Annotated in this window: 52 protein-coding genes and 1 pseudogene (1 of these 53 running past the window's edge); 29 read left to right on the top strand and 24 right to left on the bottom strand. The window is 59.6% G+C overall.

All coding sequences use genetic code 11. From position 1 onward, the window contains the following. Positions 1-501, top strand: partial view of an L-ornithine N(alpha)-acyltransferase gene (gene olsB, locus AC1DVF_RS19005; protein ID WP_093438600.1) — the 3' portion only. 255 nt of this gene lie to the left of the window's left edge; the window shows 501 of its 756 coding nt (coding positions 256-756); its start codon lies beyond the left edge, outside the window; the stop codon is at positions 499-501. After that, positions 501-1295 carry a lysophospholipid acyltransferase family protein gene (locus tag AC1DVF_RS19000; RefSeq protein ID WP_093438604.1) on the top strand — a complete coding sequence of 265 codons (795 nt, stop codon included), beginning with the start codon at positions 501-503 and terminating at the stop codon, positions 1293-1295. The genes olsB and AC1DVF_RS19000 overlap by 1 nt, the downstream gene beginning before the upstream one ends. Positions 1296-1407: 112 nt before the next feature. Here the strand turns inward: AC1DVF_RS19000 and AC1DVF_RS18995 are convergent, their stop codons facing one another. Next, on the bottom strand, positions 1408-1986 hold the full coding sequence (locus AC1DVF_RS18995) for an acyl carrier protein phosphodiesterase (RefSeq protein ID WP_116254501.1): 579 nt from the start codon (positions 1984-1986) through the stop codon (positions 1408-1410). A gap of 170 nt (positions 1987-2156) precedes the next feature. Here AC1DVF_RS18995 and AC1DVF_RS18990 point away from each other — a divergent pair, with 170 nt between their 5' ends. Genes AC1DVF_RS18990 through AC1DVF_RS18980 form a run of 3 tightly spaced genes read left to right on the top strand, consistent with a single transcriptional unit; the run spans position 2157 to position 4738 of the window. Next, positions 2157-2459, top strand: a complete 303-nt coding sequence (locus AC1DVF_RS18990) for an ArsR/SmtB family transcription factor (protein WP_007917068.1) — start codon at positions 2157-2159, stop codon at positions 2457-2459. A gap of 34 nt (positions 2460-2493) precedes the next feature. Continuing rightward, positions 2494-3660, top strand: a complete 1167-nt coding sequence (locus tag AC1DVF_RS18985; protein ID WP_477782968.1) for an MFS transporter — start codon at positions 2494-2496, stop codon at positions 3658-3660. Positions 3661-3688: 28 nt separating this feature from the next. Then, positions 3689-4738, top strand: coding sequence for an alkene reductase (locus tag AC1DVF_RS18980; RefSeq protein WP_093438614.1), 1050 nt, complete (start codon positions 3689-3691; stop codon positions 4736-4738). 380 nt (positions 4739-5118) lie between these two features. Here AC1DVF_RS18980 and emhR read toward each other — a convergent pair whose 3' ends face one another. Then, entirely contained in the window at positions 5119-5751 is a 633-nt protein-coding gene (gene emhR / locus AC1DVF_RS18975) for an efflux system transcriptional repressor EmhR (RefSeq protein WP_016982806.1), read from the bottom strand. 266 nt (positions 5752-6017) lie between these two features. On the opposite strand from emhR, the gene AC1DVF_RS18970 reads away from it, so the two are divergent. The 5 genes and pseudogenes from AC1DVF_RS18970 to AC1DVF_RS18950 all read left to right on the top strand — a co-directional run bounded on the left by AC1DVF_RS18970 (position 6018) and on the right by AC1DVF_RS18950 (position 14482). Beyond that, positions 6018-7175 carry an efflux RND transporter periplasmic adaptor subunit gene (locus AC1DVF_RS18970; protein ID WP_034153082.1) on the top strand — a complete coding sequence of 386 codons (1158 nt, stop codon included), beginning with the start codon at positions 6018-6020 and terminating at the stop codon, positions 7173-7175. Between the two features lie 3 nt (positions 7176-7178). Then, positions 7179-10328, top strand: a complete 3150-nt coding sequence (gene emhB, locus AC1DVF_RS18965; RefSeq protein ID WP_257357284.1) for an efflux RND transporter permease subunit EmhB — start codon at positions 7179-7181, stop codon at positions 10326-10328. Continuing rightward, positions 10325-11785 carry an efflux RND transporter outer membrane subunit EmhC gene (gene emhC, locus AC1DVF_RS18960; RefSeq protein ID WP_093438633.1) on the top strand — a complete coding sequence of 487 codons (1461 nt, stop codon included), beginning with the start codon at positions 10325-10327 and terminating at the stop codon, positions 11783-11785. The genes emhB and emhC overlap by 4 nt, the downstream gene beginning before the upstream one ends. Positions 11786-12199: 414 nt before the next feature. Further along, a pseudogene (locus AC1DVF_RS18955) lies at positions 12200-13447 on the top strand (OprD family porin); the annotation flags it as partial. Positions 13448-13678: 231 nt separating this feature from the next. Beyond that, on the top strand, positions 13679-14482 hold the full coding sequence (locus AC1DVF_RS18950; RefSeq protein WP_093438642.1) for a methyltransferase domain-containing protein: 804 nt from the start codon (positions 13679-13681) through the stop codon (positions 14480-14482). 122 nt (positions 14483-14604) lie between these two features. On the opposite strand, the gene pcaC is transcribed toward AC1DVF_RS18950, so the two are convergent. The 11 genes from pcaC to pcaR all read right to left on the bottom strand — a co-directional run bounded on the left by pcaC (position 14605) and on the right by pcaR (position 25646). Beyond that, complete coding sequence (pcaC, locus tag AC1DVF_RS18945; RefSeq protein WP_007957838.1) at positions 14605-14997, bottom strand: 4-carboxymuconolactone decarboxylase; 393 nt, start codon at positions 14995-14997, stop codon at positions 14605-14607. 10 nt (positions 14998-15007) lie between these two features. Further along, the gene (pcaD, locus tag AC1DVF_RS18940) at positions 15008-15799 is read right to left on the bottom strand and encodes a 3-oxoadipate enol-lactonase (RefSeq protein ID WP_477782967.1); all 792 of its coding nucleotides are present in this window, start codon (positions 15797-15799) and stop codon (positions 15008-15010) included. 12 nt (positions 15800-15811) lie between these two features. Next, positions 15812-17176, bottom strand: coding sequence for a 3-carboxy-cis,cis-muconate cycloisomerase (locus tag AC1DVF_RS18935; protein ID WP_477782966.1), 1365 nt, complete (start codon positions 17174-17176; stop codon positions 15812-15814). 46 nt (positions 17177-17222) lie between these two features. After that, a complete protein-coding gene (locus AC1DVF_RS18930) occupies positions 17223-18518 on the bottom strand; it encodes an MFS family transporter (RefSeq protein WP_034153075.1) in 1296 nt (431 codons plus the stop codon). Between the two features lie 210 nt (positions 18519-18728). After that, positions 18729-19295: a protocatechuate 3,4-dioxygenase subunit alpha gene (gene pcaG, locus AC1DVF_RS18925; protein WP_150792567.1), complete on the bottom strand. Its 567-nt coding sequence runs from the start codon at positions 19293-19295 to the stop codon at positions 18729-18731. A gap of 1 nt (position 19296) precedes the next feature. Then, a complete protein-coding gene (gene pcaH / locus AC1DVF_RS18920; RefSeq protein ID WP_008080089.1) occupies positions 19297-20001 on the bottom strand; it encodes a protocatechuate 3,4-dioxygenase subunit beta in 705 nt (234 codons plus the stop codon). A gap of 36 nt (positions 20002-20037) precedes the next feature. Next, positions 20038-21243 (bottom strand): 3-oxoadipyl-CoA thiolase, encoded by a 1206-nt coding sequence (pcaF, locus tag AC1DVF_RS18915; RefSeq protein WP_175559655.1) that lies wholly within the window; start codon positions 21241-21243, stop codon positions 20038-20040. Continuing rightward, positions 21240-22019, bottom strand: a complete 780-nt coding sequence (locus tag AC1DVF_RS18910) for a CoA-transferase subunit beta (protein ID WP_477782965.1) — start codon at positions 22017-22019, stop codon at positions 21240-21242. Before AC1DVF_RS18910 ends, pcaF begins: the two co-directional genes overlap by 4 nt. Further along, positions 22019-22876, bottom strand: a complete 858-nt coding sequence (locus AC1DVF_RS18905) for a CoA transferase subunit A (protein ID WP_099758203.1) — start codon at positions 22874-22876, stop codon at positions 22019-22021. The genes AC1DVF_RS18910 and AC1DVF_RS18905 overlap by 1 nt, the downstream gene beginning before the upstream one ends. 287 nt (positions 22877-23163) lie before the next feature. Beyond that, positions 23164-24510 carry a 4-hydroxybenzoate transporter PcaK gene (gene pcaK, locus AC1DVF_RS18900; RefSeq protein WP_093438668.1) on the bottom strand — a complete coding sequence of 449 codons (1347 nt, stop codon included), beginning with the start codon at positions 24508-24510 and terminating at the stop codon, positions 23164-23166. A gap of 293 nt (positions 24511-24803) precedes the next feature. Then, positions 24804-25646: a pca regulon transcriptional regulator PcaR gene (gene pcaR / locus AC1DVF_RS18895; RefSeq protein ID WP_007917109.1), complete on the bottom strand. Its 843-nt coding sequence runs from the start codon at positions 25644-25646 to the stop codon at positions 24804-24806. A 650-nt stretch (positions 25647-26296) separates the two neighbouring features. Here pcaR and AC1DVF_RS18890 point away from each other — a divergent pair. Both AC1DVF_RS18890 and AC1DVF_RS18885 read left to right on the top strand, forming a co-directional pair. Then, on the top strand, positions 26297-26497 hold the full coding sequence (locus tag AC1DVF_RS18890; protein WP_008080067.1) for a hypothetical protein: 201 nt from the start codon (positions 26297-26299) through the stop codon (positions 26495-26497). Between the two features lie 374 nt (positions 26498-26871). Next, positions 26872-28347 carry an inorganic phosphate transporter gene (locus AC1DVF_RS18885; RefSeq protein ID WP_477782964.1) on the top strand — a complete coding sequence of 492 codons (1476 nt, stop codon included), beginning with the start codon at positions 26872-26874 and terminating at the stop codon, positions 28345-28347. A 1030-nt stretch (positions 28348-29377) separates the two neighbouring features. On the opposite strand, the gene ccoM is transcribed toward AC1DVF_RS18885, so the two are convergent. From ccoM to AC1DVF_RS18870, 3 genes are all read right to left on the bottom strand, one after another. Continuing rightward, entirely contained in the window at positions 29378-29491 is a 114-nt protein-coding gene (gene ccoM, locus AC1DVF_RS18880; protein WP_003222396.1) for a cytochrome c oxidase subunit CcoM, read from the bottom strand. A gap of 145 nt (positions 29492-29636) precedes the next feature. After that, positions 29637-29798, bottom strand: a complete 162-nt coding sequence (locus AC1DVF_RS18875) for a hypothetical protein (RefSeq protein WP_007918490.1) — start codon at positions 29796-29798, stop codon at positions 29637-29639. Between the two features lie 116 nt (positions 29799-29914). Further along, the gene (locus AC1DVF_RS18870) at positions 29915-30256 is read right to left on the bottom strand and encodes a hypothetical protein (RefSeq protein ID WP_003222394.1); all 342 of its coding nucleotides are present in this window, start codon (positions 30254-30256) and stop codon (positions 29915-29917) included. Between the two features lie 252 nt (positions 30257-30508). Between AC1DVF_RS18870 and rapA the strand changes: the two genes are divergently transcribed. Continuing rightward, positions 30509-33355, top strand: a complete 2847-nt coding sequence (gene rapA, locus AC1DVF_RS18865) for an RNA polymerase-associated protein RapA (protein WP_476336001.1) — start codon at positions 30509-30511, stop codon at positions 33353-33355. Positions 33356-33540: 185 nt separating this feature from the next. On the opposite strand, the gene AC1DVF_RS18860 is transcribed toward rapA, so the two are convergent. Beyond that, on the bottom strand, positions 33541-34890 hold the full coding sequence (locus AC1DVF_RS18860; protein WP_194933818.1) for a spinster family MFS transporter: 1350 nt from the start codon (positions 34888-34890) through the stop codon (positions 33541-33543). Positions 34891-35191: 301 nt separating this feature from the next. Between AC1DVF_RS18860 and AC1DVF_RS18855 the strand changes: the two genes are divergently transcribed. Beyond that, the gene (locus AC1DVF_RS18855) at positions 35192-35560 is read left to right on the top strand and encodes a YkgJ family cysteine cluster protein (protein WP_034155003.1); all 369 of its coding nucleotides are present in this window, start codon (positions 35192-35194) and stop codon (positions 35558-35560) included. Between the two features lie 149 nt (positions 35561-35709). Further along, positions 35710-37992 carry a putative bifunctional diguanylate cyclase/phosphodiesterase gene (locus tag AC1DVF_RS18850; RefSeq protein ID WP_477782963.1) on the top strand — a complete coding sequence of 761 codons (2283 nt, stop codon included), beginning with the start codon at positions 35710-35712 and terminating at the stop codon, positions 37990-37992. Here AC1DVF_RS18850 and AC1DVF_RS18845 read toward each other — a convergent pair. Next, positions 37883-38779, bottom strand: a complete 897-nt coding sequence (locus AC1DVF_RS18845; protein ID WP_460090063.1) for an NAD(P)-dependent oxidoreductase — start codon at positions 38777-38779, stop codon at positions 37883-37885. The two genes, AC1DVF_RS18850 and AC1DVF_RS18845, sit on opposite strands and share 110 nt — an antisense overlap. Before the next feature lie 194 nt (positions 38780-38973). Here AC1DVF_RS18845 and AC1DVF_RS18840 point away from each other — a divergent pair, with 194 nt between their 5' ends. After that, the gene (locus tag AC1DVF_RS18840; protein ID WP_477782962.1) at positions 38974-41163 is read left to right on the top strand and encodes a hypothetical protein; all 2190 of its coding nucleotides are present in this window, start codon (positions 38974-38976) and stop codon (positions 41161-41163) included. A gap of 129 nt (positions 41164-41292) precedes the next feature. Here the strand turns inward: AC1DVF_RS18840 and AC1DVF_RS18835 are convergent, their stop codons facing one another. Then, positions 41293-41613 carry a DUF2288 domain-containing protein gene (locus tag AC1DVF_RS18835; RefSeq protein WP_257357255.1) on the bottom strand — a complete coding sequence of 107 codons (321 nt, stop codon included), beginning with the start codon at positions 41611-41613 and terminating at the stop codon, positions 41293-41295. 352 nt (positions 41614-41965) lie between these two features. Here AC1DVF_RS18835 and AC1DVF_RS18830 point away from each other — a divergent pair, with 352 nt between their 5' ends. The 5 genes from AC1DVF_RS18830 to AC1DVF_RS18810 all read left to right on the top strand — a co-directional run bounded on the left by AC1DVF_RS18830 (position 41966) and on the right by AC1DVF_RS18810 (position 46967). Next, positions 41966-43093, top strand: coding sequence for a branched-chain amino acid ABC transporter substrate-binding protein (locus AC1DVF_RS18830; protein WP_093438696.1), 1128 nt, complete (start codon positions 41966-41968; stop codon positions 43091-43093). Positions 43094-43324: 231 nt separating this feature from the next. Continuing rightward, the gene (gene livH, locus AC1DVF_RS18825) at positions 43325-44248 is read left to right on the top strand and encodes a high-affinity branched-chain amino acid ABC transporter permease LivH (protein WP_007918526.1); all 924 of its coding nucleotides are present in this window, start codon (positions 43325-43327) and stop codon (positions 44246-44248) included. Further along, positions 44245-45501: a high-affinity branched-chain amino acid ABC transporter permease LivM gene (locus AC1DVF_RS18820; protein WP_093438700.1), complete on the top strand. Its 1257-nt coding sequence runs from the start codon at positions 44245-44247 to the stop codon at positions 45499-45501. Before livH ends, AC1DVF_RS18820 begins: the two co-directional genes overlap by 4 nt. After that, entirely contained in the window at positions 45498-46265 is a 768-nt protein-coding gene (gene livG, locus AC1DVF_RS18815) for a high-affinity branched-chain amino acid ABC transporter ATP-binding protein LivG (RefSeq protein ID WP_041478028.1), read from the top strand. Before AC1DVF_RS18820 ends, livG begins: the two co-directional genes overlap by 4 nt. Next, complete coding sequence (locus AC1DVF_RS18810; protein ID WP_008082262.1) at positions 46266-46967, top strand: ABC transporter ATP-binding protein; 702 nt, start codon at positions 46266-46268, stop codon at positions 46965-46967. Positions 46968-47083: 116 nt separating this feature from the next. On the opposite strand, the gene acpP is transcribed toward AC1DVF_RS18810, so the two are convergent. Both acpP and AC1DVF_RS18800 read right to left on the bottom strand, forming a co-directional pair. Next, the gene (gene acpP, locus AC1DVF_RS18805) at positions 47084-47338 is read right to left on the bottom strand and encodes an acyl carrier protein (protein ID WP_414926572.1); all 255 of its coding nucleotides are present in this window, start codon (positions 47336-47338) and stop codon (positions 47084-47086) included. 32 nt (positions 47339-47370) lie between these two features. Continuing rightward, entirely contained in the window at positions 47371-47622 is a 252-nt protein-coding gene (locus tag AC1DVF_RS18800) for a hypothetical protein (protein WP_093438705.1), read from the bottom strand. A gap of 266 nt (positions 47623-47888) precedes the next feature. Here AC1DVF_RS18800 and AC1DVF_RS18795 point away from each other — a divergent pair, with 266 nt between their 5' ends. The 4 genes from AC1DVF_RS18795 to AC1DVF_RS18780 are packed head-to-tail and all read left to right on the top strand — an operon-like array spanning position 47889 to position 50335. Further along, positions 47889-48194, top strand: a complete 306-nt coding sequence (locus AC1DVF_RS18795) for a BufA1 family periplasmic bufferin-type metallophore (protein WP_007918537.1) — start codon at positions 47889-47891, stop codon at positions 48192-48194. 25 nt (positions 48195-48219) lie between these two features. Further along, positions 48220-49107: an MNIO family bufferin maturase gene (gene bufB / locus AC1DVF_RS18790; RefSeq protein WP_477782961.1), complete on the top strand. Its 888-nt coding sequence runs from the start codon at positions 48220-48222 to the stop codon at positions 49105-49107. Further along, entirely contained in the window at positions 49104-49862 is a 759-nt protein-coding gene (locus AC1DVF_RS18785; protein ID WP_095049141.1) for an HvfC/BufC N-terminal domain-containing protein, read from the top strand. Before bufB ends, AC1DVF_RS18785 begins: the two co-directional genes overlap by 4 nt. Then, the gene (locus tag AC1DVF_RS18780) at positions 49859-50335 is read left to right on the top strand and encodes a DoxX family protein (RefSeq protein WP_099758192.1); all 477 of its coding nucleotides are present in this window, start codon (positions 49859-49861) and stop codon (positions 50333-50335) included. Before AC1DVF_RS18785 ends, AC1DVF_RS18780 begins: the two co-directional genes overlap by 4 nt. 111 nt (positions 50336-50446) lie before the next feature. On the opposite strand, the gene AC1DVF_RS18775 is transcribed toward AC1DVF_RS18780, so the two are convergent. Beyond that, a complete protein-coding gene (locus tag AC1DVF_RS18775; protein WP_414926573.1) occupies positions 50447-51361 on the bottom strand; it encodes a LysR family transcriptional regulator in 915 nt (304 codons plus the stop codon). Positions 51362-51465: 104 nt separating this feature from the next. On the opposite strand from AC1DVF_RS18775, the gene AC1DVF_RS18770 reads away from it, so the two are divergent. Next, positions 51466-52065, top strand: coding sequence for a short chain dehydrogenase (locus tag AC1DVF_RS18770; protein WP_414926574.1), 600 nt, complete (start codon positions 51466-51468; stop codon positions 52063-52065). 7 nt (positions 52066-52072) lie between these two features. Here AC1DVF_RS18770 and AC1DVF_RS18765 read toward each other — a convergent pair whose 3' ends face one another. Beyond that, positions 52073-52420 (bottom strand): hypothetical protein, encoded by a 348-nt coding sequence (locus AC1DVF_RS18765; RefSeq protein ID WP_099758188.1) that lies wholly within the window; start codon positions 52418-52420, stop codon positions 52073-52075. Between the two features lie 139 nt (positions 52421-52559). On the opposite strand from AC1DVF_RS18765, the gene AC1DVF_RS18760 reads away from it, so the two are divergent. Both AC1DVF_RS18760 and AC1DVF_RS18755 read left to right on the top strand, forming a co-directional pair. Beyond that, positions 52560-53213 (top strand): COG3650 family protein, encoded by a 654-nt coding sequence (locus AC1DVF_RS18760; protein WP_099758187.1) that lies wholly within the window; start codon positions 52560-52562, stop codon positions 53211-53213. A gap of 97 nt (positions 53214-53310) precedes the next feature. Continuing rightward, the gene (locus tag AC1DVF_RS18755) at positions 53311-54924 is read left to right on the top strand and encodes an NAD(P)/FAD-dependent oxidoreductase (protein ID WP_116254520.1); all 1614 of its coding nucleotides are present in this window, start codon (positions 53311-53313) and stop codon (positions 54922-54924) included. A gap of 137 nt (positions 54925-55061) precedes the next feature. On the opposite strand, the gene AC1DVF_RS18750 is transcribed toward AC1DVF_RS18755, so the two are convergent. After that, a complete protein-coding gene (locus AC1DVF_RS18750) occupies positions 55062-56156 on the bottom strand; it encodes a PLP-dependent cysteine synthase family protein (RefSeq protein WP_095049135.1) in 1095 nt (364 codons plus the stop codon). A 250-nt stretch (positions 56157-56406) separates the two neighbouring features. Here AC1DVF_RS18750 and nhaA point away from each other — a divergent pair, with 250 nt between their 5' ends. Beyond that, positions 56407-57591 carry a Na+/H+ antiporter NhaA gene (nhaA, locus tag AC1DVF_RS18745; protein WP_116254522.1) on the top strand — a complete coding sequence of 395 codons (1185 nt, stop codon included), beginning with the start codon at positions 56407-56409 and terminating at the stop codon, positions 57589-57591. Positions 57592-57671 lie beyond the last annotated feature (80 nt).

Below are 57671 nucleotides of genomic sequence, written 5' to 3'. Positions count from 1 at the left end.
GCTGCCAGCAGCCTCGGCAAGTTTTACAGCGAAGAAGAATTCAGCCTGCACGGCCTGACGCATCTGCAAGGCCCGATCCTCGAAATCGGTCGCACCTGCGTCGACCCGGCCTATCGTAACGGCGGCACCATTGCGGTGTTGTGGGGCGAATTGGCCGAAGTGTTGAATCAGGGCGGTTACAGCTACTTGATGGGTTGCGCGAGCATTCCGATGCAAGACGGCGGCATCCAGGCCCACGCGATCATGCAGCGTTTGCGTGAACGCTATCTGTGCACCGAACACCTGCGCGCCGAACCGAAAAATCCGCTGCCGACGCTGGATATTCCTTCCAACGTGATCGCCGAAATGCCGCCGCTGCTCAAGGCCTACATGCGCCTGGGCGCGAAGATCTGCGGCGAGCCGTGCTGGGACGAAGACTTCCAGGTCGCCGACGTGTTCATCCTGCTCAAGCGCGACGAACTCTGCCCGCGCTACGCCAAGCACTTCAAGGCGGCCGTGTGATGAGCCGGCTGCGCGTGTACGCGCGGATCGCGCGGGTGCTGCTGGTGGTGGCGCTGGGCTTGACCATGGCCACTGTCTTTGGCGTGTTTGAACGGATTGGCCTGGCGCATTCGATGGAACGGCGTCAGCGCTGGTCGCGCTTCTTCATGGCGCGCCTGAGCAATGCCCTGCCCTTTCGCGTGACGGTTCACGGTGAGCTGCCGAAACAGCCGATGCTGTGGGTCAGCAATCATGTGTCGTGGACCGACATTCCGCTGCTCGGCATGCTCACGCCGCTGTCGTTTCTGTCCAAGGCCGAAGTGCGCACCTGGCCGGTGGCTGGTTGGCTGGCGGCGAAGGCTGGCAGCCTGTTCATCCGTCGCGGTTCGGGCGACAGCCAGTTGATCCGCAAGCAGATGACCCGTCACCTGCAAACCGATCACGCCTTGCTGATGTTCCCGGAAGGCACCACCACCGATGGGCGCTCGCTGCGTACCTTTCATGGTCGCTTGCTGGCGGCGGCGATTGATTCCGAGGTGATGCTGCAACCGGTGGCGATCCGTTATCTGCGTGATGGCGAGATCGATGCGCTGGCGCCGTTTATTGGTGACGATGATCTGCTCTCGCACCTGATGCGCCTGTTCAGCAATGATTGCGGCGATGTTGAAGTGCATCTGCTCAAGCCGATTGCCTGTCAGGGGCGTGAGCGTGCGGCGTTGGCATTCGAGGCACAGCAGGCGGTGCAGAAGGCGTTGTTTGGTGAGGTGGCGAAACCGGCCGAACCGCGTCGCGCAGGCGAATTGATTGCAGCCTGAAAACACACATCCCCCCTGTGGGAGCGAGCTTGCTCGCGAAAGCGGTATGTCATTCAAAGTTGATGTTGGCTGACACGACGCCTTCGCGAGCAAGCTCGCTCCCACATTGGTTTTATGTCATTGACGGATTTTGTGCGAAGTCCTGGAGTTGTGGGTAGAACAAGCGGAAGTCTTCACTCAGCGGCTCATACAACCGCCGCAATTCCTCCATCGCCCCCGCCAGCTCTTCCGGCCGGCTCAGCCGCCGCGAGATCCCGCGCAACACCTGCTCCAGCACTTCAAATTCCTGATACGAACCCAACCAGTCATTGGCGACCATGTGCGGGGCGATCTTCGCCAATCGCTCGGGCAGTTGCCGTTCGCGGGTCAGCACCCGATACACATCAGCGGTGAAAACCTCCAGCGGCTGATCGGCATACAACCGCCAGTCCCGGGCCAGGCAATGATCGAAAAACACGTCGAGGACGATCCCGGCATAACGCCGCCTCGTATCGGAAAACCGCCCCAACGCAACGTCCACCAACGGATGACGATCGGTAAACACGTCAATCCGCCGATGCAATTGAATGGCCGCCTCGACCTCCGGCGCAAACTGCCCTTGCAGCCGACCTTTGACGAAATCGCCATACAGACTGCCGAGCAGTTGCCCGGGGCGCTGGCCACCGAGGTGTAAATGTGCGAGATAGTTCATGGGCGCAGCTTAGCACTGCGACCCGCAATCCATACACCATCGTATCGTTATAACGCGATATACCAATTTATGCTGACGTCAGATCAAAATCATATTGGTGTATCGCGATCTAACGATTTATATTTCGCTACATCGCGATATAGCGTTGTACACATTGTGAGCACCCTGCCATGAACCTCGACCTCGACGAAATAATAAAAGCCCTGGCGCACCCAGTACGGCGAGACATCCTCAACTGGCTGAAAGACCCGAAGAACGAATTTCCGGAACAGTTGCACAACCACGAGTACGGCATTTGCGCCGGGCAGATCGATCAGCGCTGCGGCCTGTCGCAGTCGACTGTTTCGGCACACCTCGCAACGTTGCAACGCGCCGGCCTGATCAGCAGCCAGAAGGCCGGTCAATGGCACTTTTTCAAACGTAACGAGGACGTGATCCAGGCGTTCCTCAGCACCCTCAGTAAAGAGCTCTGACCCTTAACGTCAGCCAGCCGACAAGGAAACCTGCATGCCCCTCTCGCTACTCATCCTCGCCTTGAGCGCCTTCGCCATCGGCACCACCGAGTTCGTCATCATGGGCCTGCTGCCCAATGTGGCGGCCGACCTCGGTGTGTCGATCCCCGGCGCCGGTTGGCTGGTGACCGGTTACGCCCTCGGCGTGGCCATCGGTGCGCCGTTCATGGCCATGGCCACCGCCAAACTGCCGCGTAAAGCGGCGCTGGTGGCGTTGATGGGCATTTTTATTGTCGGCAACCTGCTGTGTGCGATTGCCAGTGATTACAACGTGCTGATGTTTGCCCGTGTGATCACCGCGCTGTGCCACGGTGCGTTCTTCGGCATCGGTTCGGTGGTGGCGGCCAATCTGGTGCCGGCCAACAAGCGAGCGTCGGCGGTGGCGTTGATGTTCACCGGTCTGACCCTGGCCAACGTCCTCGGTGTGCCGCTGGGCACTGCGCTGGGTCAGCAATACGGCTGGCGCTCGACCTTCTGGGCGGTGACCGTCATCGGTGTGATTGCGCTGATCGGCCTGATCCRCTTCCTGCCGGCCAAGCGTGACGAAGAAAAACTCGACATGCGCGCCGAACTCGCCGCCCTCAAAGGTGCCGGGATCTGGCTGTCGCTGAGCATGACTGCACTCTTCGCCGCATCCGTCTTCACTCTGTTCACCTACGTCGCCCCGCTGCTCGGCGAAGTCACCGGTGTGTCGCCCCGTGGCGTGACCTGGACGCTGATGCTGATCGGCCTGGGCCTGACCGTCGGCAACATCATCGGCGGCAAACTCGCCGACAAGGGCATGGCCGCCACGCTGATCGGCGTGTTCATCGCCATGGCCGTGGTTTCCACCGTGCTGACCTGGACCAGCGTTGCGCTGATCCCGACTGAAATCACTCTGTTCCTCTGGGCCACCGCGTGTTTCGCCGCCGTGCCGGCGCTGCAAGTCAACGTGGTGACCTTCGGCAAAGCCGCACCGAACCTGGTTTCGACCCTGAACATCGGTGCCTTCAACGTCGGCAACGCCCTCGGCGCCTGGGTCGGCGGCAGCGTCATCGCCCACGGCTACGGCCTGACCAGTGTGCCGCTCGCAGCCGCCGCACTGGCAGTGCTCGCCTTGCTGGTGACCCTGATTACTTTCCGTCAGAACGGCAATGCCGATCTGGCCCCTGCTACCAACTGATTAACTTTCACTTACGAGGGTTGTAGACATGGCAACTATTTTTGATCCGATCAAACTCGGCGACGTCGAGCTGGCCAACCGCATCATCATGGCCCCACTGACCCGCTGCCGCGCCGACGAAGGCCGCGTACCGAACGCGCTGATGGCTGAATACTACGTACAACGCGCGTCCGCTGGCCTGATCCTCAGCGAAGCCACTTCGGTAACGCCAATGGGCGTCGGCTACCCGGACACCCCGGGCATCTGGTCCAACGATCAAGTGCGTGGCTGGGCCAACGTGACCAAAGCGATTCACGCTGCTGGCGGCAAGATATTCCTGCAGCTGTGGCACGTGGGCCGTATCTCCCACGAGTCGTACCTCAACGGTGAAGCGCCGGTGGCACCGAGCGCGATCCAGCCTAAAGGTCACGTCAGCCTGGTGCGCCCACTGGCCGACTACCCAACCCCGCGTGCACTGGAAACCGCTGAAATCGCCGACATCGTCGACGCTTACCGCACCGGTGCCGAGAACGCCAAAGCCGCCGGTTTCGACGGCGTGGAAATCCACGGCGCCAACGGTTACCTGCTCGACCAGTTCCTGCAAAGCAGCACCAACCAGCGCACCGACAACTACGGTGGCTCACTGGAAAACCGTGCACGTCTGCTGCTGGAAGTGACAGATGCGGCGATCGAAGTCTGGGGCGCTGGTCGCGTTGGTGTGCACTTGGCACCGCGCGCTGACTCCCATGACATGGGCGATGACAACCTGGCGGAAACCTTCACCTACGTCGCACGTGAACTGGGCAAGCGCGGCATCGCGTTCATCTGCTCCCGTGAGAAAGAAGGCGCCGACAGCCTCGGCCCGCAATTGAAAGAAGCGTTCGGCGGCCCTTACATCGCCAACGAACGCTTCACCAAGGACAGCGCTAATGAGTGGCTGGCCAGCGGCAAGGCTGATGCCGTGGCATTTGGTGTGCCGTTCATTGCCAACCCGGATCTGCCGGCTCGTTTGAAGGCGGATGCGCCGTTGAATGATGCGCGTCCGGAGTTGTTTTACGCTAAAGGGCCGGTCGGTTATATCGACTATCCAGCGCTGTAAGGCATCACCCAGAAACGCGAAAGCCCCCGACTTGTGAGAGTTGGGGGCTTTTTTGTGTTCGCCTGGAGATTGATTGCGCTTTTTAGTACGCAGCCCCTCACCCCAGCCCTCTCCCTAGGGAGAGGGAGCCGATATTTGTGCTTTTCAAATCTGGAGTTCGACCTGATATCTCAGGTCGGCGTATCTCGCAAGAACACCTCGGTCAGTCCCCTCTACCTCTGGGAGAGGGTTAGGGTGAGGGCAAGCGGCTCACACTCATTCACACAGAAGACACAAATTCCCTACAAAATGCGTAGCTCGCTACGTTTAAACTCCCCCCGCTGCGAAGCTATATAAAGGCAGGCCAATTGACATAAGCGGTGTCAATTACGCATTTTGTTTCATTTGCGCAGGCTGGGACTCAGGCGCAGCATGTCCAACCCTGTATCGACCCAACGCTCGGCCTCGGCATGCAACTCAAAGCTGTCCGGCGCCAGAAGCCATCCATACAGAAGGCCATCGATATAGCTGTGAATACTGATGGCCGCGCGGGCGGTGTCGAGATCTTCCGGCAACTGGCCGCGATTGACCGCATTACGCAACGTCAGAGCGATGCGCTCGTTGCAATCGAGACTGACGTCCCGGCGCTGCTGGCGCAAATCGCACATTTCATCGGTGAACTCGCACTTATGAAACAGAATTTCGTTGATCCGCCGGGTTTTCGGGTCCAGCGCAACTTGATGAAACAAATGAATCAGCAGTTGGCGCATGCAGCCCAACGGATCGAGTTCATCTTCACTTTCGCTGGCCCTGGCCAATTCATCCAGCGGCTCACGCAGCGAATCCAGCATGGCCTGGACCAGATCGGCCTTGTTACTGAAATGCCAGTAAATAGCACCACGTGTGACCCCGGCCATTGTCGCGATATCGGCCAGCGTCGTACGAGCGACGCCCCTTTCATAAAAGGCTTTCTCCGCCGCTTCCAGGATCTGGCTACGGGTTTCTTGAGCTTCCTCTTTGGTACGACGGACCATGACAGTAAAACCTCAAACAGGATGTTTCAGGGATGGCTGAATATCCGCTGAATAAAGAGGGGGCGATCTCTCACGGATCTGCTCCCCGGCCTACAATTTCAAACCTTGCGACGAGTTTTGTAACAGGGTGGGTACGTGGCAAAGGTGTTTACAAACAACCATGAACGTAAGTATATTCCTTAGCAAGCTACTTATCCACCCGGTACCCAATTTTTACCCTTCCACACTTCTTGTGCGCTTTTCGCGCGCCTGACCCGAGGATCTTCATGCAATTCAAGCCAGCTGTTACCGCTCTGGTCACTGCCGTCGCCCTGGCATCGCTGCTCAGCGGATGTAAAAAGGAAGAAGCGGCACCGGCCGCTCCACCGCCTCAGGTCGGCGTCGTCACCCTGCAACCACAAGCGTTTACCCTCACCTCCGAACTGCCGGGCCGCACCAGTGCGTACCGCATCGCGGAAGTTCGACCGCAGGTCAACGGCATCATTCTCAAGCGTCTGTTCAAGGAAGGCGGCGATGTCAAAGCCGGCCAGCAGCTGTATCAGATCGATCCGTCGGTCTATGAAGCGACCCTGAAAAGCGCCGAAGCCAACCTGCGTTCGACCAAGTCGATCTCTGACCGCTACAAGCAACTGGTCGATGAGCAGGCCGTGAGCCGCCAGGAATACGACACCGCCGTGTCCAACCGCATGGAATCGGAAGCGTCGCTGCAGAGCGCGCAGATCAACGTGCGTTACACCAAGGTGTACGCGCCGATCTCCGGTCGTATCGGCCGTTCTTCGGTGACCGAAGGTGCGCTGGTCAGCAATGGTCAGACCGACGCGATGGCGACCATTCAACAACTGGACCCGATCTACGTCGACGTCACCCAGTCCTCGGTTGAACTGCTGGAATTGCGCCGCGAGCTGGAAAGCGGTCGTCTGCAGAAGTCCGGCGAAAACTCGGCAGCGGTCAAACTGACCCTGGAAGACGGCAGCCAGTACAAGCTCGACGGTAAGCTGGAATTCTCCGAAGTCACGGTCGACCCGACTACCGGTTCCGTGACCCTGCGCGCGGTGTTCCCGAACCCGGATCACACCCTGCTGCCAGGCATGTTCGTTCGCGCCCAGTTGCAGGCTGGCGTCAACGCTGCGGCCATTCTGGCGCCGCAACAAGGCGTGACCCGTGACCTCAAAGGCACCCCGACCGCACTGGTCGTCGGCGCCGACAACAAGGTCGAACTGCGTCAGCTCAAGGCCAGCCGCACCGTCGGCAGCCAGTGGCTGATCGAAGATGGCCTGAAGGCTGGCGATCGTCTGATCACCGAAGGGCTGCAATACGTGCGCCCAGGTGTTCAGGTCAATCCGACCGAAGCGACCAACGTTGGCAAAAAGAACCCGGCACCCGCTCAGGCAGCTGATAAAGCCTACGGCGGCAAAGGGGAGTAACTCATGTCAAAATTCTTCATCGACCGTCCGATTTTCGCTTGGGTAATTGCCCTGGTGATCATGCTGGTCGGGGCACTTTCGATCCTGAAATTGCCGATCAACCAGTACCCGAGCATTGCGCCACCGGCCATTGCGATCTCCGTGACCTACCCGGGCGCTTCGGCGCAAACCGTGCAGGACACCGTGGTCCAGGTGATCGAGCAGCAGCTCAACGGTATCGACAACCTGCGTTATGTGTCCTCGGAAAGTAACTCCGACGGCAGCATGACCATCACCGCGACCTTCGAGCAAGGCACCAACTCCGACACCGCGCAGGTACAGGTTCAGAACAAGCTGAACCTTGCCACCCCGCTGTTGCCGCAGGAAGTGCAGCAACAAGGTATCCGCGTGACCAAGGCAGTGAAAAACTTTCTCTTGGTCATCGGCGTGGTCTCGCGTGACGGCAGCATGACCAAGGACGACTTGTCCAACTACATCGTGTCGAACATGCAGGACCCGATCTCGCGGACTGCCGGTGTCGGTGACTTCCAGGTCTTCGGTGCCCAGTACGCGATGCGCATCTGGCTCGACCCGGCCAAATTGAACAAGTACAACCTGACCCCGGGCGATGTCAGCACCGCGATCTCGGCGCAGAACGTCCAGGTGTCCTCCGGTCAGCTCGGCGGTTTGCCGGCGCTGCCAGGCCAGCAACTGAACGCCACGATCATCGGCAAAACGCGTCTGCAGACGGCCGAGCAGTTCAAGGCGATTCTGCTGAAGGTCAACCAGGACGGCTCGCAAGTGCGTGTCGGCGACGTCGCTGACGTCGGTCTGGGCGGTGAAAACTCCAGCATTTCTGCGCAGTTCAACGGCAGCCCGGCTTCTGGTCTGGCGGTAAAACTGGCCAACGGTGCCAACGCCCTCGACACCGCCAAGGCGCTGCGCAAGACGATTGACGACCTCAAGCCGTTCTTCCCGCAAGGCATGGAAGTGGTATTCCCGTACGACACCACTCCGGTGGTGACCGAGTCGATCAAAGGTGTGGTTGAAACCCTGGTCGAAGCGATCGTGCTGGTGTTCCTGGTGATGTTCCTGTTCCTGCAGAACTTCCGCGCCACGGTCATCACCACGATGACGGTGCCGGTGGTATTGCTCGGTACGTTCGGCATCCTCGCGGCCTTCGGTTTCAGCATCAACACCCTGACCATGTTCGGTATGGTGCTGGCCATCGGTTTGCTGGTGGACGACGCCATCGTCGTGGTGGAAAACGTCGAGCGGGTGATGAGCGAAGAAGGCTTGTCACCGAAGGAAGCGACCAAAAAATCCATGGGCCAGATCCAGGGCGCACTGGTCGGTATTGCGCTGGTGCTGTCGGCGGTACTGCTGCCGATGGCGTTCTTCAGCGGCTCCACCGGTGTGATCTACAAGCAGTTCTCGATCACCATCGTCTCGGCCATGGCCCTGTCGGTGATGGTGGCGCTGATCTTCACCCCGGCCCTTTGCGCGACCATGCTCAAGGCGATTCCGAAAGGTGAGCACGGCACGCCGAAGAAAGGTTTCTTTGGCTGGTTCAACCGCAATTTCGATCGCGGTGTGCAGAGCTACGAGCGCGGTGTCGGCAACATGCTGTCGCGCAAAGCACCGTACCTGCTGGCCTATCTGCTGATCGTGGTCGGCATGATCTGGCTGTTCACCCGCATTCCAACCGCGTTCCTGCCGGAAGAAGACCAGGGCGTACTGTTCGCCCAAGTCCAGACCCCGGCCGGTTCGAGTGCCGAGCGTACTCAGGTGGTGATCGACGAAATGCGCAGCTACCTGCTGGATAAAGAAGCAGGCGCAGTGTCCTCGGTGTTCACCGTAAACGGCTTCAACTTCGCCGGTCGCGGTCAGAGCTCTGGCCTGGCGTTCATCATGCTCAAGCCGTGGGATGAGCGTAACGCGGACAACAGCGTGTTTGCCCTGGCCCAACGTGCCCAGCAACACTTCTTCACTTTCCGCGATGCCATGGTGTTCGCTTTCGCCCCGCCTGCGGTACTGGAGTTGGGTAACGCCACCGGTTTCGACGTGTTCCTGCAAGACCGCGCCGGTATCGGTCACGACAAGCTGATGGAAGCACGTAACCAGTTCCTCGGCCTCGCCGCTCAGAGCAAGGTGCTCTATCAGGTGCGTCCGAACGGCCTCAACGATGAACCGCAATACCACCTGGAAATCGACGACGAGAAAGCCCAGGCCCTTGGCTTGAGCCTCACCGACATCAACAGCACGCTGTCGATCTCCTTCGGTAGTAGCTACGTCAACGACTTCATCGACCGTGGTCGTGTGAAGAAGGTTTACGTACAAGGTCAGGCCGGTGCTCGCATGAGCCCTGAAGACCTGAAGAAATGGTACGTGCGCAACAACGCCGGGACCATGGTGCCGTTCTCCGCCTTCGCCAAAGGCGAGTGGATCTACGGTTCGCCGAAGCTGGCCCGTTACAACGGCGTAGAAGCGATGGAAGTGCTCGGCTCTCCGGCGCCGGGTTATTCCACCGGTGAAGCGATGGCCGAAGTCGAAGCGATTGCCAAGAAGCTGCCGGCCGGTGTCGGTATCTCCTGGACCGGTCTGTCCTATGAGGAACGTCTGTCGGGTTCGCAAGCACCGGCGCTGTACGCCCTGTCGCTGCTGATGGTGTTCCTGTGTCTGGCGGCGCTGTACGAGAGCTGGTCGATTCCGATCGCGGTTATGCTCGTAGTACCGCTGGGGATCATCGGTGCGCTGCTGGCCACCAGCCTGCGTGGGCTGTCCAACGACGTGTACTTCCAGGTGGGGCTGTTGACGACCATCGGTCTGGCGGCTAAAAACGCCATTCTGATCGTCGAGTTCGCCAAGGAACTGCATGAACAGGGACGCAGCCTGCGTGATGCGGCAATCGAGGCCTGCCGCATGCGTCTGCGACCGATCATCATGACCTCGCTGGCCTTCGTCCTCGGTGTTGTACCGTTGGCGATTTCCACTGGTGCAGGTTCAGGCAGTCAACATGCGATCGGTACCGGCGTGATTGGCGGTATGCTCACGGCCACGATCCTGGCGATCTTCTGGGTCCCACTGTTCTTCGTTACGGTTTCGTCCATCGGCCAGCGTAAGATCGCTGACGAGGATGAAACGACTGAAACTCCTAAAGAGGCTGGCCAATGAGCAAGTCGCTACTCTCCATCGCAGTCGCCGCCTTCGTGCTGAGCGGTTGCTCGCTGATACCTGATTATCAGCAGCCTGAGGCTCCGGTCGCAGGTCAATACCCGCAGGGGCCGGCCTATTCGCCGGCCCAGGCACCGGCGCAAGCCGCTGCCGAGCAAGGCTGGAAGCAGTTTTTCCATGACCCTGCGCTGCAACAGCTGATCCAGGTCTCCCTGGAAAACAACCGCGACCTGCGTGTCGCGGCGCTGAACATCGACGCTTACGCGGCTCAATACCGCATCCAGCGTGCCGATCTGTTCCCGGCGGTATCGGCCAATGCCAGCGGCAGCCGTCAGCGTGTTCCGGCCCGTGCCTCGCAAACCGGCGAGTCGAGCATCACCAGCTCCTACTCCGCCACTGTCGGCATCAGCGCCTACGAACTCGACCTGTTCGGTCGCGTTCGCAGCCTGAGCGAACAAGCGCTGCAACAATACTTCGCCACCGAAGAAGCACGCCGCAGCACCCAGATCAGTCTGGTCGCCAGCGTCGCCAATGCTTACCTGACCTGGCAAGCGGACAAGGAACTGCTCAAGCTGACCCAGGACACCCTCGGTGCCTTCGAAGAAAGCTACAAGCTGACCAGCCGCAGCAACGAAGTCGGTGTGGCTTCGGCACTGGACCTGGCCCAGTCGCGCACCTCGGTCGAGAACGCCCGCGCACAACTGGCGCGTTACACCCGCCAGGTGGCGCAGGACGAAAACAGTCTGACCCTGCTGCTCGGCACTGGTATCCCGGCTAATCTGCAAACGGCCAAACCGCTGTCCGATGACCTGCTCAGCGACGTCCCGGCCGGTCTGCCTTCGGATCTGCTGCAACGTCGTCCGGACATTCTGCAAGCCGAGTACAACCTGAAAGCGGCCAACGCCAACATTGGCGCGGCCCGTGCCGCGTTCTTCCCGAGCATCAGCCTGACCGCCAACGCGGGCAGCCTGAGTCCGGACCTGTCCGGCCTGTTCAAGGGTGGTTCGGGGACGTGGTTGTTCCAGCCGCAGATCAACCTGCCGATCTTCAACGCCGGCAGCCTGCGCGCCAGCCTCGACTACGCCAAGATCCAGAAGGACATTGGCGTGGCGAACTACGAGAAGTCCATTCAAACGGCCTTCCAGGAAGTCGCCGACGGCCTCGCCGCCCGCCAGACCTACACCGAGCAGCTGCAAGCGCAGCGTGACTTCGTCGCGGCCAACCAGGATTACTACCGCCTGGCCGAACGTCGCTACCGCATCGGCGTCGACAGCAACCTGACGTTCCTCGATGCCCAGCGTCAGCTGTTCAGCGCGCAACAAGCGCTGATCACCGACCGCCTCGCGCAGCTGACCAGTGCGGTCAACCTGTACAAGGCCTTGGGCGGTGGCTGGAATGCGCAAACCGCGCAGAACGAACCGCTGAAAGAAGAAGCACCGAAGATGAAGTTGTTCTGATCATCGGCTGAATACAAGGAGCCCACCGATTGGTGGGCTTTTTGTTGCCTGGCAGAAAGGTGTGTTGTCTGGGCTGGCCCATTCGCGAGCAAGCTCGCTCCCACAGGGGAACGCATTCCAAATGTGGGAGCGAGCCTGCTCGCGAAGAGGCCCTCACAGACACCATAAAACCCAACTGAATCTTGCGTTCGATAATCGCCCAAAACCCGCTTTTACCAATTGAATCAAAACATCCGCGCCCCGCACCATTCGCTCCACAAAACCAATAACAACAGGTTCGACACCATGCTCCCGCGCCCTGCCCCGTCCGGCTGATTGCCGTCGTTTCACCTCTGAACACTTTTCATGTCTGCACCCCGAAAACCGGTGTCAGCGCACCTGTTCGCCTTAAAAAAACAAGAGAGACCCGAGCCCATGACAACCTCCCCTGCGCCTTACGCAATTCCCGGCCTGATCGCCCTGGCCCTGGCCGGCGCGGCGCTGCCCGCAGCGGCCGAAGAAGCCGGTTTCATCGAGGGCGCCAAGGTCAACCTCAACCTGCGCAACTTCTACATCAACCGTAACTTCACCAACCCGACCAAGGCTCAGGGCAAGGCTGAAGAGTGGACGCAGAGCTTCATCCTCGACGCCAAGTCCGGCTTCACCCAAGGCACCATCGGCTTCGGCATGGACGTGCTGGGCCTGTATTCGGTAAAGCTTGATGGCGGTAAAGGCACCGGCGGCACCCAGTTGCTGCCGCTGGACCATGACGGTCGTCCGGCGGACAACTTCGGCCGCACCAACGTCGCTTTCAAAGCCAAGCTTTCGCAGACCGAAGTGAAGGTCGGCGAGTGGATGCCGGTGCTGCCGATCCTGCGTTCGGACGATGGCCGCTCATTGCCACAGACCTTCCGTGGCGGGCAGATCACGTCCAAAGAAATCGACGGCCTGACCCTCTACGGCGGCCAGTTCCGCGCCAACAGCCCGCGCGATGACAGCAGCATGAGCGACATGTCGATGACCGGCAAAGCGGCGTTCACCTCTGATCGCTTCAACTTTCAGGGCGGTGAATACGTTTTCAACGAAAAACGCACACAGATCGGCCTGTGGAACGCCGAACTCAAGGACATCTATAGCCAGCAATACGTCAACCTGATCCACAGCCAGCCGCTGGGCGACTGGACGCTGGGCGCCAACCTCGGCTTCTTCTACGGCAAGGACGATGGCAGCGCCCGCGCCGGCGACCTCGACAACAAAACCTGGTCGGGGATGTTCTCGGCGAAGTACGGCGGCAACACCTTCTACGTCGGCCTGCAGAAACTCACCGGCGACAGCGCGTGGATGCGCGTCAACGGCACCAGCGGCGGCACGTTGGCCAACGACAGCTACAACGCCAGCTACGACAACGCGCAGGAACGTTCCTGGCAAGTACGCCATGACTACAACTTCGTCGCGCTGGGCATCCCCGGCCTGACGCTGATGAACCGCTATATCAGCGGCGACAACGTGCACACCGGGACGATCACCGACGGCAAGGAATGGGGCCGCGAATCGGAACTGGGCTACACCGTGCAGAGCGGCGCGCTGAAGGATCTGAACGTCAGATGGCGCAACTCGACCATGCGCCGGGACTTCAGCAATAACGAGTTCGACGAGAACCGCCTCATCGTTAGCTACCCGATCAGGGGCAAGAACATGTCGACTGACACACTGCTATCGCGAGCAGGCTCACTCCTACATTTGAATCTGCGCCACTTGTCGGGAGAAGTGGCACTTTGCCGGCCGACAGATAAAGTGACAAAACCTGAAGGAGTCAGGTGCTTCACCTTTCCGCTTCCGTCGTCGTAGTCGGTCCTCAAGCTGGGAGCCAGGTTGTCATCGGAAGACACCATCGATCACCGGAGGACCACCTCAATGATCTCTCGTCTTGCAACACCCGACTGGGACGCCAAGGCGTACCAGCAGTTTTCCCGTCTCAGGCAACGCCCGGTCAATGAGTTGCTCGACCGTGTTGACCTGCCAAATCCTCAACGCATTTACGACCTGGGCTGCGGCACCGGCATTGCCACGCAGTTGTTGGCCAAACGCTGGCCGCGCGCGCAGTTGCAGGGGATCGACAGCTCGGCACAGATGCTCGCAGAAGCGCGCTGTCTGCCGCTCAGGGCATCGTGGAAACACTGCGATCTGCTCGATTGGCAACCGGAGCAACCGGCAGATCTACTGCTCGCCGCCGCCGTGCTGCACTTTATCGATGGCCATGAAACGCTGTTGCCGCACCTGCTCGGTTATCTCAACCCGGGCGGCTGTCTGGCGGCGCACATGCCCGACTGGCGCGATTCGCTGTGGTATCGGCTGATGCTCGACACTCTCGAAAATGGCGGCCCCGGCGGCACGCCAATGGGCACACCTGAACTGCGCCAGCGCATGGCCGCGCGGCCGTTGTTGGCACTGGAGGATTACTACCGTTTGCTCGCGCCCATGACCACGTCGCTGGATATCTGGGAGACCGAGCAGTTGCAGGTGGTTGACGGCAAATCGCCAATTTATGACTGGGTGAAGGTCTCGGCGCTGCGGCCGGTGATGCAGGCGCTGGATTCAGCGGAACAGACGCGGTTTATCTATCACTACCTGATGCGGGTGCATAAGCATTATCCGCAGGAGGGGGATGGGCATACGTTGTTTGCGTTCAAGCGGATATTCATCGTTGCCACGGTTTGAATGAGTTGTGCTGATTGATGCGCAACGGCGTCTGCCCCCTTCGCGAGCAAGCTCGCTCCCACATTGGAATGCATTTCCCTGTGGGAGCGAGCTTGCTCGCGAAGGCGTAATTTCTGGCGCCATCAATCCCTGGATTCAACACCCAGTTCGTCCCACACCGACTCCGCCAGATGGAAAGTGGCATTCGCCGCCGGGATCCCGCAATAGATCGCGCTCTGCATGATCACTTCCTTGATCTCACCCCGGCTCACGCCGTTATTGGCTGCCGCACGCAGGTGCAGTTTCAGTTCGCCCTCGCGGTTCATGCCGATCAGCATGGCGATAGTGATCAAACTGCGCGTGTGCCGAGGCAAGCCCGGTCGCGTCCAGATATCGCCCCACGCATGCCGGGTGATCATTTCCTGAAACTCCGAGTTGAACTCGGTCAGCGTAGTCAGGCTGCGATCGACATGGGCATCGCCCAACACCGCGCGGCGTACCTGCATGCCGTCGTCGTAACGTTGTTTCTCGTCCACAAAAACTTCCTCACTTAGCCCGCAAAAACGCTAACACACGATCACTGAAGTCCGCGCCAGCCTGCACGTTTGACAGATGCGCCGCATAGAACTCGGCGTATTCGGCGCCGCGTACATGCTCCTCAATGAAATGCCCACCGGCCGGCGGCGTCACCGCATCTTCAGTGCCGGCGATCACCAGCAACGGCACGTTGATCGACGCCAGTTGCTCACGGAAATCGGCATCACGCACCGCTGCGCAGTTAGCCGCATAACCTTGCGGCGACGTCGCCGCGAGCATGTCGGTAATCTGCTTGGCCGCTGCCGGATGCGCCGCCGAAAAGTCCGGGGTAAACCAGCGGGCAATCGAAGCATCACGCAGGGCCACCATCGCTGCCGCACCGTCACGCAGTACGGTTTCGATGCGTGGATTCCACACCGACGGATCGCCGATCTTTGCCGCGGTGTTGCAGACGATCAGCTTGTGCAGCCGATGCCCGGCATTGATCCCCAGCCACTGACCGATCAGGCCTCCCATCGACAGCCCGCAGAAATGCGCACGCTCGATGTGCAGCGCATCCAGCAAGCCGAGCACGTCGTGACCGAGCTGCTCGATGCTGTAAGGCCCCGGCGTCACCAGCGATTCGCCGTGGCCACGGGTATCGAAACGCAGCACGCGAAAATGCTCGGTAAACGCCGGCATCTGCGCGTCCCACATGTGCAGATCAGTGCCTAGCGAGTTGGAGAGCACCAGCACCGGCGCATCGACCGGGCCCTCGATTTGATAATGCAGTTCGCCATCGGCGAGTTGAACGAAAGCCACAGCCCTCTCCTTTCAGTCAGACAATGCGTTGTGTTCGGCCACCGCGCGCTCGACCCAGGTTTTCGCCTGGCCGAGGTAATGGGCGGGGTTCAAAAGTTGATCGAGTTCAGCGCTGCTCAACTCGGCGGTGACTTGCGGTTCGTCACCGAGCACGGCGCGCAAATGGCGCTGCTCGGCCACCGCGCGTTTGCAGCATTGTTCGAGCAGGTGATGCGCAGTGTCGCGGCCAACCCGTTGCGCAAGCACGATACTCACCGCTTCGGCCAGCACCAGCCCTTGAGTCAATTCAAGGTTGCGGGCCATGCGTGCGGCGTCGACTTCCAGACCGTCGGCAAGCAATCGCGCCTGTTGCAGCGAACCGGAAACGAGGCAGCAGATTTCCGGCAACGTTTCCCATTCGGCATGCCACAGACCGAGGCTGCGTTCGTGCTCCTGCGGCATGGCGCTGAACAGCGTCGAGACCAGACCCGGAACGCGCGTCGCTGCGCCGATCAACACCGCTGCGCCGACCGGATTGCGCTTGTGCGGCATGGTTGACGAACCACCCTTGCCCGGCGCCGATGGCTCGAACACCTCAGCCGCTTCAGTCTGCATCAACAGGCTGATGTCGCGGCCGAATTTGCCCAGGCTGYCGGCGATCAAACCCAGCACCGCGCCAAACTCCACCACACGATCACGCTGGGTGTGCCACGGCTGTTCCGGCAAGGTCAGTTGCAGTTCTTCAGCCAGCGCTTCGGCAATCGGCAAGGCCTGTTCGCCCAACGCGGCGAGGGTTCCGGAAGCGCCACCGAATTGCAGCACCAGCAAACGCGGCTTGAGTTCACGCAAGCGCTGACGGCTGCGAGTCACAGCGCCCAGCCATCCGGCGATTTTCATGCCGAGGGTTACCGGTGTCGCGTGTTGTAGCCACGTGCGCCCGGCCAACGGCGTCGCCGCATGACGTTGCGCCTGGATCGCGAGGGAATCAGCGAGTTGCGCGAGATCGTTCTCGATCAACTCAAGCGCCTGACGCAATTGCAACACCAGTCCGGAATCCATCACGTCCTGACTGGTCGCGCCCAAATGCACATAACGTTCGGCTTCAGCGTCGCGGGCAGCAATCTGCTTGCCCAATGCCTTGACCAGCGGAATCGCCGAATTGCCGGCCGTGGCGATCGCCTCGCCCAGCGCCGCGAAGTCATACAGACCAGCGCTGCATGCCGCCGCAATCGGTGCCACAGCGGAGGCTGGAATCAATCCGACCCGCGCCTCGGCCCGGGCCAACGCGGCTTCGAAGTCGAGCATGGCCTGCACGCGGCCCTGATCGCAGAACACCTCACGCATATCGCGGGCAGTGAAATAGGCATCGAACAATTGATTGCCCGGTCGCTGAGTCATAAACAGTCCTTGCCGGCGCGGGCCGTGACGACCCGCGCACTTCGGGTTAAAGATCGTGGTGCAAATACGCCGCCTGTTTCGGCAAGCGCAGACTGAACAGGAAGGCGATCGCCATCATGGCCGTAACGTACCAGTAGAAGGAGTTTTCCATGCCGATGTTCTTCAGGCTCAGGGCGACGAATTCCGCCGAACCGCCGAAGATCGCGTTCGCCACCGCATAGGCGAGACCAACGCCAAGTGCACGGACTTCCGGCGGGAACATTTCGGCTTTTACCAGGCCGCTGATCGAGGTGTAGAAACTGACAATCGCCAGCGCCACGGTGATCAATACAAACGCGAGGAACGGACTGCTGACGCTTTTCAGGCTCAACAGAATCGGCACGGTGAACAGCGTACCGAGCGCGCCGAACCAGAGCATCGAGTTACGTCGGCCGATCTTGTCGGCAAGCATGCCGAACAGCGGTTGCATGCACATATACAGGAACAGCGCACCGGTCATGATGTAGCTCGCGGTCTTGGCGTGCATGCCGGCGGTGTTGACCAGGTACTTCTGCATGTAGGTAGTGAAGGTGTAGAAAATCAGCGAACCACCGGCGGTGTAACCGAGCACAGTGATGAACGCGGCTTTGTGATCGCGGAACAGTGCGCTGATGCTGCCAGCGTCTTTGTGCGCGCGGGTTTCCTTGTTGGTGGTTTCTTTCAAGCTGCGACGCAGGAACAGCGAAATCAGCGCCGCCACCGCACCGACCACAAACGGAATCCGCCAGCCGTAGGCACGCAGATCGTCTTCAGTGAGAAATTGCTGCAGCACTACTACCAGCGACACGGCCAGCAATTGCCCGCCGATCAGCGTCACGTACTGGAACGAGGCGAAAAATCCGCGCTGGCCCTTGAGGGCAACTTCGCTCATGTAGGTGGCGGTGGTGCCGTACTCGCCGCCGACCGACAGGCCTTGCAGCAAGCGCGCGAACAACAGCAGGACCGGTGCCCAGACGCCGATGTCCTTATAGGTTGGCAAGCAGGCGATCAGCAACGAGCCGAAGCACATCATCAGAATCGAGATGAGCATCGAATTCTTGCGCCCGTGCTTGTCGGCGACCCGGCCGAAAATCCAGCCACCAATCGGGCGCATCAGGAAGCCGGCGGCGAACACGCCAGCGGTATTGACCAGTTGCACCGTCGGGTTGTCGGAGGGGAAGAACGCCGGGGCGAAATAAATCGCGCAGAACGCGTAGACGTAGAAGTCGAACCATTCGACGAGGTTGCCGGACGAGGCGCCGACAATGGCAAAGATGCGCTTGCTGCGCTCTTCGCCGGTGTAATGGGAGGTGGTCGTTGTCATTGTTTTTCACTCGATAGGGACAGTGAGAGTCTAGACATACTTTGCAACAGTCCCGTTCCACATCCTACATCGATCGTTCCCACGCTCCGCGTGGTAACGCATCCGGTGACGCTCCGCGTCACGGTGGACGCGGAGCGTCCATGGCGGCATTCCCACGCAGAGCGTGGGAACGATCATGTAGAAGCTGCCGCAGGCGGTGATCTTTTGATTTTAATAATCGAAGAACACCGTCTCGGCGTCGGTGCCCTGCAGAATCACATTCCACTGGTAAACACCCGAGGCATCCTGCTTGGCCAGCAACGTACTACGACGTTCAGCCGGCACACATTCCAGCAATGGATCATCAACGTTGGCCGGCTCGCCCTCAAAGTAGATCCGCGTCAGCAAGTGCTTCACCAACCCGCGGGCAAACACCAGCACCACCAGATGCGGCGCCTGGGTCGAACCTTTCAGGCCCTCAACCGTGCCCGGTTTGATCGTGGTGAAACGGAAGCGCCCTTCAGCGTCCACCGGCACCCGGCCAAAACCTTCAAAGTGCGGATCGAGCGGTTTGTCCTGCTCGTCTTCCGGGTGGTCGTATTTGCCGGCAGCGTTGGCCTGCCAGACTTCGAGCATGGCGTCGTTGACGACATCGCCGTTGCCATCCACCACTTGCCCGGTAATTGCCACGCGCTCGCCAAGGGTTTGCTCGACGGTGAGGTCTTCACGGTTCAGCCAAGTCAGGCCGATGTGGTAGTACGGCCCGACGGTGTGGGACGTGGTCGCAGTCAGCGTCATCTTATTTCTCCATCGGCGTGGCTTCACGCCCGCGCAGCACGATGTCCCAGCGATAACCGAGGGCGTAGGACGGAATGGTTTTTTCCAGATCGAAACTGGCGATCAGGCGTTCCTTGGCCGAGGTGTCCGGCACGCAGTTGTAGATCGGGTCGTAGGCCAGCAGCGGATCGCCCGGGAAATACATTTGCGTGACCAGACGCGTGAGGATGCTCGGCCCGAACAGCGAGAAGTGGATATGCGCCGGGCGCCAGGCGTTGTGGTGGTTACCCCAAGGGTAGGCGCCGGGCTTGATGGTCTGGAACTGATACCAGCCATCGGCGTCGGTGACGGTGCGGCCAGTACCGGTGAAGTTCGGGTCCAGCGGCGCGTCGTGCAGGTCGCGCTTGTGGTTATAGCGGCCGGCGGCGTTGGCCTGCCAGATCTCCACCAGAATCCCCGGCACCGGCAGACCATTTTCGTCGAGCACGCGGCCGTGAATGATGATGCGTTCGCCCTGCGGCTCGCCTTCATGCTGGGCGGTCAGGTCGTTATCGGTGTCGCCCACGCGCTCGGCGCCGATGGTCGGCCCGGTGATTTCCGACAGCGAGTGCGGCAGAAACACCAATGGCTTGGACGGCGAGCGCAGGTTGGTGGATTGATACGTCGGGTGCAGGTACTCAGGCTGAGTGCCTTCCTGCGGACGACGGTAACCAGGCTTGTCAGACATGTCGCTTTCCTCTGTTCTATTTCGTCACGGCTTGCGTCAGACGCGTTCGATGGCCAGGGCCAGACCTTGGCCGACACCGACACACATGGTCGCCAGACCTTTCTTGCCACCGGTCTTTTCCAACTGATGCAGTGCGGTCAGCACCAGACGCGCACCGCTCATGCCCAACGGGTGACCAAGGGCAATCGCCCCGCCGTTCGGGTTGACCTGCGCAGCGTCATCGGCAAGACCCAGTTCGCGCAGCACCGCCAAACCCTGGCTGGCAAACGCTTCGTTGAGTTCGATAACGTCGAAATCGCTGACCGCGACGCCCAGGCGCTCGATCAATTTGCGCACCGCCGGCACCGGGCCGATGCCCATCACCCGAGGTGCGACACCAGCGCTGGCCATGCCGAGCACTTTGGCGCGGGCGGTCAGGCCATGTTTTTTCACCGCGTCGGCGGAGGCGAGAATCAGTGCAGCAGCACCGTCGTTGACGCCGGAAGCATTACCGGCGGTAACAGTTTTGTCCGGGCCGTTGACTGGCTTCAGCTTGGTCAGTGCTTCGATCGTGGTATCGGCACGAGGATGTTCGTCCTGGCTGACTACGGTTTCGCCCTTCTTGTGGGCAATCCGTACTTCAACAATTTCTTCGGCGAAGTAACCAGCAGCCTGCGCGACAGCAGTGCGTTGCTGGCTGCGCAGGGCAAAAGCGTCCTGATCGGCGCGCGACACTTTATAGTCGTCGGCGACGTTGTCAGCCGTCTGTGGCATCGCATCGACGCCATACTGCGCCTTCATCAACGGATTGATGAAACGCCAGCCGATGGTGGTGTCTTCCAGCTTCATGTTGCGCGAAAACGCCGCGTCCGCCTTGCCCATCACGAACGGCGCGCGGGACATCGACTCGACACCGCCGGCAATTGCCAACTCCATCTCGCCGCTGGCGATTGCGCGGAATGCGGTGCCGATCGCGTCCATGCCCGAAGCGCAAAGACGATTGAGCGTCACGCCCGGTACGCTTTCCGGCAGGCCCGCCAGCAGCAGGGCCATACGCGCAACGTTGCGGTTGTCTTCGCCGGCCTGGTTGGCGCAACCGAGGAAGACTTCGTCGATGGCATTCCAGTCCACCGATGGATTGCGTTCCATCAGGGCCTTGATCGGCACAGCGGCCAGGTCATCGGCGCGGACGGCGGACAAACCGCCGCCGAAACGGCCGATCGGGGTGCGAATCGCGTCGCAGATATAAACGTCACGCATCATGCTTCTCCCGGTGCCTGGCCGTGGGCGGCGGCAGTACGCGCTTCGAGATCGCGCAGCGCAGTCAGTTCGACTTCAGTCGGTTCAGCGGTGTTTTCAACATGCTCGGCAAAACGAATCGCCCAACCGGTGGCCGCGATGACTTGCTCGCGGGTCACGCCCGGGTGCAGTGCGGTGACTATGAATTCGTGGGTGCCTTCTTCCGGTTCCATGATGCACAGGTCGGTGATGATCCCGACCGGCCCAGCGCCCGGCAGGCCCAGACGTTTACGCGAGTCGCCGCCTTCGCCGTGACCGACCGAGGTGATGAAGTCGAGCTTGTCGACAAATGAACGCGCCGACTGTTTAAGGATGATCAACACGCTTTTTGCCGAACCGGCAATCTCCGGCGCGCCACCGGCGCCCGGCAGACGCACTTTCGGCGAGAAGTAATCGCCAACCACGGTGGTGTTGATGTTGCCGAAACGGTCGACCTGCGCAGCACCGAGGAAACCAACGTCAATGCGTCCGCCCTGCAACCAATAGCGAAAAATCTCACCGGTCGGTACGACGGTGTCAGCGGTTTCAGCGAGTTCGCCGTCACCAATGGACAGCGGCAACACGCTCGGCTTGGCGCCAATCGGACCCGATTCATAGATCAGCACCACGTCCGGCGAAGAAGTCAGGCGCGCGAGGTTGGCGGCTTTCGACGGCAGGCCGATACCGACGAAGCACACCGAGCCGTTCTTCAGGCGACGGGCCGCCGCGACGGTCATCATTTCATTGGTGGTGTAAGTCATTACTTGGCCTCCGAAGCAGCGGCCAACTTGGCCTGGAACGCGCTGAAGTCAGCGCAGCCATGGATGTATTCGTTGATCCACGCGGTAAACGTCTCACGGTCACGGGCGATCGGATCCCACGCCTGGTAGAAACGATTGTCACGCTCGGTGTAACCGTGGGCGTAGGACGGATGTGCGCCGCCGGGTACGTGGCAGACCGCGCTCAAGGCCCAGGTCGGCAGCACGCAGGCGTTCATCGGCGCGTTGAGGTCGTCGACAATCTCTTCCACGGTGACGATGCAGCGTTTGGCCGCCAGTGCCGCTTCTTTCTGCACACCGAGGATGCCCCACAGCAGCACGTTGCCCTGGCGGTCAGCTTTCTGTGCGTGGATCACGGTCACGTCCGGGCGCACCGACGGCACCGCCGCCAGCACTTCACCGGTGAACGGGCAGGTCACGGTTTTGATCAGTGGATTGACCTTCGGCAGGTCGGAACCGGCATAGGCACGCAGCACCGCGAACGGCAGGCCGGATGCGCCAGCGACGTAGGCATTGGCCAGGTCGGCATGGCTGTGCTCTTCGATTTCGAGAGCATGCGGCCATTGCTTCTCGACCGCGTCACGCAGGCGGTGCAGCGAACCGACGCCCGGGTTGCCGCCCCAGGAGAAAATCAGTTTGCGTGCGCAACCGGCGCCGATCAGTTGGTCGTAGATCAGGTCAGGTGTCATCCGCACCAGCGTCAGATCTTTCTTGCCCTGACGAATGATTTCATGACCCGCTGCCGTAGGGATCAGGTGAGTGAAGCCTTCGAGTGCGACGGTGTCACCGTCGTTGACGAATTGCTTCACCGCGTCGTGCAGCGAAAGGATCTCAGCCATGGAGCGGGCTCCTGTTTTTGTAATGAATCGCCAGTGATAAAAAGGCGCGAGGTTCAGCGCCGGAGTCACTGCAGATTAAGCCTGGGGAAATGGCCAAACAATCCGATAATCGACTGAGTGTTCGTTTATCGAACAGATTGTTGTCAGCCTATCGGTTCGTGTTTTGATTGATCGTTCCCACGCTCCGCGTGGGAATGCAGCCCGGGACGCTCCGCGTCCCAAAGCAGACGCAGAGCGTCTATTGAGGCGTTCCCACGCAGAGCGTGGGAACGATCATGCGCTGATACTCAGGTCGCATCCGCATGACTGACCATGCCTTTGATCACCACCGCCGTGGTGGCCAACGCCGCCGGAATCACCAACGCCGTCAACACCTGCTCGAAATTCCAGCCCAAGCCCAGCAACGTTGCGCCCATCCACGCCCCGAGAATCGCGCCAAAGCGGCCGATGCCCAGCATCCACGAGACCCCGGTCGCCCGCCCTTGGGTCGGATAAAACCGCGCCGCCAGCGACGGCATCGCCGATTGCGCGCCGTTCACGCACATCCCCGCCACCAGCACCAAGGTCGCCAGCAAGGTAATGTTGCCCAGGCTCTGCCCGACCGCGTAGGCAAACACCCCGGCCAACAGGTAGAAAATGCCGATGACCTTGTGCGGATTGAAGCGGTCCATCGCCCATCCCACAGCGACCGCGCTCAACACCCCGCCGAACTGGAACAACGCGCCAATAAATGCGGCTTGCTCCATGCTCGCACCGCTGTCACGCATCAGCGTCGGCAACCAACTGGTCAGCAGATAAACAATCACCAGCCCCATGAAGTAGGTTAGCCACAGCAGCAAGGTGCCGGTGCTGTAAGTGCCGGAGAAGATCACCGCGAACACGTTGCGCGCCTTGACGGTTTTCTGTTCCGGTACGCTGAAGCTCGAGGCCTGAGCGACGGTGACCGGGTCGATCGGCGCCAGGGTCTTGCGCACTTTGTCCGTGCCACGATTGCGCACCACCAGATAACGCGCCGACTCCGGCAACCAGAACAGCAGCACCACGGCGAGGATCAGCGGCAGGATCCCGCCGATCAGCAGCAGACTGTGCCAGCCGAACGCCGGAATCAGCTTGGCGGAAATAAACCCGCCACCGGCCATACCGAGGTTGAAACCGCAGAACATGCTGGTTACCAGCAGCGATTTCTTGCGCTCCGGGGTGTATTCCGAGAGCAGTGTGGTGGCATTCGGCATCCCCGCCCCCAGTCCCAGACCGGTCAGGAAGCGCAGCACCAGTAGCTGTTCAACGTTGCTGCTGTACGCCGACGCCAGGCTGAAGGCACCGAACAGAACCACCGCGCCAACGAGTACCACTTTGCGCCCGAAGCGGTCAGCCAAAGGGCCAGAGCCGAGTGCTCCGAAGACCATGCCGATCAGCGCGGCACTCATCACCGGGCCAAGGCTGGCCCGGTCGATGCCCCAATCCTGCGACAGCGCCGGGGCAATAAACCCCATCGCGGCGGTGTCGAGGCCATCGAGAAAGACAATCAGGAAACACAGAATCACCACGCGCCACTGATAGCGCGAGATCGGTTGGGCATTGATGAAGGTCTGCACGTCGAGGCAGTTACCCACAGCGGACTGAGGCTGGTTCATTATTTTTATTCCACGCAAAAAACGCAGTCGAACGGCGGCCGGCCAGAGAGCGGCACGGTCACAAGAATAGAAGGTCTGGATCAGGCGTTGCGGTGAACCCGGCAACAGCGGATGGGGCGGAGACAGTCGGAGAGCATGCGCATGGTGAGTTGCCTCTTGTCATTATTATGGGAGTCGGCAGTCCGGCGGGCTCATTCACATCAGCGCCGGATGACGCTGCCGCGACATTAATGATCCGAGGGTTTTAGCGTCAATTCGATAAACGCAACACTGTGCGTTTATCGAACACTTCATCAGGCAAACAACTGCGCACTGAGGTCGCGACTGGCGCTGAGCAGGCCCGGCAGGAAGCGCTGCTCCAGCTCGGTACGACTGACGCGACCGGCGTGGGTGCTGACGTTGAGCGCTGCCACCACCTGGCCGGAAGCGTCGTAGACCGGCACGGCAATCGAACGCAGACCTTGTTCCAGTTCCTGATCGACGATGCACCAGCCTTGCTGCCGCACTTCCTGCAGGCATTCGAGCAACGCGTCGGGGGTGTGAATCGTGCGGCTGGTCTTGGCGACCAATTCGGCGTGATCGAGGTATTCACGCAGCGAGGTGTCATCAAGTGCTGCCAGCAGAATCCGCCCCATCGACGTGCAATACGCTGGCAGGCGACCGCCCACCGACAGGTCCACCGAAATCAGCCGCTGAGTGGTCGCCGAGCGGGCGATGTAGAGAATGTCGTCGCCCTCCAGCGTGGCCATGTTGCAGGCTTCGTGCAGTTGTTCGCTCATGCGGTCGAGGTACGGCTGAGCGGACACTGCCAACGGCGTCGACGACAGATAGGCGTGGCCAAGTGTCAGCACTTTGGGCAGCAAGGAATAGGTGCGACCGTCCGTGGTGGCGTAGCCGAGTTTGATCAGCGTATGCAGGCAACGACGCACGGCGGCGCGGGGAATCTCGGTGCGGTGGCTGATTTGGGCGATAGTCAGATGGCGCTTGCGCTCCTGAAACGCCTGCACCACCGCCAGACCACGAGCCAGCGAAGTCATGAAGTCCGGATCACCGGTCAGCGCCTGGATACGTTTGGCCGGCGAGGCGACGATCGGCGGCGCCACAGAGGTGAAGGAGTTGCGCATTTGATCGTTCATTTCTTGTCCTTTTATCCGGCACGGATCAATGGGCTATACAAGCGGCTCGCCGACAAATGCACAAGCGTCGGGCTGCAAGATTGGGCGATTATCGAACCGTCGACCGATAATCGCAATCAGCTGTTGGGATGACGTCTAGCTATTTATAGGGCAAGCCAAACTTTGCGATTATCAGAATCACAGCTTTAGTTGTCCGACTAAATGGCGCCAAAAACAGATCACCCACCCAATAAGGGCCAACACGCACTTCAACTAGTAACAAAAGTTGCGAGTCACAAAACAATCACACATCCGGAACCGTTTTTAACTTGGCAAAGATAGTCATTCCTGAATCGACCGCTATAATGCAGCTCAGTGGCACCTCGTTTTTAATCGCGGAGGTCGTCACCCGCTGCGGCGATGTCCATCGCCAACAGCCCGGCCAGCGCCTGACGCGAATCACTCATGCAACGCCTGCGCTCGCTGAAACAGGAAACTGATGCTGCGTCAGTTTTTATCTGGTGCCGTAGCCGCCTGTAACACGGAAGTCTTGATCGCCCCACCGTTTACACCAATGCCTGTCCGGGCGTTGAACTCGCGGTGGCTCCGTTCAACCGATTCGTTGCAGTGCGTTTCACCAGACACTTAACTCAACTCATACAGGTAGCACTGTGACGAAAGACGAACTGCGCGCGGAACTTGAGCGCCAGGAACAACGTTACAAGGAAGTTTACGGCGGGGAAGTCACCACCTACGCCGCTCAGCCCGAACCGGAACGCAAAGCATGGCGTAAACGCCCTACCGTTCAGGATCAGGTCTTCAAGCAAGAAATCGAAAAGATCGAAAAGGAACTCAAAGCCGAAGAGCCTTGAGCGACGTTTTTCGGATCTTCTGAAGGTTTGCGTCCACACCGGTTACAAGCGCGGTGGAACGACGATGCCTTGCGCGCCCGCTACCCGCGGGCAGCGGCCATCATCCGGTCTGACTGACTGAGAACGGGCGTCCTACAGGTTTCAGAGATATTTCAGACAAGCGTTTGAGACGTCTGCGCATCGATAAATTCGCTTGCAAAACAAGCTTTTTATCAAGCAAATCAAGCACTTGAAAAACCCTGCAGCACGCTTGGTTTTCATGCGTTGCAACAAATTAAATCGAAGAAGTGTGTAACCGATGAGCAGGGAGGGGATCGATTTCCAGTCTTTTCTGGCATAATCGCGCCCCCTTACGACCGGGTCAGAAAACCTTCATGATCGATTTATTCAGCGGACTGGATGCTTGGGTGCTTGTGAGCCTCTTGCTCGCCCTGACGTTTGTCCTCGCCTTCGAGTTCATCAATGGATTTCATGACACCGCTAACGCGGTAGCCACTGTTATCTACACCAAAGCCATGCCGCCCCACCTAGCGGTCTTCTTCTCCGGTGTGTTCAATTTCCTCGGCGTGCTGCTGGGCGGCGTTGGCGTGGCGTATGCCATTGTCCATTTGCTGCCGGTTGAGCTGCTGATCAATGTGAACACCGGCCATGGCCTGGCGATGGTGTTCTCGTTGCTCGCCGCGGCAATCGCCTGGAACCTGGGCACCTGGTACTTCGGTATCCCGGCTTCCAGCTCGCACACCCTGATCGGCTCGATCCTCGGTGTCGGCCTGGCCAACGCCCTGATCAACGACATTCCGTTGGCCGACGGCGTGAACTGGCAAAAAGCGATCGACATCGGCGCCTCGCTGGTGTTCTCGCCAATGGCCGGCTTCCTGATCGCCGCGCTGATCCTGATCGGCCTGAAGTGGTGGCGTCCGCTGTCGAAGATGCACAAGACACCGGAACAACGCCGCAAGATCGACGACAAGAAGCATCCACCGTTCTGGAACCGTCTGGTTCTGGTGATCTCGGCGATGGCCGTGAGCTTCGTGCACGGCTCCAACGATGGCCAGAAAGGCATCGGCCTGATCATGCTGGTGCTGATCGGTATCGTGCCTGCGCAGTTCGTTCTCGACCTGAACAGCACCACGTACCAGATCGAACGCACTCGCGACGCGACCCTGCACCTGAGCCAGTTCTACCAGCGCAACGCCGATTCGCTGGGTGAATTCCTGGCCTTGGGCAAGAGCGTGGAAGGCGACCTGCCGGAGAAATTCCGCTGCAACCCGCAGCAGACCGAACCGACCATCAGCGCCCTGCTGCACACGCTTAAAGGCGTAGCGGACTACCATTCGCTGTCGTCCGACAGCCGCATCGAAGTGCGTCGTTACCTGCTCTGCCTGGACGACACCGCGAAGAAGGTTGGCAAGCTGCCTGGCCTGGAAGCCCGTGAAAAGGCTGACCTCGACAAGCTGCGCAAAGACCTGACCACCACCACCGAATACGCCCCGTTCTGGGTGATTCTGGCGGTCGCACTGGCTCTGGGCCTGGGCACCATGGTTGGCTGGAAACGCGTGGTGCTGACCATCGGTGAGAAGATCGGCAAGGAGGGCATGACCTATTCCCAGGGCATGTCGGCGCAGATCACTACTGCCAGTTTGATCGGTATGGCCAATATCTTCAGCCTGCCGGTGTCGACCACTCACGTTCTGTCTTCGGGCGTGGCGGGCACCATGGTCGCCAACAAGAGCGGCCTGCAGGGTGGCACGGTGCGTACCATTCTGTTGGCTTGGGTGTTGACCCTGCCGGCGACGGTTGCGCTGTCGGCCGGGTTGTTCTGGCTGGCGTCGAAGGCGTTGGGTAGTTGATAGATAGCGGTACTTGAGAAAGGCGCGATTCGAGAGGATCGCGCCTTTTTTTGTGTTTGGGGTTTTGGGATTGGGATTGGGGGCATATCCGTTGCTGCGGGTGCTGCCGCTGGCGGTTTCGCTCTTACAGCGAGTCCCTTTTTCAAACGCCAAAAAGGAACCAAAAGGCTTTGCCCCTGGCGTACGGCACTTCGCTGAGGCTCAGTGTTCCCTCGCTACGGTGTCCATCCGGGGGCATCGCCTACGGTTTGCTTCGCTGCACCTCCTCTCGATGTATGCGGCTACGCCGCACGGCGCTACGCGCCTACCCCCGGATGAACACCTACGCTCGGCCTGCCGATGGGGCAAAAGATCAAAAACCAAAGCCAGATCACAAGCCAGATCACAAGCCAGATCACAAGCCAGATCACAAGCCCCTCACCCTAGCCCTCTCCCGGAGGGAGAGGGGACTGACCGAGGTGTTTGGTAGAGTTACGCCGACGTGAAAGTCCGAGTTGAACGCAAATTTTCACAGGCCCACCATCGGCTCTCTCTCCCTAGGGAGAGGGCTGGGGTGAGTGGCAAGAGCACCAAAAACCCAAAGCCGAACACCCGCTTTTCACCACTCAATAGGCCGAGTGTCAGCTCGCCTGCTCTTGATCTTGATCTGTAAAGCGACGTCGGAAGGCTGAGTGGAGGGATTGATCCGGGCGTGGGAGCGCAGCGACCGTTTGGCGAAGCCAAACACAGCGAGAGGAGGTGCAGCGAAGCAAACCGTAGACGCTGCGCCCGGATCGATCCCGCAGCGAAGGACCCCCGAGCCCCAGCGAGCGGGCCGCACGTAGGAGCAAGCGTTTTTTGCTTACTTTTTTTGGCGTTTGAAAAAAAGTGAGTCGCCGTAAGGGCGAAACCGCCAGTGGCAACACCCGAAAAACGGATATACACCCAAAACCCCAAGAACATGGTCGGCCCAAAGGCCGCCAAGACACAAAAAAAAAGGGGCAACCGAAGTCGCCCCAAAATGCCTTGCGTGCTCATCAATCCAGAAGAATCACTTCTTGCGCTTATTCGCATCCTTCCAGATAAAAAATCCAAACCCTGCAAAAAACAGAACCATCAGCCCTACAGTCAGGACCCCGGCAAACACCACGTTATCGAAAAACATGACTGGCCTCCTGGCCCCTGCTCTGCTGCGATGGGACTAAGTTACCAAACACACAGGCGCACAAATTGACCGGGATCAATACCAGCAACGAAGGGGGATAAAGGAGGGAAAATAACTGACCTGCATCAACGGATGCAGGGGGAGATCAACGCTTTTTCGGCTTGTTTTTCGACTTTTTCTTGGCTTTTCCCAGCGGCATAGCCTGCTCGAATGCTTGGCGCACCTCGTTCAGGCGCTTCTCTTTAATGTCATGCACACGCTTGGCGCGCTCAGTGCTGAGGTCAATCAGTTTGTCGTCTTGGCTCATGGCGTCAGTACATCACTTGAAAGAATCACAACTGCCACATCACCGGCAGGACTGCGCCAATAATGCAGCCTCAGACGCGCGCTGACCAGCCGGCGCGCCCCACGCGGTACAGCGACTCAAATCTCGATATCGACCCACAAGCCCTGACGCGGCTGATCTTCCATCAGTGGCACCACCGGCACGGTATTGTCGGCATTCAGTTCGGTACCGGGCACCGCCAGGTGTTCTTCCGGGTCTTCGTCGGCTTCGCGACGGCGTCGATCACGCTCCTGCTGACGGCGTTGTTCTTCACGCGCCAGCAGGCGATCCTCTTCCGGATCGCGCTTTTGCAGATCGATTGTGCTTTCGTTGGAGCTTTCCTGCACCGGCACCACCGGAGGAATGTCCGGCCGCTGGCGGATCGGATCCTGCTGGGAAGTGATCGGCACAGCGCTCAGAGGGAGCATCGGTGGCAACATATAAAGGGTCTCCTGTCTGCAGGCTATCGGCTGCGGCAAAGGCGCCTTGAGCCACTGGTCGAAAATCTGTGACGCACTTGGCACGTGCAGGAGCTGCCGAAGGCTGCGATCTTCATCAGACAGCTCAAACCTCAAGGGTTCTCAAAGATCAAAAGATCGCAGCCTACGGCAGCGCCTACGCCAGTAATCTTTGGCCCTGAAGCCTGCATTCCGTTAAGATAGCCCGCTTTTTCAAGGTGGGAGTCAGGCAGCATGGCGCAGCAGTATCAACCGGGGCAACGCTGGATCAGTGACAGCGAAGCAGAGCTTGGTTTAGGCACCGTTCTGGCACAGGACGGCCGCTTGTTGACCGTGCTTTACCCGGCCACTGGCGAAACCCGCCAGTACGCGCTACGGAATGCGCCCCTGACCCGCGTGCGGTTCTCGCCGGGTGACAGCATCACCCACTTCGAAGGCTGGAAAATGACCGTGCAGCAAGTCGACGATGTCGACGGGCTGATGGTCTATCACGGTCTCAACGGGCAGAACGAAGCCGTCACCCTGCCGGAAACCCAGCTGTCGAACTTCATTCAGTTCCGTCTGGCCAGCGACCGTCTGTTCGCCGGCCAGATCGATCCGCTGGCGTGGTTCTCGCTGCGTTACAACACCCTCGAACACACCAGCCGCCAACTGCAATCGTCGCTCTGGGGCCTGGGTGGCGTTCGCGCTCAGCCAATCGCGCACCAATTGCACATTGCTCGCGAAGTCGCCGACCGCATCGCGCCGCGCGTTCTGCTGGCGGACGAAGTGGGTCTGGGTAAAACCATCGAGGCCGGTCTGGTGATCCATCGCCAACTGCTCTCGGGCCGCGCCAACCGCGTGCTGATCCTCGTCCCGGAAAACCTCCAGCACCAGTGGCTGGTTGAAATGCGCCGCCGCTTCAACCTGCAAGTTGCGCTGTTCGACGAAGAACGGTTCATCGAAAGCGATGCCGCCAACCCGTTCGAAGACACCCAACTGGCGCTGGTTGCGCTGGAGTGGCTGGTCGACGACGAGAAGGCCCAGGACGCACTGTTCGCGGCCGGTTGGGATTTGCTGGTGGTCGACGAAGCCCACCACCTGGTCTGGCACGAAGAGAAAGCCAGCGCGGAATATTCGCTGGTCGAGCAACTCGCCGAAGTCATTCCGGGCGTGCTGCTGCTCACCGCCACCCCGGAACAACTCGGCCAGGACAGCCACTTCGCCCGTCTGCGCCTGCTCGACCCGAACCGTTTCCATGACCTGGCTGCCTTCCGCGCCGAGAGCGAGAACTATCGCCCGGTGGCCGAAGCCGTGCAGGAACTGCTCGACAAGGGCCGTCTCTCGGCCAAAGCGCACAAAACCATTCAGGGTTTCCTCGGCAACGAAGGCGAAGCCCTGCTGACCGCGGTCAACGATGGCGACACCGAAGCCAGCGCGCGCCTCGTGCGTGAACTGCTCGATCGCCACGGCACCGGCCGCGTGCTGTTCCGTAATACCCGCGCCGCCGTGCAGGGTTTCCCGGAGCGCAAACTGCACCCGTACCCGCTGCCATGCCCGGACGAATACCTCGAACTGCCGCTGGGCGAACACGCCGAGCTGTATCCGGAGGTCAGCTTCCAGGCCCAGCCCGACGCCAGCGAAGAAGAGCGCTGGTGGAAATTCGACCCGCGTGTCGAGTGGCTGATCGATCAGCTGAAAATGCTCAAGCGCACCAAGGTGCTGGTGATCTGCGCCCACGCCGAAACCGCGATGGATCTGGAAGACGCCTTGCGCGTGCGTTCCGGCATCCCGGCCACGGTGTTCCACGAAGGCATGAACATCCTTGAGCGTGACCGCGCCGCCGCCTACTTCGCCGACGAAGAATTCGGCGCACAAGTGCTGATCTGCTCGGAAATCGGCAGTGAAGGTCGCAACTTCCAGTTCGCGCACCACCTGGTGCTGTTCGATCTGCCGTCGCACCCGGACCTGCTCGAGCAGCGTATCGGTCGTCTCGACCGGATCGGCCAGAAACACATCATCGAACTGCACGTGCCGTACCTGGAAACCAGCCCGCAAGAGCGCCTGTTCCAGTGGTACCACGAAGCGCTCAACGCGTTCCTCAACACCTGCCCGACTGGCAACGCCTTGCAGCACCAGTTCGGCCCGCGCCTGCTGCCGCTGCTCGAAGAAGCCGACGACAGCGAGTGGCAAGCCCTGATCGACGAAGCACGCACCGAGCGCGAGCGTCTCGAAGCCGAACTGCACACCGGTCGCGACCGTCTGCTGGAGCTGAACTCCGGCGGTGCCGGCGAAGGTGAAGCACTGGTCGAGGCCATCCTTGAGCAAGACGATCAGTTTGCCCTGCCGATCTACATGGAAACCCTGTTCGACGCGTTCGGCATCGACAGCGAAGACCATTCGGAAAACGCCCTGATCCTCAAGCCGAGCGAAAAAATGCTCGACGCCAGTTTCCCGCTGGGCGACGACGAAGGCGTGACCATCACCTACGACCGCAACCAGGCGCTGTCGCGCGAAGACATGCAGTTCATCACCTGGGAACACCCGATGGTGCAGGGCGGCATGGATCTGGTGCTGTCCGGTTCGATGGGCAACACCGCTGTCGCGTTGATCAAGAACAAGGCGTTGAAACCGGGCACCGTACTGCTGGAACTGCTCTACGTCAGCGAAGTGGTCGCGCCGCGTTCGCTGCAACTGGGTCGTTACCTGCCGCCGGCCGCCCTGCGCTGCCTGCTCGACGCCAACGGCAACGACCTGTCGCCACGGGTATCGTTCGAAACACTGAACGATCAGCTGGAAAGCGTGCCGCGTGCCAGCGCCAACAAGTTCATCCAGGCCCAGCGCGATCAGTTGACGCCACGAATCAACGCCGGTGAAGACAAGATCGCCCCGCGTCACGCCGAGCGCGTGGCCGAGGCCCGCCGCCGTCTGGCGGCCGACACCGACGAAGAACTGGCGCGCCTGACCGCGTTGCAAGCGGTCAACCCGACCGTGCGTGACAGCGAACTGGATGCGTTGCGCACGCAACGTGAGCAGGGTCTGGCGATGCTGGATAAAGCGGCGTTGCGCCTGGAAGCGATTCGGGTGTTGGTGGCGGGCTAAACCGCCCTGCTCCAGCGCTGAAAACAACAAGGCCCGCAGTGATGCGGGCCTTTTTGTTTGTCTGTTATTTAGATCGTTCCCACGCTCTGCGTGGGAATGCCTCAGGGGACGCTCCGCGTTCCAGCTCCGGAAAGGGACGCAGAGCGTCCCGGGCTGCGTTCCCACGCAGAGCGTGGGAACGATCATCATGCCGTCGCCGCTGCAACTTCTGGCTCAACCACCGCAACCAACCCCTCCTTCATCCGCTGCGCATCGCGCACAAAACACCGCGCCGCCAGAAACAGAAACACCATGGTCAAAAACAGCGCCACCGGAATCAGGTACATCGCATCATGCAGCCCGACTGCCTTGAACGCTTCGGTCATCTGCTCCGCCCCAGCCGCCAGCATCGCCGTGTGCGCAAAATGATCCGACAAGCCCCCTACCACCACCGGTCCAAGACCGCCGCCCAGCAGATACAACCCGGCGAAGAACAACGCCATCGCCGTCGCTCGCAGGCGCGGTTCGACCACGTCCTGAATCGCCGTATAAACGCAGGTGTAGAAGTTGTAGGCGAACAGCCAGCCGACACTGAACACCGCGACAAACACGCCAATCTCGATCCGCCCGGAATGCAGCGCCCACGCCGTGCACAAGGTCGAGATAATCAGACTGAACGCCGCAAACAGCAGCCGCCCGTTAGCCACACGCTGGTGAATCTTGTCGGCAATCCAGCCGCCCAGGGTCAAGCCGACCAGCCCGGTCACGCCAACGATAACTCCGGTGGCCACCGCCGCTTCCTGCAACGGCATGAGGAAATAGCGTTGCAGCATCGGCACCAGAAACGAGTTACAGGCATACGTGGCAAAGTTGAAGCACAACCCGGCCATCACCAGCCAGAGAAAGGTCGGCACTGCGAGAATCCGCCGGATCGGCTTGTCGACCTTTTCTTGTGAAACCTGCACGGTTTCCGCCGCCCCGCGCTTTGGCTCTTTAATGAAGAACATGAAAATCGCCAGGATCAGCCCTGGTACTGCGGCAATAAAGAACGGCGCACGCCAGCTGTCGAACGCCTTGACCATCGCCCCGATGGTGAAAAACGCCAGCAACAGCCCTAACGGCAAACCGAGCATGAAAATGCCCATCGCCCGCGCCCGACGATGAGCCGGAAACAAATCACCGATCAGCGAGTTGGCCGCCGGCGCATAACTGGCTTCACCGATGCCGATGCCCATGCGCACGATCAGGAAGCTCCAGAAACTGCCGACCAAGCCGTTGACTGCCGTCAGCGCACTCCACGTTGCCAGGCCCCAGCCCATCAGCTTGCTGCGCGAACCGGTATCGGCCATCCGCCCCAGCGGCAGTCCGGCAATCGCGTAAACAATGGTGAATGCGGTTCCGACGATGCCCAGTTGAAAGTCACTGAGGTGCCATTCCATGCGGATCGGCTCGATGATGATCGCCGGAATGGTGCGGTCGAAAAAGTTGAACAGGTTGGCGAGGAACAGCAGGAACAGAATGCGCCAGGCATTCGCCGCTTGGGTCGAGTTCTGCATGGGTCCGTCTCTTTATTGTTATAGGGCTTCACTGCCACCGCATCCGAGCCCGGAACCTGCAATCTAGTCAGCCGCGCAATGGCTGTCTGTGATCATTCGCCTGCCTGATATCGGCCCATGGCACTGTAACGAAACGTAAGCCCTTGATAAGCCTGAAATCCCCCGAAAACCGGGGCTTTTGCGGCAAAACCTTGCCACAAAAAAATAGTTTCCTGCCCCCCTTCCCAAGTCTGCGGCAAAGCCTAGAATGGCCGCCGGATCCGTCCGGATCTCCCGATCAATCCCTTTGATACCCTCGCCCATGTCTGAAGTCAGTCCGTGTCTGAATTGCGGTGCCTGCTGTTCCCATTTTCGCGTGTCTTTCTTTTGGGGTGAGTGCGCATCTTCCGGCGGCACGGTGCCTGATGAGTTGGTCACACAGATCAGCCCGAGTCGGGTGGCGATGAACGGCACCGACTGCAAATCGCCGCGTTGCACGGCGTTGGTCGGTGAAGTCGGCAGCGAGGTGAAGTGCTCGATTTATGAACTGCGCTCCAGCCCCTGCCGCGAATTCGAGTCGTCATGGGAAAATGGCGAGCAGAATGTCGATTGCGATAAGGCCCGCGCGCGTTTCGGCTTGCCGCCCCTGCAACCCGATTGGGCGCAAATCCCTTTCGAACAGATCGCTTAAGCTTTTAGTGYCAATCGCTATGACGCTAATGCCAAAATCATTAGCGCCAATGTGCCACTACCGCTTGCATGCCGAAATCGGCCTCTATACTCCTGACATTCAACTGCGTTCAACGCGCACTCGGGACGACTTCAGAGACGGGGCATGCTATGGAGTGGCTTGGTTTGCAGTTTGTTGCCGAGCTGCCGGAGAGCGGGCAGGTCATCCTCGATTGCAGTCATAACCCTCTCCTGGTGATGGTTGCGTATCTGGTCGCCTGCGCAGCCAGTTTCGCCACCCTGGATATGGCTGAGCGCGTTGTAAATGCCGAAGATCCGGGGTCACGGCGGAGCTGGCGCTGGATCGGTGCGACCTGCCTGGCCGGCGGCATCTGGGCCATGCATTTTATCGGCATGCTGGCTTTCCAGACACCGATCGAGATTCAGTACGACCTTGGTATCACCCTTTTCTCGTTGCTGATCGCCCTGCTCGCCTCTTGGCTGGCCATGCAAACTTTGAGCGAAGCGCAGCCGAGTGCGTTGCATTGCTTGAAAACCGCGTTTGTCATCGGCCTGGGCATCGCCGGCATGCATTACGTTGGCATGGCGGCGATGAAGTCGAGCGCCACCGCCTACTATCAGCCAGGACTGTTCGCGCTGTCTGTGGCGATCGCCATCGGCGCCAGTTTCGCCGCGCTGTGGGTGGCCCGCTATCTGAGCGAAGGCAGCGGCGTGGCGCATCATTTGCTCAAGTACGGCGCTGCGCTGATTCTCGGCGCCGGCATCATCAGCATGCATTTCACCGGCATGGCTGCGCTGGATCTGGTTCTTCCCGAGGGAGGCCTGATAGCGAGCGGCGGCGATAACGGGCATCTGCAACTGGGCCTGACCGTGGCGCTGATCATCCTGCTGATCCTTGGCAGTGCGATCAGTGCGGCGCTGGCCGACAAGAAACTGCAGAACAAAGAAGAGGACCTGCGCCGCGTCAACGCCCTGCTCAGCCAGCTCGATCAGGCGCGCATGTCGCTGCAACAAGCGGCCAACTACGACGCACTGACCAACCTGATCAACCGGCGCGGTTTCAACCAGATCTTCGCCGAGAAACTCAGCCAGAAAACCAGCGAAGGCGGCATGCTCGCGGTGATGTTTCTCGACATCGACCACTTCAAGCGGATCAACGACAGCCTCGGCCATGACGCCGGTGACGAACTGCTCAAAGTCATCGCCCAGCACATCAAAGGCTCGGTGCGCAGCCATGAAGACGTGGTCGCGCGTTTCGGCGGCGACGAGTTCTGCATCCTAATCAATCTGCGTGACCGCGAAGAAGCCCGCAACATGGCCCAGCGCATCATGCTCAAGATGAAGGAGCCGATCGAACTGGCCGGACGCCGCATGGTGATGACCACCAGCATCGGCATCAGTCTGTTTCCGGAGGATGGCAGCACCTGCGAAGAATTGCTCAAACACGCAGATCTGGCGCTGTATCAATCCAAAGGCGCGGGGCGCAACGGCCTGCATTTTTTCAGTTCCAACCTCAAGACCCGCGCCAGCTTCGAGCTGCAACTGGAAGAAGAATTGCGCCACGCCTTGCGCGAAGAAAACGGCCTGACGCTGTATTACCAACCAATCTTCGAACTGAAGACCGGCCGCGTCACCAAGCTTGAAGCACTGATCCGCTGGCAGCATCCACTGCACGGGTTGCTGACCCCGGATCGCTTTATCTCCATCGCTGAAAATAACGGCCTGATTGCCGAGCTGGATAATTGGGTGCTGCGCCGGGCCTGCAAGGATCTGGGCGAACTCTCGCGGCATGGCTGCGAAGAACTGAAAATTGCCTGGAACTGCTCACCGCTCAACCTCGCCCGGGAAGAACTGGCCACGGAAATCGAAAGCGCATTACGCACCGCCGGGGTGGCGCCGGGACGGCTGGAACTGGAAGTCACCGAAAACGCGTTGATGGGCAACATTGCCAACACCCTGGTATTGCTGAGACAGATCCGCGCGCTTGGCGTCTCACTGTCGATCGACGACTTCGGCACCGGTTATTCCTCGCTGGCCTACCTCAAACGCCTGCCGCTCAACACCCTGAAAATCGACCGCTCGTTTATCCTCGACATTCCCACGGCGACCGCCGACATGGAGATCGTCCAGGCGATCATCGTCATGGCCCACACTCTGCACTTGCAGGTGGTGACCGAAGGCGTCGAAAGTCTGGAGCAGTACGAATTCCTTGAACGCTCGGGCTGCGATTTCATCCAGGGTTACCTGCTCAGTCGCCCCGTGCCGCTGGACGAGTTGCGCCCGGTGCTGGAAGAAATCAATCAGCGCAAGCATTCACACACGGTCAATCCGCTGATTCTGGCGCGCGGTACATTTGCACCAGTGTCGCTGGATCCTGCGCCAAATAGCCTTGCGCCCCATGCAGGCGCATCAGTTGTGCGGCCAATCCGCTGATCGGCGTCGCCGAACCCTGTTCGCGGGAGAATTTGACGGCGGTGTCGAGATCCTTGAGCAATGTGCGCACGTGCCATTTGATCGGTTCGAAACGGCTGTCAGCCATTTGCGGGGCGAGGATCTGCAGCGGTTTCGAATCGGCAAAACCGCCGGCCAGCGCTTCAGCGATCAGGCTCGCGTCGACCCCCGCTTGTTCGGCGAGCGCCACCACCTCGGCAATCACCAGCGCGTTGCAGGCGACGATCATCTGATTGCAGGCCTTGGTCACCTGCCCTGCGCCAATTCCGCCCATGTGCGTGACGCGCTGACCGAGATTGAGCAACACCGAGCGCACCCGCTCAAGATCCGCAGCGTTACCACCGACCATGATTGCCAGACTGCCCGCCTCGGCACCGACCACGCCGCCGGACACCGGTGAATCCAGCCAGGCCATGCCGGTTTTCTCCGCCAGTTCTGTGGCCATCTCGCGCGTGGCGGTCGGCTCAAGGCTGGAAAAGTCCACCAGCAACTGGCCGTTTTTCGCGCCTTCGGCGATACCTTCAGCACCAAAAACCACCTGGCGAACCACCGCCGTGTCGGCCAGACACAGCATCACCACGTCGGCGTGTTCGCACAGTTCAGCGGGGCTCGCTACCTGTCGCGCGCCGGCCTCGACCAATGGCCCGCACTTGGCCGGGTTGCGGTTCCACACGGTCAGCGGATAACCCGCCGCCAACAGACGCCGGCACATGGGCAGGCCCATCAGACCGATTCCGGCGAACCCCAACGAAGGTAGCGTTGACATCATTTTGCCTCTTTTCGATTAAAGATCGCCGAATAATGGCCGATTCATCAACGATCAGGAAAGGATTCCCCCCAGCGACAGTCAGGCCAAAAACCTGATGCTCGGGCTCAATTCGCGCACAAAGACGCGAGATCTTATTCCGTGAGGTTCGCAGGCAAAAGCCCGCGAGCCAACCCAGTCCAGGTATATGGCGCACAATGACTTCTAAAAACAATCCCGCCACTGCGGTATCCGATCTGACTTTGAGCCCCGCCGCCAACAGCCCGTCACCGTCGAAGCCATTGCTGCCGTCGCGCCCGCTGTCGACTCAGCAATACCTGTACTTCACCGAAACCAATACCGACCGCATCCTCGACAATCTCGACGGTTTGCGTGATCTGGTGTTCCCGCGCCCGCCGCACCTGGAAGGCGATAACGAACAGCACAACGATCAGGAATTCCCGTCGGTGTGTCTGATCGGCCTCGGTCGCTGCGGCTCCAACATCGCGCTCGATGTCGCGGAGCTGGTGTACAACGCGCGCAAGTTTTACCTCAACGAATTCAACAACGAAGACCGCGCGGCAGATCGGCGTCTGGCCGACAAGGGCTACAGCCCGGCCCAGTGGATCAAGAACAACCTGCGCATCGGCCCGAACAAATCGACCAAACCGGTGTTCCTGGTCGAACCGCTGGTGATGCTCGGCGACCTCGACAAGGACATCGCCGGGCGCATCCGTTTCTCGCGTAAGGGCGAGAAAAGCGGCTTCCTGCGCGACTACAGCAAAATGAAGATCATGGACTTGTCCGAAGTCCACGCCGGTGGCGCCGGTAACGCGCCGATCCTCGGCCAGTACCTGGCGAAGATCATCCTCAACAAGGACACCCAGCGCTTCTCTAGCCCTGACTGGAAAATGATCCATTCGTACCTGATCGACAGCTGCGGCATCAAGGCCAACCAGTCGCGCCTGTATTTCTCGATCTTCAGTGCCGGCGGCGGTACCGGTTCCGGCATGGCCTCGGAATTCGGCCTGGCGCAGCAGCACTCGTACATGAACAAGACGTTCGACACCAAGCCGATGGATGAGCATGACGGCAAGAGCGGGCATTCGTTCGTGTTCGAACCGATCTTCACCAGCGGCATCTGCGTGCTGCCGAACATTTCCGATCACCGCAGCGAAATGTCCGAGGCGCTGCACATCAACGCCGGTCGCCTGCTGTGCAAATACCTTTCGGAAGAATGGGATTTCTCCTACAACTTCGCCAATGAAGACAGCAGCGAAGCCAGCGTCATGGGCCGTATCCGCCCTTGGAACGCGATGATGCTGATCTCCAACGACATCATGCGTTACGCCGAAGAAAGCGATGACGGCAACATCCAGAACATTGATGTCAATGCGATGGAGAAGCACGCCAACCAGTACATCTCGCAGCAGATCTTCAACATTCTGACAGCGCAGGCCGTCACCACGGACTACGACCAGAACTACTTCCGCCGCGCCGGCATCGACATCGGCGAAACCATTCGTCTCGACGCCAACGACCTGTTCATGAGTCTGGCCGGCCCGGTGGCAATTGCCTACGCCGAATCGGTGGTGCCGGAAACCCCGCCGCCGAGCAGCGACAAGTTCAAGGTGTTCGACAAAGAGCCGCAGCGCCTGAACATCGACGACCTGTTCTTCCGCTCGATCGACCTGCCGCACTTCAACAAAGTGACCCAGGCGATTGAAGGCATCAGCCTGTTGCCGATCGAGTCCAAGCGTTATCGCGCTTCGCTGGAGCAGTACAAGAATTCCGGCTACGACGCCGCCGCACTGCACGACCTGCACTTCTTCAAGAACTGCTCGTCGGTGGTCTCGATTGTCTCGTTGCCGAAAGACTACAAGCTGTCGTACATGGACCTGAACCGGTTGAAGACTCACCTCAACAGCCTGTTCCCGAATACCACGCTCAAGCGTTACGCGCTGGTGATCGGCGCCTCGGCCAACCTCTCGCTGACCACGTTGATCGCCAAGAGCCCGTGCCTGTCGGATGACTTCCTGACCTTGATCGTGGCGTTCATCAAGCGCTGCTTCGCGAAGAACCCGTACCGTTTCGACGAGACCCTGGACAACTCGATCCTCGATTTCATCATCAACGAAGAGTTCGACGAAGACCGCATCGACGACCTGCTCAACGAATTCGAGAACCCGGCGAAGATCCTCGACACTAACTGGTACGCGATAAAACCGATGTACGAGAAGAAGTACCGCGAGTTGATCAACGACAAAGAGAAGTTTGTCTCGATCAACGACATTCGTTTCATTTGGAATGCGTTCCCCTGTGGGAGCGAGCTTGCTCGCGAAGGGGTCAGCCGATTCCCTGAAGATTTCGGCCTTTCCAAGATCCAGAAACAATTAAGCAGCCGTTAGGCTGCTTACTAAACTGTTCCCGTTACGTTTACGTCACCGTGAGCCCGCCCGCGCTTGTGGCGTTTCTCTACGGCAAGGTGCCATCACGCTACTCCGCTACACACTTTTCGCTGATGACCGGTCGCACCATCAAGGTGCGGCAGCAGAAGTGCCCGCCCTTTCCTGGATCATAATCCACGGCGAAACCACCACCGCCCACAACGACGGATCACGCTCGAAAAGATCCAGCGCCCGCGTTTCAGAGAGCTTGGCGACCTTGTCTTCGGCCAGCCAGGCAGCCACTTTCTCGCCATCATCCGACGCCACGGCCTCGGCAGCGGCGATCAAATCAAGCAGCGGGTCGACCCACAATAGGGCACCCTTGGCGAAGAACGGCTCCAACTCTTTCCAGGTAATAGATGCGGTTTCACCAAGCAGCTTGGCATAGAGGGTGCTAGGTTCTTGATTCATGGGTGCTGTCCGGAAAAGAAATCGACGCGAATAATAACGTCGGTGGTCCGTCAGCAAAACCCGGTTGCAAATGGCTGCACCGAACGAAAAGAGCAGGAACGCCAGGGAATGCTGCTGATTGGGATATATGCCCACGAACGCCACGCCGCAATTCTGTCTTTTTCATTCAAAAATGCGACACCCCGAAGTTTTGCCCCTCGGCGCCCGCTTCCCAGGCTGACAACCGGCGCTCTACACTGTACCGGTACAGTTGCCGGGGGCATTTCCGGAGGGTATCGCAAAGATATCTGACCCGGTTCTGCTGCTACGGCGCCAGAACTCAAAAAAATTACAACAGTAAGAGTGGAGCACTATGACTAAGGCTACTAAGCAGATTTCCAAACTGTTTGCCGCTATGGTTCTGGCCGGGGTTGCCAGCCATTCGTTCGCAGCTGACACCATCAAAATCGGTATCGCCGGTCCTAAAACCGGTCCTGTAGCCCAGTACGGCGACATGCAGTTCAGTGGCGCGAAAATGGCCATCGAGCAAATCAACGCCAAGGGCGGCGTCGACGGCAAGAAGCTCGAAGCCGTTGAATACGACGATGCCTGCGATCCGAAACAAGCGGTAGCGGTCGCGAACAAGGTCGTCAACGACGGCGTCAAGTTCGTGGTTGGTCACCTGTGCTCCAGCTCCACTCAACCGGCTTCGGACATCTACGAAGACGAAGGCGTGATCATGATCACCCCGGCTGCTACCAGCCCGGACATCACCGCCCGTGGTTACAAAATGATCTTCCGCACCATCGGTCTGGACAGCGCCCAGGGCCCTGCCGCCGGTAACTACATTGCAGATCACGTCAAACCGAAAATCGTTGGCGTGCTGCACGACAAACAGCAGTACGGTGAAGGCATCGCCACCGCCGTGAAATCGACCCTCGAGAAGAAAGGCACCAAGGTTGCCGTGTTCGAAGGCGTCAACGCCGGCGACAAAGACTTCTCGGCGATCATCGCCAAACTCAAACAAGCCAACGTCGACTTCGTTTACTACGGCGGCTACCACCCGGAGCTGGGTCTGATTCTGCGTCAAGCCCAGGAAAAAGGCCTGAAAGCCAAGTTCATGGGTCCGGAAGGCGTGGGTAACGACTCGATCACCCAGATCGCCAAAGACGCGGCCGAAGGCCTGCTGGTGACCCTGCCGAAATCCTTCGACCAGGATCCAGCCAACATTGCCCTGGCCGATGCTTTCAAGGCGAAGAAAGAAGACCCGAGCGGCCCGTTCGTGTTCCCTTCCTATTCGGCGGTTGAAGTGATTGCCGAAGGCATCAAGGCAGCCAAGTCCGAAGACGCGGCGAAAGTGGCTGAAGCCATTCACGCCGGCACCTTCAAGACGCCTACTGGCGACCTGAGTTTCGACGCCAAGGGCGACTTGAAAGACTTCAAATTCGTGGTCTACGAGTGGCACAACGGCAAACCGAAAACCGAAGTGTCGCCTCAGTAAGGCGCTGCCTGACTGACTGCCAATAAAGCCCACGGCGTGCCGTGGGCTTTGTTTTACGAATGTATTGGGCCGCGCTGGCGTGATCCGCCAGTCTCCCCACCTGAAAATCTCAAAACCGTCATCAGCGGTTCGCTGGCAAAACCCGGATTCGAAGTGGATAAAGATCCACGGGGCCGGGCGGGAAAATGACTCCACCAGTGAAATGCGTATCAGGTTTTTAGGAGCGCTGTAATGCCTGACATCTATCACTTCTTCCAACAGCTGGTTAACGGCCTGAACGTTGGCAGCATGTATGCCCTGATCGCCATCGGCTACACGATGGTTTACGGCATCATTGGAATGATCAACTTCGCCCACGGCGAGGTGTACATGATCGGTTCCTACGTGGCGTTCATCGCCATCGCCGGGCTGACCATGATGGGACTCGACAGTGTCCCGCTGTTGATGACCGCAGCGTTTATCGCCAGCATCGTCGTCACCAGTTCCTACGGTTACAGCATCGAACGCATTGCCTACCGCCCGTTGCGCGGCAGCAACCGTCTGATCCCGCTGATTTCCGCGATCGGTATGTCGATCTTCCTGCAGAACACCGTTCTGCTGGCGCAAGACTCCAAGGACAAAGCTATCCCCAACCTGATTCCGGGCAACATTGCCTTCGGCCCAGGTGGCGCACAAGAAGTGCTGATTTCCTACATGCAGATCGTGGTGTTCGTGGTGACCCTGATCGCCATGCTCGGCCTGACCCTGTTCATCTCCCGCTCTCGCCTGGGTCGCGCCTGCCGCGCCTGCGCCGAAGACATCAAGATGGCCAACCTGCTCGGCATCAACACCAACAACATCATTGCCCTGACCTTCGTCATCGGTGCCGCGCTGGCGGCCGTTGCGGCTGTGCTGCTGAGCATGCAGTACGGCGTAATCAACCCGAACGCCGGTTTCCTCGTCGGCCTCAAAGCCTTCACCGCAGCGGTACTGGGCGGTATCGGCAGCATCCCCGGCGCCATGCTCGGCGGGCTGGTGCTTGGGGTGGCGGAAGCCTTTGGTGCCGATATCTTCGGCGACCAGTACAAGGACGTCGTGGCTTTCGGCTTGTTGGTTCTGGTGCTGTTGTTCCGTCCGACCGGCATTCTGGGCCGTCCGGAGGTTGAGAAAGTATGACTAGGAATCTTAAACAGGCGCTGTTCAGCGCTTTGCTGGTGTGGGCCGTGGCCTACCCGGTACTCGGTTTGAAACTGACCATCGTCGGCATCAACCTGGAAGTGCACAACACCAGCCCGGCCGTGCTGGCGACCATCGCCATCTGCTCGGTACTGATGTTCCTGCGCGTGCTGTTCAATCAGCAGATCAGCAAGGCCTGGCGATCCTCGCCGGGCTTGCCGCTGATTCCGGCCAAGGCCAGCAACTTCCTGACCCTGCCGACCACCCAGCGCTATTTCATCATTGCGCTGATTCTGGTGGCGCTGGTGTGGCCGTTCTTCGGCTCGCGTGGCGCGGTGGACATCGCGACGCTGATCCTGATCTACGTGATGCTCGGCCTCGGCCTGAACATCGTCGTCGGTCTGGCCGGTCTGCTTGACCTCGGTTACGTCGGCTTCTACGCCGTCGGCGCCTACAGCTACGCGCTGCTGTCGCACTACTACGGCCTGAGCTTCTGGATCTGCCTGCCGATTGCCGGCCTGATGGCGGCGACGTTCGGTTTCCTGCTGGGCTTCCCGGTGTTGCGTTTGCGCGGTGACTATCTGGCGATCGTAACCCTCGGCTTCGGCGAGATCATCCGTCTGTTCCTGCGTAACCTGACCGACATCACTGGCGGTCCGAACGGCATCAGCAACATCGAGAAACCGACGTTCTTCGGTCTGACCTTCGAACGCAAAGCTGCGGAAGGCATGCAAACCTTCCACGAGTATTTCGGCCTGCAATACAACTCGATCAACAAGGTGATCTTCCTCTACCTCGTTGCCCTGTTGCTGGCGCTGGCGGCGCTGTTCGTCATCAACCGCCTGCTGCGCATGCCGATCGGCCGTGCGTGGGAAGCGCTGCGTGAAGACGAAATCGCTTGCCGTGCGCTGGGGCTGAATCCGACGATCATCAAGCTGTCCGCCTTCACCCTCGGCGCTGCGTTCGCCGGTTTCGCCGGTAGCTTCTTCGCTGCACGTCAGGGTCTGGTGACGCCGGAGTCGTTCACCTTCATCGAGTCGGCGATCATCCTCGCCATCGTCGTGCTGGGTGGCATGGGCTCGCAACTGGGCGTGATTCTCGCGGCCGTGGTGATGATCCTGTTGCCGGAAATGATGCGTGAGTTCAGCGAGTACCGGATGTTGATGTTCGGCGCCCTGATGGTGTTGATGATGATCTGGCGTCCACAAGGTCTGCTGCCGATGCAACGCCCACACATGGAGTTGCGAAAATGAGCCGCGAGATTCTTAAAGTCGAAAACCTGAGCATGCGCTTCGGCGGCTTGCTGGCGGTCAACGGTGTGGCCCTGACCGTCAAAGAGAAACAGGTGGTTGCATTGATCGGGCCGAACGGCGCGGGCAAGACCACTGTGTTCAACTGCCTGACCGGTTTCTATCAGCCCACCGGCGGCAGCATCCTGCTGGACGGCGAGCCGATCCAAGGCCTGCCGGGCCACAAGATCGCCCTCAAAGGCGTGGTGCGCACCTTCCAGAACGTGCGCTTGTTCAAGGACATGACGGCGGTCGAGAACCTGTTGATCGCCCAGCACCGTCACCTGAACACCAACTTCCTGGCCGGTCTGTTCAAGACCCCGGCGTTCCGCAAAAGCGAGCGCGAGGCCATGGAATTTGCCGAGTACTGGCTGGAAAAGGTCAACCTCAAAGAGTTCGCCAACCGTACCGCCGGCACCCTGGCCTACGGTCAGCAACGGCGTCTGGAAATCGCTCGCTGCATGATGACCCGTCCACGGATCCTCATGCTCGACGAACCGGCGGCCGGTCTGAACCCGAAGGAAACCGAAGACCTCAAGGCGCTGATCGGCGTGCTGCGCGAAGAGCACAACGTCACCGTGCTGCTGATCGAACACGACATGAAACTGGTCATGAGCATTTCCGACCACATCGTCGTGATCAACCAAGGCACGCCTCTGGCCGACGGCACACCGGAACAGATCCGCGACAATCCTGAAGTGATCAAAGCCTACCTGGGGGAAGCGTAAATGCTGCAGTTCGAAAACGTTTCCACCTTCTACGGCAAGATCCAGGCCCTGCACAGCGTCAACGTCGAAGTCCGTCAGGGCGAGATCGTGACCCTGATCGGCGCCAACGGTGCCGGCAAGTCCACGCTGCTGATGACGCTCTGCGGTTCGCCGCAAGCGCATAGCGGCAGCATCCGCTACATGGGTGAGGAACTGGTCGGCCAGGACTCGTCGCAGATCATGCGCAAGAGCATCGCCGTGGTGCCGGAAGGTCGTCGGGTATTCGCCCGTCTGACCGTTGAAGAAAACCTGTCCATGGGCGGCTTCTTCACCGACAAGGGCGACTATCAGGAACAAATGGACAAGGTTCTTGGCCTGTTCCCGCGCCTGAAAGAACGCTTCAACCAGCGCGGCGGCACCATGTCCGGCGGCGAACAGCAAATGCTCGCCATCGGCCGCGCGCTGATGAGCAAGCCGAAACTGCTGCTGCTCGACGAGCCGTCGCTGGGCCTGGCACCGATCATCATCCAGCAGATTTTCGACATCATCGAAATGCTGCGCAAGGACGGTGTGACGGTGTTCCTGGTCGAGCAGAACGCCAACCAGGCGCTGAAAATCGCTGACCGCGCCTACGTTCTGGAAAACGGCCGCGTGGTCATGCAAGGCACCGGTGAAGCGCTGCTGACCGACCCGAAAGTACGCGAGGCGTACCTCGGCGGTTGATGTGTTTCAGCCAACAAAAAACGGCCTTCGGGCCGTTTTTTTTGTACTTGGGATTCCCCTGTTGGGAGCGGCCCTCGGCAGCTTCGGGGCAGAGTAGGTTGCCTGTGTGGGAATGATCACACATGATTGTGATCACTCACATAATTGATCACGTCCTGCACCGTTATAAAGTTCTCGGATGCATTGTCCGGGATATCCATATCAAACTCCTCCTCAATCGCCATCACCAACTCAACCTTCTTCAGGTCGTCAATCCCGAGATCGCCGATAAAGCTGCTTTCGTTTTTGATCTCTTTTTCATCGATTCCAAACTGTATGACTATCTTTTTCAAACGCTCTAAATCGTTCATTTCCAACACCTCACTTTTCATTGACTGTTCCTGCCGCGAGGAAATGTCCCGAATCAGGGGGCAACTCTTGAGCCCAGCGTCTGATTCGCAGAAATAACGCCCGTCGCCTGCAGCAAATCACTCACCGCGTGCAAGACACCAAAATCTTCAAGAGTGGCTTTTTTATTCAGAATGCGACGCAGGCAAAAATAGATCTGCAGTTCACCAAATGCAGCGCCGTCATTAACAACCTTTTCATCCAGGATGATATTGGCCTTCTCGTCGATCCTGGCTTGCACGAGCTTTTTCAATTCGGACAAATTCATGGTCTTTCTCCCTGATGTGTACCGCCACAAGCCCAATATACTCAGTCGGAAAACCCTGCCAACTGTCAGAAATGACAGTTTTTAATAACCGTTTACGATAACCATTATTCAATTCCTTGGTTTACCTCTGCTTCCACCGGCGATGTGCGTGTTTTCTTTTGAAAAAGATTTGAGGGTTGCTGTAACGCATCGCAGTGAGCGTTCTCTAGTGGGGTAAGCAAGCACAAACCGCTTGTAAAAACCCTGAACAAGACTGGAGAAACATCATGACTGCTACCACTCGCACCCTGTCCGCCACTGCCCTGGTTCTGGCCCTCGGTTCTGCCCTGAGCATGGCTGCTGTATCGACCGTCCACGCCGCTGACGCCGACATGGAAAAATGCTTCGGCGTGGCCATGAAAGGTCACAACGATTGCGCCGCAGGCGCAGGCACCACTTGTGCCGGCACGTCGAAAATGGACTACCAGGCCAACGCCTGGAAACTGGTTCCGAAAGGCACCTGCGCCACCACCGAGAGCAAGACCTCGCCGACCGGTTTCGGTCAGATGGAAGCGTTCAAAGCCAAGTCCTGATCCGCGAACTGCCTGAGTGACGATCATGCTCACCCTCAATGACCATGCCCAACCCCGCACTCAGGCAGCCCTCACCGGGCTCCCGCCCCGTGCCGGGCTGGGACTCAAGACCGGGCACTTTCGTGAAGTGCTCGGCTCATCACCGGACATCGGCTTCTTCGAAGTCCACGCTGAAAACTACATGGTGGCCGGCGGTCCGTTTCATCATTTTCTCGGTTTGATCCGCGAGCAGTATCCGCTGTCGCTGCACGGTGTCGGCTTGTCCATCGGTGCTGAAGGGCCGCTGGATAAACAGCACCTCAAGCGCCTCGCCGAACTGATTCGGCGCTATCAACCGCAATCCTTTTCCGAACATCTGGCCTGGTCGAGCCACGGCCCGGTGTTTCTCAATGATCTGCTGCCACTGGCCTATGACACGCCGACGCTGAACCGCGTCTGCGAGCATATCGATCAGGTGCAGAACACCCTGCAACGACCCATGCTGCTGGAGAATCCGGCAACCTATCTGGCGTTCGAGCGCTCGACGATCGATGAGGCAGACTTCATCGCAGAGGTCATCCGCCGCAGTGGCTGTGGCCTGTTGCTCGACGTCAACAATGTCTACGTTTCCTGCGTGAACCATCAGCGTGATCCGTTGGCGTATCTCGATACCCTGCCCCTGCACAGGGTTGGCGAGATTCATCTGGCCGGGTTTGCCGAAGATAGCGACAGCCTCGGCGATCGTTTGCTGATCGATGATCACGGCGCGCCGATCGATCAAGCCGTCTGGAATTTGTACCGGCAAGTACTGCAGCGCACCGGCCCGGTGGCGACTCTGATCGAGCGCGACAATCAAGTGCCGGCGTTCGCAGTGCTGCTGGTCGAGGCGCAACAGGCTGATGCGCTTTTGCGCGATGCCGGAGGCCGCACATGAGCACTCAACGCGCTTTCGCGGCTGCGCTCATCGACACGCGGCTGCCCTGCCCCGAAGGTCTGTGCAGTGCCAACGGCGCTGATCCGGCGAGCCGTTTCGCGGTGTATCGCAACAACGTGCAGGGCTCGCTGAGCAATGCGTTGGGCGACAGCTATCCGGTGGTTGCGCAATTGGTGGGCGAAGAATTCTTCCGCGCCATGGCGGCCGTTTTCGTACAACAGCAACCGCCGCAAAGTCGGTTGATGAGCCGCTACGGCGAACAATTGGCGGACTTCATTGCAGCGTTTGAACCGGCCGGCAGCGTGCCTTATCTGGCCGACGTGGCGCGCCTTGAGCACCTGCGCACCCTCGCCTATCACGCCGCCGACGCCCTGCCCGTCCGGCCAGAAGAAATCACGGCAGCACTGACTGATGCGCAAACGCTGAGTGAGCTGCGCCTCGACCTTCATCCCTCCCTGCACCTGCTCGACTCAACCTATGCCGTGGTGGCGATCTGGGGCGCACATCAACACGACGCGACACTGGAGGGCATCGACATCAACCAAAGGCAACACGCGCTGGTATTGCGCAATGGCCTGGACGTCGAAGTGTTTGCCGTTGACCCCGGCGCCAGTACGTTTATCCGCAACCTGATCGATGGCCAGCCACTGCTGAAAGCGGCGGAAAACAGCCCTGAGTTCGACCTCGCGCAAACCCTTGGCTTGCTGATCGCGCACAACGCCATTACCCACTTGAATAACAAGGAACTGCCATGAAAACGCTCATCACCCGCGCCATCGCGCTGCTGGAAAAAATCCCCCACAGCCTGATCGCGTTCATTGCGCGTTTCTCGATTGCCGCGGTGTTCTGGAAATCAGGACAGACCAAGGTTGAAGGTTTGGCCATTGATTTGATTGACGGCACTTTTCAACTCGGCTGGCCACGTCTGGCCGACTCGACGATTCCGTTGTTCAAGAGCGAATACCACGTGCCGTTATTGTCGCCAGAGATTGCCGCGCACATGGCCGCGTTCGCCGAGCACTTTTTTCCGCTGCTGATTCTGATCGGCTTCGCTACGCGTTTTTCGGCGTTGGCCCTGTTGGGGATGACCCTGACCATTCAACTGTTTGTGTATCCCGATGCCTATCCGACCCACGGCACCTGGGCGGCGGTGTTGCTGTACCTGATGGCGACGGGGCCAGGCAAGTTGTCGATTGATCATCTGATCGCCCGCCATTTCGCAAAATAAACAAAATCCTTGTGGGAGCGAGCCTGCTCGCGAATGCGTTAGTTCAGTCAACACATGAAGTGTCTGTGAAACCGCTTTCGCGAGCAGGCTCGCTCCCACAGGAGAATGAAGTCAGCGCTGAAGGCGATCCAGCGCCTCACCGCTGCGTTTGAACCAGCCGATCAGATAGTCAGCGAGTACTTGCGTGCGCTTCGGCAGTCCGCCCTGATACGGATGCACCAGGTACATCGGCATGCGCCGGGTCTGAAAATCGCGCAGGAGCCAGCGCAATCGACCGTCAGCCAATTCCGCTTGCAACAGGTAGGAAGGCAATCGCGCGATGCCGGCGCCACTGAGCGCGGCTTTCTTCAGCAAGTTGTAATGGTTGCTGGCGAACGGTCCTGACACCCGCACCCGCAGCAATTCATGCTGCTGGTGATAAAGCCATTCCTCACGCCCGCTGTAGTGGCTGTTGAGTAAGCACCGATGCTCGGCCAGTGCCTGCGGCGTCAACGGTTCACCGAAGCGTTCGAGGTAAGCCGGGCTCGCGCAGGTCATTTCCTGCCATGCCAGTAACGGTTTGGCGACCAGTCGCTCGTCGTTGGCCACTTCGCTGCGGATCGCCAGATCAAAGCCGTCCCGAGACAAATCGCGGTAGCTGTTATTCAACTCCAGCTCGATCTGCACCTCGGGGTATGTGTGCGAGAACTCCAACAACAGACCATCGAAGAAGGTTTCGCCCAGCGACACCGGCACCGTCATGCGCACCGGTCCGGCCATATCGTCCTTCAACCGCGCCAAGGCCTGACGCGCCCTTTCCACCTGGACGACCAACGCCTGGGCCTGCGGCAACAATGCTGCGCCGGCGGCGGTCAGGCTCAAGCGCCGGGTAGTGCGTTGCAGCAGCACCACGGAAAACTGTGCTTCGAGCTGACTGATGCGTTTGGACAACTGACCCTTGCTGCAGCCCAACTGCTGCGCCGCCAGGGTAAAACTGCCCGCTTCGATCAACACTGCGAACGCCGCCAGATCATCCATTTCGCTCATGGATTGTTTCCATTTGAAAACCAAAGGTTGCCTATTAGCGCGCTTATCCACAGAAAAAACCACTCTAGACTGAAACCTCGTTCAATCACTTGAGGTACGGCACGATGAAGATTCTGTTGATAGGCGCTGGCGGCACCATTGGTTCGGCGGTGGACAAAGAACTGTCGCAACGCCACGAAGTCATCCGCATTGGCCGCACCAGCGGTGACTTGCAGGTGGATATCAGCGACAGCGCATCGATCCGCAAACTGTTCGAAAAAACTGGCAGGTTCGATGCCCTGGTGTGCGCCGCCGGCAACGTGACCTTCGCCCCACTGGGCGAGATGACTGAAGACAGCTTCGCCCTCGGGCTTAAAGACAAACTGATGGGCCAAGTCAATCTGCTGCTGATCGGTCGCGAATTCGCCAATGACGGCGGCTCCTTCACTTTTACCACCGGCGTGCTCAGCCATGATCCGATCCGCACCAGCGCCTCGGCAGCGCTGGTCAACGGCGCCCTCGACAGCTTCGTCCGCGCCGCCGCCATCGAACTGCCACGCGGCCTGCGAGTGAACTCGATCAGCCCGACCGTACTGCTGGAAGCCATGGGTAGCTACGCCCCGTATTTCCGTGGTTACAAGCCGGTTCCTGCGGCGGATGTGGCGCTGGCCTACGCGAAGAGTGTGGAAGGCCTGCAGACAGGTCAGACATTTCACGTGGGCTGAGCTTCATTTACTCGATCAAAGTCGGTAACAGGCTTTTGGCAACAGGCCGCGGCATCACGATCCTGAGCAGCCCACCAAGCTCCGAATGCACTGTAGTTGTTGAAATGTGCTGGCCATTGATCGACAGGTTCAATGGCTGGCCCAGCGCCTCACGACTGATTGCCTTGGCCCGGGCGGTCGCTTCGGGAGTCAGGGTAACGGAAAGCTGAGCAAAGTCCGGATGGGCGCCCTGATCATCCTTGAGCAGAATTTCCATCCTTGCGAAATCAGCCGCTGAGGAAAAATCAAGATCGGCAGCCTGGCTGGTGCCAGCGCATGACGTCACCAATAGCAGTATCGCGACCTTCCATTGCATTGAGCGCACCTCGATCCATCAAACCAGACAAGAGCAAGACTATGCGGCGACCCCATGCCCAACTCAATAGTGGCCAGACAAACCTTGTGATCGGCAGTCAGCCTCAGTAACGTGGCGGCACTTGTCTGGAGAGCCGAAGATGCGTGTTGCCCGTTCGTTAGTCGTTATTGCCCTGCTGCCATTGTTTGCCGCTTGCCAGTTGCTCGATGGCCAGCGAGAAAGYGCCTCGCACGTCGGGCAGACGCGGATGCAGGGGCAACTGACCGCTGCCGACGGCAAACTGGTGTTCCAGCCGTGCCAGGAGCAGCGTCAACTGGTGGTCAATGACATTGGTGGCACCAGCATTCTGCAAGAAGCGGCAACGCTGGCTGATGAGCAAGGCAAACTGTTTGCCGATGTTCGCGGCAAAGTTGCCGGCGATCGACTCGACCTGACTCAGCTGTACCGCGTCGAGCGCTCCGGCACCGCGTGCGATGATCCCAACTTCAAACAACTGATCCTGCGCGCGGCCGGCCATGGCCCGGAATGGAACGTCAAAGTCAGCGGCAAAGGCATGGTCATCGACCGCGCAGGCCAGCCGCCACTCGCGGTGCCCTATGTTGAAGAACAACTGGGCGACGGCCGCTTCAATCTGAGCAGCGAAGCCAATAACCAGCGCATCGAGTTGTGGGTCGCGCCGCAGCGCTGCGTCGACAGCAGCACCGGCAGCGTGCAGCACATGAGCGCCGAACTGCGCATCGACGGCCAGGTGCAGCGCGGTTGCGGGTATTTCGGCGGATCGCGCAACGACTGAGCGTTTTAGCCTCACCGGATCCGGCCTTTGCGGCTTATAATCGCGGCCTTCAAACGCCCTGGCGCAGTTGTGCGCCCCGCGAACCCGGATCCTCGCCATGTTACGAATCACTGAACTCAAGCTGCCAATCGACCATCCCGAAGAAGACCTGCGCGTTGCCATCGTGCAACGTCTGGGCATCGCCAGCGATGATCTGCTCGATTTCACCTTGTTCAAGCGCAGCTACGATGCGCGCAAAAAGTCCTCCGAACTGTGCTTCATCTACACCATCGACCTCGAAGTGCGCGACGAGGCCAAAGTGTTGGGCAAGTTCGCCGACGACCGTAACGTCAACGTGGCGCCGGATGTCAGCTACAAATTCGTCGGCGAAGCGCCAAGCGACCTGAGCCAGCGCCCGATCGTCGTCGGGTTCGGTCCGTGCGGGATCTTCGCCGGCCTGCTGCTGGCACAGATGGGCTTCAAGCCGATCATTCTCGAACGCGGCACCGAAGTCCGTCAGCGTACCAAGGACACTTGGGGCCTGTGGCGTAAAAGCGTGCTCAACCCCGAGTCCAACGTGCAGTTCGGCGAAGGCGGCGCGGGCACGTTCTCCGACGGCAAGCTGTACAGCCAGATCAAGGACCCGAAATTCCTTGGCCGCAAAGTCCTGCACGAATTCGTCAAGGCCGGCGCGCCGGAAGAAATCCTCTACGTCAGCAAACCGCACATCGGTACGTTCCGTCTGACCGGCATGGTTGAAAACATGCGCGAACAGATCCGCGAACTCGGCGGCGAAGTGCGTTTCCAGGAGCGCGTCAGCGACGTGCTGATCGAAGACGGCCAACTGGTCGGCGTGCAACTGGCCAGCGGCGAAACCCTGCATTCGAAACACGTGGTTCTGGCCCTCGGCCACAGTGCCCGCGACACCTTCCGCATGCTCCACAGCCGTGGTGTGTTCATGGAAGCCAAGCCGTTTTCGGTGGGTTTCCGTATCGAACATCCGCAATCGCTGATCGACCGTGCACGTCTGGGCAAATACGCCGGCCACCCGAAACTGGGGGCCGCCGACTACAAACTGGTGCACCACGCCAAGAACGGTCGTTCGGTCTACAGCTTCTGCATGTGCCCGGGCGGCACCGTGGTCGCGGCGACTTCCGAGCCGAACCGCGTGGTCACCAACGGCATGAGCCAGTATTCGCGTAACGAGCGCAACGCCAACTCCGGCATCGTTGTCGGCATCACCCCGGAAGTCGATTACCCGGGTGGCCCGCTGGCCGGGATCGAGTTGCAGGAACGTCTGGAATCACACGCCTTTATTCTCGGCGGCAGCGATTACAAAGCCCCGGCGCAACTGGTTGGCGACTTCATCAACGACATTCCTTCGACCGAACTGGGCGAAGTCGAGCCGTCGTACAAACCGGGCGTGGCGCTGGGTGACCTGGCCTTGGCATTGCCGGATTTTGCCATTGAGGCGATCCGCGAAGCGTTGCCGGCGTTCGAGAAGCAGATTCGCGGTTACTCGCTGCACGATGCGGTGTTGACCGGGATCGAGACGCGCACCTCTTCGCCGCTGCGAATTACCCGTAACGAAACGCTGCAAAGCATGAACGTGAAGGGCTTGTTCCCGGCGGGCGAAGGCGCGGGTTATGCGGGCGGGATTCTGTCGGCAGGTGTTGACGGGATTCGCATTGCTGAAGCCGTGGCACGGGACATCCTCGGCCTTGAAGCCTGATCAGCATTAGCTGACTCAACACAAAACCCTGTGGGAGCGAGCCTGCTCGCGAAAGCGCTATTTCAGTCAATGATGATGTTGAATGAGATGACGCCTTCGCGAGCAGGCTCGCTCCCACATTTGGTTTCTGTGTTTCTTTAGATATTGGCGCGCTGTACTGAAGTCGGCAGCGCCTCACCCCGCTCGGCACTCGCCGCCACTGCGTCGATCAACCCAGCCAGTTCATACCCCTGCGCCTTCAGCCAATCCTGATCGTAATAGGTGTCGGCATACCGCTCGCCGCCATCGCACAGAATCGCCACGATCGACCCCGACTCCCCCGCCGCTTTCATCTGCTGCGCCGCCATCAACGCACCGATCAGATTGGTCCCGCTCGACCCGCCAACATGCCGTCCCAGACGCTGCGCCAGATAGTGCATGGCCGCCAGCGACAAGGCATCCGGCACTTTGACCATTGCATCGATCACCTTCGGCAGGAACGACGCCTCAACGCGCGGCCGGCCAATGCCTTCAATGCGCGAACCGCAGTCCAGGCGCAAACTCGCATCGCCCGTTTGGTAGTAATCGAAGAACACCGAACGCTCGGCATCGGCGCACAACACGCGAGTGCAATGCTGGCGATAGCGCACGTAACGCCCCAGGGTCGCGGTGGTGCCGCCGGTGCCGGGGCTGGAAATCAGCCAGCTCGGTTCCGGGTGCTTCTCGTAGCGCATCTGCTGGAAGATCGATTCGGCAATGTTGTTGTTCGCGCGCCAGTCAGTGGCACGTTCGGCGTAGGTGAACTGGTCGATGAAGTGGCCGCCATGTTCGCGGGCCAGGCGCTCGGATTCGGCGTAGATCTGCGTCGGATCTTTCACCAGATGGCTCTGGCCACCGTAGAAAGCGATCTGCGCAATCTTCTCTTTGGAGGTGGTCGCCGGCATCACTGCGATGAATGGCAATCCGAGCATCCGCGCGAAATACGCTTCGGAAATCGCCGTCGAACCGCTGGACGCCTCGATCACCGGCGCGCCAGGTTTCAGCCAGCCGTTACACAATGCATAGAGAAACAGCGAACGAGCCAGCCGATGCTTGAGGCTGCCGGTCGGATGGCTCGACTCATCCTTGAAGTACAACTCGATGCCTGCAAAACCCGGCAGCGGCAAAGGGATCAGGTGGGTGTCGGCGCTGCGCTGAAAATCCGCCTCGATGATGCGGATGGCTTCGCGGGCCCACTGTCGGTTGTCGCTCATGGTGATGGTTCTCGTTGAATCGGCAGGAGATGAAGCTGTTAGAAAGGCTGACTCATCAGCTTAGGAAAAATCCTATAGTGCGCACAGATACAGCTGAGTCTCAATATGTCAGGCAACTGCTAGGCTCAGCATGGCTTGAGCCAGACACCTTGTAACGACATATAACAAAAAAGAATATAACTTTTGTTTTAACAACTAACAGTACGGGTTAGGGTGTCCCACCTTTTGACTTTATCGATGGAGAGCGACCTTGCCTCTGCGTAGCACTTTCACGCGTTTCTTTCAGTTGGAAGCTGCCAGCGGTCTGTTATTGATCGCCGCGGCCATCCTGGCCCTGATTATCAACAACTCGCCGCTGTCGTGGCTGTACACCGGCCTGCTCGACACCCCGGTGGTGGCGCAGATCGGTGCGTTGAAAATCGCTAAACCCCTGCTGCTGTGGATCAATGACGGTCTGATGGCGATGTTCTTCCTGCTCATCGGCCTGGAAGTGAAGCGCGAAGTCCTCGATGGTCAGCTATCGAAACCGTCGCAGATCGTCCTGCCCGGCGCCGCAGCGATCGGTGGCATGCTGGTGCCAGCGCTGATCTACTGGTTCCTCAATCGCGACAACCCGGCAGCCCTCGACGGCTGGGCGATCCCGACCGCGACCGACATCGCCTTCGCCCTCGGCGTGCTGGCCCTGCTCGGCAAGCGCGTACCGGTGTCGCTGAAACTGTTCCTGATGACCCTGGCGATCATCGATGACCTCGGCGCCATCGTGATCATCGCGATCTTCTACTCAGGCGAACTGTCGACCCTGTCGCTGGGTCTTGCAGCAGCGTGCATCGCGGCGCTGGTGGCGATGAACCGGCTCGGGGTGGTCAAGCTTGGGCCGTACATGATCATCGGCTTGATCCTCTGGGTCTGTGTACTCAAAAGCGGTGTGCACGCCACGCTGGCGGGTGTGACGTTGGCCTTCTGCATTCCATTGCGCACGAAAAACGCCGAGCCGTCGCCGTTGCTGACCCTCGAACATGCGCTGCACCCATGGGTGGCCTACGGCATCCTGCCGCTGTTCGCCTTCGCCAACGCCGGCCTTTCACTGAGCGGTGTAACCGTCGAAAGCTTCACTCACCACGTGCCCATGGGCATTGCGGTAGGCCTGCTGCTGGGCAAGACCGTCGGTGTATTCGGCCTGACATGGCTGGCCGTGAAGATTGGCATCGCCACCCTGCCCCAAGGCGCCAACTGGGGTCAGGTGCTGGGCGTGGCGATCCTGTGCGGCATCGGCTTCACCATGAGCCTGTTTGTCGGTTCACTGGCGTTTGAGCCGGGTGTGAGTGATTACGCCGGGATGGACCGGATGGGAATTTTGACCGGGTCGATTCTGGCGGCGTTGATTGGTTATGCGGTGACGGCGGCGGCGAGTCGCAAGAACTCCCAAGCGATATAACCTCTTTGGCGAGGGAGCAAGCTCCCTCGCCACAAGTTTCCTGCGTTCCTGTTACACAGCGAACAATCCCACGTCTTTAG

It is taken from the genome of Pseudomonas sp. P4_D7 (assembly GCF_056401755.1).
This window is presented reverse-complemented; position numbering and strand designations above follow the sequence as displayed.

Coding starts and splice junctions, on each gene's coding strand:
- pcaR (WP_007917109.1), bottom strand. CDS start 25,646: ATGAACGATCAAATGCGCAACTCCTTCACCTCTGTGGCGCCGCCGATC.
- ccoM (WP_003222396.1), bottom strand. CDS start 29,491: ATGTTTTTCGATAACGTGGTGTTTGCCGGGGTCCTGACTGTAGGGCTG.
- emhB (WP_257357284.1), top strand. CDS start 7,179: ATGTCAAAATTCTTCATCGACCGTCCGATTTTCGCTTGGGTAATTGCC.
- emhR (WP_016982806.1), bottom strand. CDS start 5,751: ATGGTCCGTCGTACCAAAGAGGAAGCTCAAGAAACCCGTAGCCAGATC.
- AC1DVF_RS18885 (WP_477782964.1), top strand. CDS start 26,872: ATGATCGATTTATTCAGCGGACTGGATGCTTGGGTGCTTGTGAGCCTC.
- AC1DVF_RS18950 (WP_093438642.1), top strand. CDS start 13,679: ATGATCTCTCGTCTTGCAACACCCGACTGGGACGCCAAGGCGTACCAG.
- AC1DVF_RS18840 (WP_477782962.1), top strand. CDS start 38,974: ATGACTTCTAAAAACAATCCCGCCACTGCGGTATCCGATCTGACTTTG.
- AC1DVF_RS18850 (WP_477782963.1), top strand. CDS start 35,710: ATGGAGTGGCTTGGTTTGCAGTTTGTTGCCGAGCTGCCGGAGAGCGGG.
- bufB (WP_477782961.1), top strand. CDS start 48,220: ATGCTCACCCTCAATGACCATGCCCAACCCCGCACTCAGGCAGCCCTC.
- AC1DVF_RS18870 (WP_003222394.1), bottom strand. CDS start 30,256: ATGTTGCCACCGATGCTCCCTCTGAGCGCTGTGCCGATCACTTCCCAG.
- AC1DVF_RS18775 (WP_414926573.1), bottom strand. CDS start 51,361: ATGAGCGAAATGGATGATCTGGCGGCGTTCGCAGTGTTGATCGAAGCG.
- livH (WP_007918526.1), top strand. CDS start 43,325: ATGCCTGACATCTATCACTTCTTCCAACAGCTGGTTAACGGCCTGAAC.
- AC1DVF_RS18750 (WP_095049135.1), bottom strand. CDS start 56,156: ATGAGCGACAACCGACAGTGGGCCCGCGAAGCCATCCGCATCATCGAG.
- AC1DVF_RS18835 (WP_257357255.1), bottom strand. CDS start 41,613: ATGAATCAAGAACCTAGCACCCTCTATGCCAAGCTGCTTGGTGAAACC.
- AC1DVF_RS18755 (WP_116254520.1), top strand. CDS start 53,311: ATGTTACGAATCACTGAACTCAAGCTGCCAATCGACCATCCCGAAGAA.
- emhC (WP_093438633.1), top strand. CDS start 10,325: ATGAGCAAGTCGCTACTCTCCATCGCAGTCGCCGCCTTCGTGCTGAGC.
- pcaG (WP_150792567.1), bottom strand. CDS start 19,295: ATGACGCTGACTGCGACCACGTCCCACACCGTCGGGCCGTACTACCAC.
- pcaK (WP_093438668.1), bottom strand. CDS start 24,510: ATGAACCAGCCTCAGTCCGCTGTGGGTAACTGCCTCGACGTGCAGACC.
- AC1DVF_RS19000 (WP_093438604.1), top strand. CDS start 501: ATGAGCCGGCTGCGCGTGTACGCGCGGATCGCGCGGGTGCTGCTGGTG.
- AC1DVF_RS18860 (WP_194933818.1), bottom strand. CDS start 34,890: ATGCAGAACTCGACCCAAGCGGCGAATGCCTGGCGCATTCTGTTCCTG.
- AC1DVF_RS18990 (WP_007917068.1), top strand. CDS start 2,157: ATGAACCTCGACCTCGACGAAATAATAAAAGCCCTGGCGCACCCAGTA.
- AC1DVF_RS18930 (WP_034153075.1), bottom strand. CDS start 18,518: ATGACAACGACCACCTCCCATTACACCGGCGAAGAGCGCAGCAAGCGC.
- AC1DVF_RS18820 (WP_093438700.1), top strand. CDS start 44,245: ATGACTAGGAATCTTAAACAGGCGCTGTTCAGCGCTTTGCTGGTGTGG.
- AC1DVF_RS18780 (WP_099758192.1), top strand. CDS start 49,859: ATGAAAACGCTCATCACCCGCGCCATCGCGCTGCTGGAAAAAATCCCC.
- AC1DVF_RS18980 (WP_093438614.1), top strand. CDS start 3,689: ATGGCAACTATTTTTGATCCGATCAAACTCGGCGACGTCGAGCTGGCC.
- AC1DVF_RS18830 (WP_093438696.1), top strand. CDS start 41,966: ATGACTAAGGCTACTAAGCAGATTTCCAAACTGTTTGCCGCTATGGTT.
- AC1DVF_RS18855 (WP_034155003.1), top strand. CDS start 35,192: ATGTCTGAAGTCAGTCCGTGTCTGAATTGCGGTGCCTGCTGTTCCCAT.
- AC1DVF_RS18875 (WP_007918490.1), bottom strand. CDS start 29,798: ATGAGCCAAGACGACAAACTGATTGACCTCAGCACTGAGCGCGCCAAG.
- livG (WP_041478028.1), top strand. CDS start 45,498: ATGAGCCGCGAGATTCTTAAAGTCGAAAACCTGAGCATGCGCTTCGGC.
- AC1DVF_RS18905 (WP_099758203.1), bottom strand. CDS start 22,876: ATGGCTGAGATCCTTTCGCTGCACGACGCGGTGAAGCAATTCGTCAAC.
- AC1DVF_RS18800 (WP_093438705.1), bottom strand. CDS start 47,622: ATGAATTTGTCCGAATTGAAAAAGCTCGTGCAAGCCAGGATCGACGAG.
- AC1DVF_RS18910 (WP_477782965.1), bottom strand. CDS start 22,019: ATGACTTACACCACCAATGAAATGATGACCGTCGCGGCGGCCCGTCGC.
- AC1DVF_RS18845 (WP_460090063.1), bottom strand. CDS start 38,779: ATGATGTCAACGCTACCTTCGTTGGGGTTCGCCGGAATCGGTCTGATG.
- AC1DVF_RS18765 (WP_099758188.1), bottom strand. CDS start 52,420: ATGCAATGGAAGGTCGCGATACTGCTATTGGTGACGTCATGCGCTGGC.
- rapA (WP_476336001.1), top strand. CDS start 30,509: ATGGCGCAGCAGTATCAACCGGGGCAACGCTGGATCAGTGACAGCGAA.
- AC1DVF_RS18785 (WP_095049141.1), top strand. CDS start 49,104: ATGAGCACTCAACGCGCTTTCGCGGCTGCGCTCATCGACACGCGGCTG.
- pcaF (WP_175559655.1), bottom strand. CDS start 21,243: ATGATGCGTGACGTTTATATCTGCGACGCGATTCGCACCCCGATCGGC.
- AC1DVF_RS18970 (WP_034153082.1), top strand. CDS start 6,018: ATGCAATTCAAGCCAGCTGTTACCGCTCTGGTCACTGCCGTCGCCCTG.
- pcaH (WP_008080089.1), bottom strand. CDS start 20,001: ATGTCTGACAAGCCTGGTTACCGTCGTCCGCAGGAAGGCACTCAGCCT.
- AC1DVF_RS18795 (WP_007918537.1), top strand. CDS start 47,889: ATGACTGCTACCACTCGCACCCTGTCCGCCACTGCCCTGGTTCTGGCC.
- AC1DVF_RS18770 (WP_414926574.1), top strand. CDS start 51,466: ATGAAGATTCTGTTGATAGGCGCTGGCGGCACCATTGGTTCGGCGGTG.
- AC1DVF_RS18995 (WP_116254501.1), bottom strand. CDS start 1,986: ATGAACTATCTCGCACATTTACACCTCGGTGGCCAGCGCCCCGGGCAA.
- AC1DVF_RS18810 (WP_008082262.1), top strand. CDS start 46,266: ATGCTGCAGTTCGAAAACGTTTCCACCTTCTACGGCAAGATCCAGGCC.
- acpP (WP_414926572.1), bottom strand. CDS start 47,338: ATGAAAAGTGAGGTGTTGGAAATGAACGATTTAGAGCGTTTGAAAAAG.